Source organism: Arthrobacter sp. T2-23, assembly GCF_055398325.1.
On record NZ_AP027917.1, the window covers coordinates 3148356 to 3206026 of the forward strand.

Below are 57671 nucleotides of genomic sequence, written 5' to 3' on the forward strand. Positions count from 1 at the left end.
TGATCCAGGCCACGCTCCGGACCAACTTCTACCAGAACAAAACGCACGTCAGCTTCAAGCTGGATCCCTCCGGCATCGATGGCCTGCCGTTCCCGCGCCCCATGTTCGAGATCTGGGTCTACTCGCCCCGGGTCGAGGGCGTGCACCTGCGCTTCGGCAAGGTGGCCCGCGGCGGGCTCCGCTGGTCGGACCGCCGGGAGGATTTCCGCACCGAAATCCTGGGCCTGGTCAAGGCCCAGACCGTCAAGAACGCCGTGATCGTGCCCACCGGCGCCAAGGGCGGCTTCTACGCGAAGCAGCTTCCGGATCCCGCGGCGGACCGCGCCGCCTGGATGGCCGAGGGCGTGGAGAGCTACAAGACGTTCATCCGCGGCCTGCTCGACATCACCGACAACCTCGTCACCACGCCGGACGGCGAAACCCTGGTGCCGCCCGCCGACGTCGTCCGGCACGACGACGACGATTCCTACCTCGTCGTCGCGGCGGACAAGGGAACGGCCTCGTTCTCCGACATCGCCAACGGCCTCGCCGCCGAATACGGCTTCTGGCTCGGCGACGCGTTCGCCTCCGGCGGCTCCGTCGGCTACGACCACAAGGCCATGGGCATCACCGCCCGCGGCGCGTGGGAATCCGTCAAACGCCACTTCAGCGAGCTGGACCTGGACACCCAGGCCGAGCCGTTCACCGTCGTCGGCGTCGGCGACATGTCCGGGGACGTCTTCGGCAACGGCATGCTGCTCTCGCGGCACATCCGGCTGCTCGCAGCCTTCGACCACAGGCACATCTTCCTGGATCCGAACCCGGATGAGGCGGCCTCCTTCGCGGAGCGTCAGCGGCTCTTCGAACTGCCCCGCTCCTCGTGGGACGACTACAACAAGTCGCTGATCAGCGAAGGCGGCGGAGTGTTCCCCCGCCAGGCCAAGTCCATTCCGGTATCGACGCAGGTCCAGGCCGCCCTCGGCCTGCCGGAGGGGACCACCCGGCTCAGCCCGCCGGAACTGCTCCGTGCGATCCTGCTGGCCCCCGCCGACCTGCTCTACAACGGCGGCATCGGCACCTACGTCAAGGCTTCCACCGAGACCAACGCCCAGGTCGGGGACAAGGCCAACGACGCCATCCGCGTCGACGGCCGCGAGCTGCGCGTGAAGGTGGTCGGCGAAGGCGGAAACCTCGGCATGACCCAGCGCGGGCGTATCGAGGCCGCGCTGCAGGGCGTCATCCTTAACACGGACGCCATCGACAACTCGGCAGGCGTGGACTGTTCCGACCACGAGGTCAACATCAAGATCTTCGTGGACCGGATGGTGGCCGCCGGCAAACTCGATCCGGCCGAACGCGCCGAGTTCCTCTCCTCGATGACCGAGGAAGTCGGCCGCCTGGTGCTCGAGGACAACATCGACCAGAACATCCTGCTGCTCAACGACCGGATGCGGGTTTCCGAGTGGAGCCCCAGCTACGAGCGGCTGATGGACTGGCTGGAGAAATCCGCCGACCTCAAGCGCGAGCTGGAGGCGCTGCCGACCACCGAGACGCTGCGCGAGCGCCTCGAGCAGGGCCAGGGCCTGACCTCGCCGGAGCTCTCCGTGCTGGCCGCCTACGCCAAGATCGAACTCGCCTCGGCGCTGCGCGACAGCGACCTCGCGGAGGACCCGTGGTTCCGCGAGACCCTGCGCGCCTACTTCCCGAAGCAGCTGCGGGAACGCTTCGACGCCGAACTGGACAGCCACCCGCTGCGCCGGGAAATCATCGCGACCGTGGTCGCGAACGACATGATCAACATGGGCGGCATCACCTTCGCCTTCCGCGCCATGGAGGAGACGTCGGCCACCGAGGCTGCCGTCGCCAAGGCGTTCGTGGCCCTCCGCGAGGTCTACGAATTGGACATCATGGTCGCCGAGCTCAACGAGCTGCCGGCGTCGTTCCCGACCGAACACTGGAGCACGGTCCACCTGGACATCCGCCGGCTGCTGGACCGTGCGGTGCGGTGGGTCCTGAGCCAGGGCAACGCCGCGCGGCCGATCGCCGAGATCGTGGCCGAATTCAAGCCGCTGATGGACCCGATGCGGGCACGGCTGCTGGACTACCTGCGCGGCGATGACCGCGAGCGGGTGGCGCAGTGGCTCGAGAAAGCCCGCAGTTGGGAGCTGCCCGAGGACCTGGCGCACCGCTGGGCGGAGCTGTTTGAGAGCTTCGTGCTGCTGGACATCGCCAAGATCGTGCACGTCAGCCCCGAGCCGGTGGAGAACATCGCGCACGTCTACTACACGGTCTTCAACCGGTTCCACGCCGATTCGCTGCTCGAACGCATCACGAAGCTGCCGAGGAAGGACCGCTGGCAGGCCCTGGCACGCGCGGCCCTGCGCGACGACCTGTACTCGACCGTCTCTGACATGACGACGGCGGTCCTGGAGGCGACCCCGTCGGATATGCCCGCGGAGGAACGGCTGGTGGCCTGGGAAAGCCAGAACGTCGAGCAGTTGGGCCGGGCCAAGAGCATGTTTGACGAGGTGAACGCTCTCGAGGCCGATGACATGGCCTCACTCTCGGTAGCATTGAGGCTCTTGAGGTCAATCGTCCGACGCTAGGGTCTGCCGGCCCCCGCGTCGCAAATGGAGGTGCTGTGGCAATCTTTACGGACCCTATCAGGGAGCATGCTGATTTCGGGCCGGGGGATGCCGAGTGGCTGCACCTGCTCGTGGGGGACTGGCAGATGGTCGCCGATCTGGCGTTTGCCGACCTCGCCCTGTGGTTCCCGCACCCCGAGCTCGGCTATGTGGCGCTGGCGCACGTCCGCCCCTCCACCACGCACACGGTGTTCCACGCCGACTTCGTGGGGGAGGGGATCCGTTCGGACCTGAAACGGCTCGTCGACAAGGCCTGGGAGAGCCGCACGATCGAACGCTCCAACGAGACCAATTGGAGCAGCGACACGGCGATGCGGGTCGAAGCCGTGCCGATGGTGCGCAACGGCCGGACGCTGGCGATCGTGACCTCGCACATGGACCTCTCCAGCTCACGGATGCCCTCCCGGCTGGAACTGACCTACCGGCAATGCGCCTACGACCTGCTACGCATGGGCACCCTTGGCCTCTGGCCGGACTTTGCCTCGCCCACCGGATCGCGCCGCGGCGCGCCGCGCGTCGGGGACGGCCTGATCCGGCTCGACGCCGAGGGAATCGTGCAATACGCGAGCCCGAACGGTGTGTCCGCCTTCCGCCGGCTCGGCGACGGCGAGTCCCTCGAGGGCCGGTCGCTGGCCGAGGTCACCGCGGGCCTGCTGCGGGACCGGCGGATGGTGGACGAGACCCTGCCGCTTGTGGTCACCGGACGCATGCCGTGGCGCAGCGAAATCGAGTCCCGCGGTGTGAGCCTGTCGCTGCGGGCGATCCCGCTGCGCGACGAACAACAGCGTTTCGGGGCGCTCGTGCTGTGCCGCGACGTCTCGGAACTGCGGCGGCGGGAGATGGAGCTCGTCACTAAGGACGCCACCATCCGCGAGATCCACCACCGCGTCAAGAACAACCTGCAGACCGTGGCGGCGCTGTTGCGCATGCAGTCCCGCCGGATGGTCAGCGACGAGGCCAAACAGGGGCTCGAACAGGCCATGCGCCGGGTCGCCACTATCGCCCTGGTCCACGAAACCCTTTCCCAGGGCCTGACCCAGAGCGTCGACTTCGACGAGCTGATCGGACGCCAGTTCCGACTCTCCGCCGAGGTCGCCTCGCCCTCGCAGCAGGTGAAGACCCAGCGGTCCGGGCTGTTCGGGGAGCTGCCCAGCGACTTCGCCACACCGCTGGCCCTGGTGATCAACGAACTCGTGACCAACGCCGTCGAACACGGGCTCGAGGGCCGGGCCGGAACCGTCTGGCTGCTGGCCGACCGCTCCGAAAGCGAGGACGGGGACGAACTGTTGACCGTGACCGTCGCGGACGACGGCGTCGGCCTCCCGGCCGGGTCCTACACGGAAGGCCTGGGGTTGCAGATCGTGCGCACCCTCGTCACGAGCGAACTCGGCGGGAGCATCCAGTGGAAGCCGCGGGAGGGCGGGGGAACCGCGGTGCAGGTAGTCCTGAGCCTCGCGCCGCGCTGAGCCAGCGCGAGCTGCCGCGCAGCTCGCGCTTAACAGGAAATGGCCCCGGACCAATCGGTCCGAGGCCATTTTTGCCTGTCGCCCGGAGGCGGAAAATCAGGAAGCGCGGCGGGCGCGGGCCGCGCGGCGCTTGAGAGCTCGGCGTTCGTCCTCGCTCATGCCGCCCCACACGCCTGCGTCCTGGCCGGACTCGAGGGCCCACTGGAGGCAGGTATCCACGACGGGGCAGCGCCGGCAGACACTCTTGGCTTCCTCGATCTGCAGGAGAGCCGGCCCGGTGTTTCCGACGGGGAAGAACAGCTCCGGGTCCTTGTCAAGGCACGCTGCGCGGTTACGCCAATCCATGCTGATCAGTAACTCCATTCCTGGGAATTCGTTAAATGCCTCTTGTGAAATTATTCACTAGAGGCTTCATAAGAAAAGGGCCCTGTGGGCCCCCTCGGTCATCTGGATTAAGCGTGTCATGTTAACGCTGTGTAAACAAGGGGTATTTGCGTTACAAATGCCGCCAAATCGTGAGCGATGCATCACATTGACTGGCGGAGCCCCCACTTCTGTTCGACTATGTCCGGTAGTGTGCCAGTGTGTCAAGACCCCCTGAGAACCCCGCCGATCCCGCCGAGAACGAGGCCGGTAACAACGCCGGTGAACAGGCCAGTACCCAGGCCGTCGCTCCCGGGCCGGGTCCCCAGGCCAGGCCCGCCGGAATCACCGTGATTGCGATCGTCGCCGCCCTAGAGGCAACAGCGCTGCTGGTGGCAGCTTGCTGGTATGGATTCCAGCTGCTGACCGGGGCGCCCGTGCTGTCGTTCTGGGGCGCGGTCTTTACCCTGGGCCTGCTCCTGGCTTTTTCGGCGGGGCTTTTCGCCGTGGGACACTTCCTGTTCCGCGGGTACCGCTGGCCACGGGCCGGTGCCCTGGTGGCGCAGCTGTTTATGCTGACCATCGGCTTTCCCACCCTGACCGGGGGCTACCCCATCGCCGGGCTGGCGATGCTGCTGCCTGCCGCCGTCGCCATCGTGTTGTTGTTCGACAGGCGCGTCATCGCCTTCGGGTCCCGGGCGGGCGGGGCACCCCCCGCCCTGTAGGGATGCCTGCACGGGACCGCTCACGGCGGCTCCTCCGGAGCCAGTGCCAGTTGCGCCGCCGCGGCCCGTCCGTCCGAGATCACGACGGCGCGTCCGGCCGGAGGAGAGAGCTCCGGTTCGAAGCGCACACCGAAGAGGTCTCCGTCCATGAGGCTGCGGGGGCAGAGCAGGATTCCCCGGCCGTGGCTGCGGGCCTGGAACGCCAGCGGCACGCGCTGCTGCAGCGCCGGGCCGAACCCGGCGGTGAATACCACTGTCCAGCCCAGGCCGTTGAGCTCGAGCAGCACTGCATTCGTGTCCCGGCCATAGAGGTCCGCGTCGTCGGCGAGGATGATCGCGGCGGGATCGAGGTCGCCGGCGACGGCCCGCGCATGGACCCCGGACCAGTAGTCCTCGCGCCTGCTTCCCGGGCCAGGCCGCAGCCACGCCCGTGACTGGTTCAGCCGCGGCAGGGCACGCAGCAGGGTGCTCTTGCCCGAACCGGGGGCGCCGAGGACGGCGGCGACGCTGCTTGGCGGAGCCAGGATTCCGACGGGCTGCAGCTCATCACCTCCCACCCCGATCCAGAGTCGTGGATCCGAGGGCGGAGCCGCGGACGGAATCTCCGGCCCGAGCCGGGACCGGACCTCGTCCGCCGTTACCATCGCCGGAAGTGCCTCGATCCGGAACGGCCGGCTTCGCACGCTCCGGCCCGGGCCGCGTCCGGGCACCGCAGCGCCCCGGTCTTCTGCGGGCCGGTCGTAGAGCTGCGCCGCCCGCGGCACGGTTGAGCCCGGCTTTCCGTCGCCAACGAAGTGCCCCGAGACAATAACGCGTCCCGGGATGGCCGGCAGCTGCGGAAGCAACGGCCACGCGAGCCTGCCCTCATCCGTCGAACCGGCCGGGAAGAAGATCCGGTTGGGGAGCGCCGGGAAGAACCGCGCGGACACCAGCTCGCGGTCGCCGGACAGGACTGCGGTGATCTCCGCCTTGGCACCGTCCCGGATGAGGTCCGTGACGAGATCCTCGGCCCAGGCGAGGGGACCGGAGCGGAACGTGGAAACCCACGACCCCCAGTTGTGCAGCACCAGGACCAGCGGGGCGGGCCCCCCGGAGCGGGGTGCGGCCAGCCGCCGGGTCATTTCTTCGGCGGCGCGGGCAAGCACGCGGGCCGCCCGCGCTGGCTCGTGCGGGCCCACCCGTGCACCCACGCGGGGAGAGCCGGCGGCGCCGGCCAGGGCGCCGTCCCCGTCAAGCAGGTAGAGATGCGATTCGGCTTCGGAGTCCATCAACTGGTCCAGTGCCAGGCGCAGCGCCCGGGTACTCCCGCCGGTTGCGTCCTGCATTCCGCCGATCAGGGCCAGGTGGCCGTGGCGGTCCGGGTTCCAGCTCAGGCGGCGCACCTGCTGCTGGTCCGGCAGGTCCACCAGCCCCAGCAGGACAGTGCGGCCGGCGCGTTGCCCGGCGTCGGATTCTGGACGGGATTCTCGGCCGGGTTCGGGGCAGGGGAAGGCCAGGGTCTGCGGGAGCGGTCCGGCGACGGGACGGCGCGGCGGGGCACCGCCTTGAACGTGCCACAGCCTCGCCAGGAGTGCAGCGAAGGCAGCGGCGGATTCCGACGGCGTGGCCCCCGGCGCAGGGCAGGCCGCCGGCGGGGTGGTGCCCGGCCTTCCGTCGGGCAGCGGCAGGGCGCCCGGCATCCGGTCGAGGAGGGCCTCTGCGGGCAGCACCGTCACCGCGGCATCCGGCGGTACGGGCGGGGCCGGGGCATGGGTGGCTGTCTGGAACTCTTCGGGCGGTCCGCTGCCGCGCACCAGGTAGGCTCGCCCCGGGTTGTCGATTGGGATGGTGGCGGCGAGCCGGGAGTTGATGATGTCGGCGGATTCAAGCTCGGACTGGACCCTCAGCACGACGCAGCTGGTGACATTGGCCCGGATATCCGCGGTGAGCGCCCCCTGCGGCCGCTGGGTCGCCATGACCAGGTGGATGCCGAGGGAACGGCCGATCACCGCAATGCGCATCAGTTCCGTCAGGGCCGCCGGCGCGTCCTCCACCAGCATCCGGAATTCGTCGATGACCAGGACCAGGTGGGGGAGTGCCGGGACCCCCGGGGCCTGCGCCGGGTAGGATGCGAGGTCGGGGGCTCCGGCCGCGGCCAGCAGCTCTTCCCGGCGGCGGACTTCGGCCCGAAGCGAGGCCAGCGTCCGGTCCACTTCGTAGCCGTCCAGGTCCGTGAGGAGCCCCACGCACTGAGGGAGGCCGGTCAGAGGCCCCAGGCCCGAACCGCCCTTGAAGTCCACGAAGAGCAGGCTGATTCGGTCCGGCGGGTAGCTCGCGGCCAGCCCGGTCACGAGGGTGCGCAGGAATTCGGACTTGCCGGCGCCGGTCGTTCCCGCCACCAGCAGATGCGGCCCGTCTGCGTTCAGGTCAATCCGCACGGGCCCCTCCGCCCCGCGGCCGACCGGAACCGGCAGTCCCGGCGATCGCCCGGGCCGGTGGCGGTCCGCTTCCCAGCGGGCCGCCACCTCCGCCTCCGAGAGGGCCAGGAACTCGTCCAGCGAACAAGACGCCGGGATGGAGGAGGCAGCGGCCACGGGGCGGTCCACGTCCCCGAGTTGCCGGCAGAAACGGTCAAAGACCCGCTCCGGCACCAGGTCCGGCACAAAGCAGGTTCCGCTAGACCCGTGCGTGAGCTGGCCGGTGCCTCCGGCCAGGATGACAGCCTGGCCCGTTTCGGGTGCGGGTCCGGGTGCGGAGCATTCGATCACCTGCCAGCCGAGCCGCTGCGCCTCGGCCGCCAGGGCGTCCGGGCCTCCGCTCCGTGGCCCGCTCCATGGACCGGCCCCGGGACCGGTCCCGGGCAGCAGGATCAGCACGCCCCTGTCACAGCCCGGGCCGGGACCGGACGAAAGCCTGGCGGCGGTGACGGCCGCGCTGGAGGACAGGGAAACGCGGGGCAGGAAGCGGGCGGCGAGCGGGAGCGATGGGGCGTGCCCGTGAAGATGAACCCAGGTCCGACCGGCGAGGGGGTAGCCGGCGAGCTGCATGACGAAGTACCGGACCAGCCCGGCGACAGACTGTGCCGGGCCGTCCAGCAGGGTCGCAACCGAGGGGTCCAGGGTCAACGGCAGGTGCCCGGCGGGCGGCGCGCGGAAGCCCGGGTCGGCCGGTTCGCGCCGGATGTTCGCCGCCTGCCGGGCCAGCCCGAGCCGCAGCCACACCGGGGCCTCTGCGGCGGGAGCAGGTCCTGCGGCCGGAGCGTGTCCGTCAGCCGCGCCCGGCCGTGCCGCGCCGAGCACCAGTTCGGCCGCCGACGGCGCGGCCCGCCGCCGTCGTTCGCCGTCCCGCCGGACCGCTGCCGCCACCGCGGCCCGAAGCTCGCGGCGCTGCCGGCGGCCGGAGAACGCGGGCAGCAGGACCGGGACGGCCGAGACGGCGGTGAACGCCAGGAACATCCACATCCCGGTGGCCATGGCAAGGACCACCCCGGCCACGAGGGGCAGGACGGCGGCCAGCACCAGAAGCGTCCGCGGGCCGGCCGAGCCGGGACCGCGGACGCTCAGCGGCTCGGTGGTGTCTTCGCCGGAGCACGACAGTCCCGGACCGCCCAAGCCGGACAGCCCCGGCTGCTCCCCGCGGAAGAGGACGGCAAGCGTGGAGTGGCCGCAGCCGATGACGGTGTCGGTGGACACCGGAGCGGAGTGCACCTGGCGGCCGTCGATCCGGGTCCCGTTGGCGCTGCCAAGGTCGGTCAGCGTGATCCCCGCATCAGAAACGTCCAGCCGTGCGTGTTCCCGGGAAAGATCGGCATCCGGGACAGCCAACTCCGTTCCGCTCCGGCCGATGCGGTAGCGGCCGCGCCGCAGCGGCAGCACTGTCCCGGCGCCGGGCCCGCTGAGGACTGCCAGCAGCAGCGACGCGCCGGACGGCGGCCGCCGGCTTCGCGGCCCCGACAGCTGCGTGCGCGCCGTCGGCCCTGTGGGGGAACCGTCGACGAGTACGACGCCGTTCACCAGCGGGGCGGTGCCCGCCCTGAGGGCGGCAAGCGGGAGGCCTGCAACGCTCAGCCGGGCCGTGCCGAACTTCCGGGACACGGCGTCCTGGAGGACGGCCCCGGGGCAACCGGAGGGCGCCGCGATGGAGAGCTCCACCGGGCCCGCAACGGCTGAACCCGGTTGCCCGACGAGGGTGCAGTGCAGGAGCATCGCCGGATCCTTTCTCCCGGTCCCCGCAATCAAGGCTAGGCGGGGCAACCGGCCAGTGGCCTGCAGGAATCCCGCCATGTGGACAACGTTGGCGTTCCTTGCCAGCGTGCTGCGGCGGCGCCCGATTCGCCGGTTCGCACCCTGCCTCGGGTAGGCTAGAGCAGCAGACAATGCACCACGTTGTGCTGCCCACATTCGAACCAGGAGAGTTTGTGACCGCTGACCTCGTTATCGTAGGGTCGGGCTTTTTCGGCCTGACAATCGCAGAACAGGCCGCCACCGAGCTGGGCTTGAAGGTCGTCGTCATCGACCGCCGCCACCACATCGGCGGCAATGCCTACAGCGAAAAGGAGGAGCAGACCGGGATCGAAGTCCACCGGTACGGAGCGCACCTTTTTCACACCTCGAACGACCGCGTCTGGGAGTACGTCAACCGCTTCACGACGTTCACCAACTACGTGCACAAGGTCTACGGCGTCCACAAGGGGGAGGTTTACTCCCTGCCCATCAACCTGGCCACCATCAACCAGTTTTTCCGCGCGAACCTGACCCCGGGCCAGGCCAAGGACCTGATCAAGGAACAGGCCGGCGAACTGGCGGGAACCGATCCGCAGAACCTCAACGACAAGGGCATCCAGCTCATCGGCCGGCCGCTCTACGAGGCGTTCATCAAGCACTACACCGGCAAGCAGTGGCAGACGGACCCCAAGGACCTGCCCGCCGGCATCATCTCCCGACTCCCGGTGCGCTACAACTACGACAACCGCTACTTCAACGACAAGTACGAGGGCCTGCCGACCAACGGCTACACCGCGTGGATCGAGAAGATGGCGGAGCACCCGAACATCGAGGTCCGGCTCAACACCGACTTCTTCGATGAGTCGCAGGAGTACAGCAAGGGCAAGGTCGTCGGCACCATCCCGGTCGTCTACACCGGACCGGTGGACCGCTACTTCGACTACGCCGAGGGCGACCTCTCCTGGCGCACCATCGACTTCGAAGAGGAAGTGCTTGACGTCGGGGACTTCCAAGGCACCTCCGTGGTGAACTACAACGACGACGACGTCGCCTACACCCGCATCATCGAGCCGCGCCACTTCCACCCCGAGCGCGAGTACCAGACGGAGAAGACCGTCATCATGCGTGAGTTCTCCCGCGCTGCCGAGAAGGGCGACGAGCCCTACTACCCGATCAATACCCCAGCAGACCGCGAACGCCTGCTCAAGTACCGCGATCTCGCGGCCGCCGAGCGGGACGTGCTCTTCGGCGGACGCCTGGGCACCTACAAGTACCTGGACATGCACATGGCCATCGGCTCTGCCCTGACCATGTTCGAGAACAAGATCCGCCCGCACTTCGAAAGCGGCGCCAAAATTGAGAGCGGGGGAGTGGACGCATGAGCGCCGCTGACGTGACTACTGAGTGGGCCCGGATTCAACGGGTCATCCTGCCCTCGGACGACCAGACTGACACTATCCCGCTTTACGTTGACGCGGGGCCGGCCAGCGGCATCCGTCTGCGGGAGAACGACGAGCTTGCCCGTTCGCCCAAGTTGCCCGAGGATAAGCTGCAGATGTTCAGCTCGGGCGGGAGCGAGGCCCACTTCGAGGACATGCTCAGCAGGCACTCCATGCGCGTGCGGTCCGGCGAGCAGCTTTCCTTCGGCACCTACTTCAACGCTTTCCCGGCAAGCTATTGGCGGCGGTGGACTTCCGTTCGCGACATCCGCCTCGTGGTCCGGACCACGGGCACCGGTGCCGTCACCGTTTACAAGTCCAACGCCCGGGGTTCCGTGCAACGGGTTGACGGGCGGCACGTCGACGGCGACACGACGTCGGTGTTTGAGCTGACCCTCAAGCCGTTCGGCGACGGCGGCTGGTACTGGTTCGACCTGTCCGCCAGCTCGACGGACCTGGTGATGGACTCCGCACAGTGGGAAACGCAGAAGCGCGCGGGCGACGGCGGCGAGGTGACGCTGGAAATCACCACGATGAACAAGCCCGATTTCTGCCTGAACAACGCGCGGATTCTTTCCGAGAACCTTGACGTCCTCAGCGACGTCAAGGAGATCCTGATCGTGGACCAGGGGACCCAGAAGGTCCAGGACCAGGACGGCTTCGAGGAGGTCAGGGAGGCGCTCGGCGGAAAACTGCGCATCATCAACCAGGCCAACCTAGGCGGATCCGGCGGATTCGCCCGCGGCATGTACGAAGCAGTTGAAAACGGCAGCGACTATGTGCTCCTGCTCGATGACGACATCGTCGTCGAGCCCGAAAGCATTGTCCGCCTGCTGACCTTCGCCGACTACTGCCGCAAGCCCACCATCATTGGCGGGCACATGTTTGACCTCTACAGCCGGAGTGTCCTGCACACCTTCGGCGAGGTTGTGGACCCGTACCGGTTTGTGCCGGCACAGCCCCATGCCGACATGGAGCTCCGCCACGACTTCAGCGTGGCCAACCTCCGGCAGACCGCGTGGCTTCACCGCCGTGTGGACGTCGACTATAACGGCTGGTGGATGTGCTTGGTCCCCACGAAAGTGATCAAGGAAATCGGGCTGTCCCTCCCCCTGTTCATCAAGTGGGACGACGCCGAATACGGCCTCCGGGCCCGGGAAGCGGGCTTTGCGACAGTGTCACTGCCCGGCGCCGCCGTGTGGCATGTCTCCTGGGCGGACAAGGACGACATGGTCGGCTGGCAGTCCTACTTCCACGAACGGAATAGGCTCATCACGACGCTCATTCACAGCCCGTATCCCAAGGGCGGCCGCGTTCTGCGGGAATCTGTCCAGGCCGACGTCAAGCACCTGGTCTCCATGCAGTACTTCACCGAGCATGGACGCATCGAGGCCATGAAAGACATCCTTAAGGGACCAGGTGACCTGCACGAGGTGCTGGCGACCAGGCTTCCGGAGATCAACGCGCTCAAGTCCCAGTACACGGACGCGCAGCTCAAGGACGACGTCGATGACTTCCCGGCGCCAAAGCTTGGCCGTGGCCCCATGGGTGGCGCCCCGATCGGCATGCCGCGGAAGAAGGACCTCGTTCCCTGGGGCATCAAGACCGTGGCGCGCCAACTGGTTAAGGCGCCGGCACCGGAGAGCGCAGAACGCCCCCAGGGATTCCTCGCCCACCGTGACAACCGCTGGTTCAGGCTTGCCCACTACGACAGTGTTGTTGTGTCCAACGCTGAGGGAACGGGGGCGTCCTGGTACCGGCGGGACCCCCAAAAGCTCAAGTCGATGCTCTCGGAAGCCTCTCGGCTGCACCTTCGGCTCTTCCGTGAGTGGGACAAGCTCGCCGAGCAGTACCGTGCCGCCGTCCCGGAGATCACTTCGATGGCAGCGTGGAAGAAGACGTTCGACGCCGACGCCAGGGACGGCCGCTAGATGGCCGGTCAAAGCGACCAGCTCGTAAAGCCCGGAAGCGGCCGCGGACTGCTTGATGTCTACGGAGACCGCTTCCTGCTGAAATTGCTCGTGCGTAAGGAAATCAAGATCCGCTACCGCGGTTCTGTGCTGGGGCTGCTGTGGTCGTACGTGAAGCCTCTGATGCAGTTCCTGATCTACTTCATCGCCCTGGGCATCTTCCTGAACCTCGAGCACGGCACGCCGAATTACGCGATCTACCTCTTCGCGGGCATCGTACTGGTGAACTTCTTCACGGAGTCGCTGTCCAACTCCACCCGGTCCATCGTCGACAACCGCGATCTGATCAGGAAGATCTATCTGCCCCGGGAGCTTTTTCCGGTGGCAACTGTGTGGGTCTCCGCCGCGCACTTCCTGCCGCAGCTGGTGGTGCTGATCGCGGCCTGCCTGCTCGTCGGATGGACGCCGTCGGTCCTGCAACTGGCCGCGGTGGTTTTGATCTTCCTCATGGTGTCCGTGCTTGCAACGGGCCTGGGGCTCATGTTCGGCGCCGTCAACGTGTACTTCCGCGATTCGGAGAACATCGTTGACATGATCGTCATGGTTGTCACCTGGGCGTCGCCCGTGCTGTACGTCTGGTCGATGGTGGAGCGTGTCATGGGCCCCTGGTACTGGCTGTACCAACTGAACCCGATGACAACGGCGGTAGAGGTCTTCCACTGGGCTTTCTGGGAACCCACCCTGAAATCTGACCAGTTCGTCACTGGAACTCTTCCGCCCGACTTGTTCACCCTCTGGCTGCCGGTCTCCCTGCTCACCACTCTCGCGGTGCTGTTCCTTGGTCAGTTGACCTTCCGCCGGCTTTCCATCCACTTTGCTCAGGAGCTCTGAGATGACTTCGCACGGGCACGTCGCCATCAGTTGCATTGGCGTCCGAAAGCAGTTTGTGCTGCGCCACACCCGCTCCCTGAAAGAAGCCTTGGTCTGGCTGGTGAAGGGACGTAAGGGCGACCTGTCCAAGAAATTTCTTGCCTTGAACGACGTATCCCTCGAGGTCAAGCAAGGTGAAACGGTCGCACTCCTGGGCCTGAACGGTTCCGGTAAATCCACGCTTCTAAAGTTGATCTCCGGAGTGCTGCAGCCCGACGGCGGCACGGTGCGGACCCGGGGCCGGGTTGCCGGCCTCATAGAAGTCGGCGCGGGCTTCCACCACGATCTCAGCGGCCGGGACAACGTCTATCTCAACGGCGCCATTCTTGGTATGTCGGAGAAGCAGATCGATGAGATGTTCGATTCCATCGTGGAATTCTCTGAGATCGGCGAATTCATCGACACCGAGGTGAAGTTCTACTCCTCCGGAATGTACCTGCGCTTGGCCTTTTCGATTGCCGTCCACACCGACCCGGAAGTCTTCCTGATCGATGAGATCCTGGCTGTGGGCGACGAACCTTTCCAGCGCAAGTGCATCGCCAAGATCAAGGAGCTGGCGGACAAGGGCAAGACCCTTTTCGTAGTGAGCCACGACCTCGACCTGGTAGCGACGGTCTGCGAACGGGGAGTGCTGCTCGAACACGGCAAGATCGTGATGGACGCGGAAGTGCACGACGTCGTCGACGAGCTCCGACGCAGATCGGCAGTCGCGTAGCGGCGTGTGAGCTGTCTAGCAGTGGCAAGCGCCCTTAGGGGCAAAGACAAAGCAGCAAAAGTTGATTCCGATCGCCACGCTGTCCTAAGCGCATCCGGCGGCGTTCCGGCGCGAGCACCGACTCTTCCTAGTTGCCGGCGCAGGCGGTCAGTTCGTAGAGGCGGGCTTCGCCTTGCTCGAGCACGAGCTTGACGGCGGTGGAGTGCTCGAGATCTTCCAGTCCGGGGAAGCGGTGGCTCCCGCCGTGGACTTCCTTGGTCCCGAAGTCCAGCACATAGTGCACGTGCGCGGCCCGGGCGGCGTCACAGACGGACGGGACAGTCTCCGCGCTGCGGAGTTGCGCGTTCAGAATTTCCACGGCGGGGGAGTTGGCCGTGAGCACGTGCTTTGCCGTCGTGTCCCGGTCCGCCAGGGCATAGGCCAGGGCCGCCCCGGTCCACGGATTGACGGCGATCGCTGAGCCTTCGGGCACCACCGCGGGGAGGCGTTCGATGACAGCCAGTTCATCCGTGGACACCAGGGGCGAGTCAGGGGATTCTTCGTAGTTGGCGCGGGCAGATCGTACGGCCGCTGCCATCGAGGGCAGCTGGGACGCCACAGATGCGGCGGCCAAGACAACGCATCCGGCCAGCACGAGCACCCTTTTGCCGTTTTGAGCGCTGCCGCGGTCCGACGCAGCGGCGCCTGACCAGAAACTCCGCAGCCAGGCAATCGCCGCGTCAGCGCCCAGCGCCACAAAGGGAACTGCCGTCAACGGCAGGAGCGCTGCCAACCGATAGCTGTCGTTGTACCAAACCCCTGTGACCCGCATTCGGAAGTCGCTGATCGGCGTCGCCGAGACGATCAGGAAGAGTACGGCGGTAATACAAAAGCCGGCCAGAATCCAGAAATTACGCCGGTACCGCACTGAGAGCAGCAGGCCGAGGAGCATCAGGACACTGATGGCCGGAGCGAGGGGCCGGTTCATGGGCGAATTGGCAACAACCTCCATGACCGCCCGCAGGGGTGACTGTATCGGCCCCCAGAACGCGGCATCTTGGGGAGGGCGGATAAATTTCCACAGCACGATGAACAAGGCTGCAAAGCCAGCCAGCCCGACGGTGGCTATTGCCCGGCCCCGGCGCCGGTCCTGCGTCCGGTGCACCCCGAAGTAAGTCTGCCAGTAGGACTGGACGAGGACCGGTACGGAGAGGACCAGCAGGGACATGAAGCCATTGGGATGGGCCAAGGCCACGCCGGGGACCAGCAGCAGGGGCAGTCCAAACCGTGCCCACGGGGAGACGCTGAGCTCTTTACCAAGTCCGAAGAACAGGGCCACGGAGCCGAGGGCGGCGGGCAACATACAGACGGAGAGGAAGTTCGGATAAAGCACCCCGAAATCCAGCAACAGGATCGGGAAAGCCGAAAAGACCCCCGAGAGTACTCCCGCGGATGCGACCGCCACCGGCTTGTTGCCAGCCACGATCCGGGTCAACAGCATGCAGCCCAGCGGCCACATCACCGCGGCGACTGCCATGTTCAGGATGTTGACTCCCACTGGCAGGGGGGCGCCCGTCAGCTGGATCAGCGCGGCGGCGAGGCCGTGCCAGGCCGCCGGATAGAAATAGGGGGCTGCGCCGCCACTGGCCATCGATGACATGGTCAAGGAGGAGGCACTGCCCGTGTCCAGGATGTAGCGCACTCCATTGAGGTGGAATACGTTGTCGAAGGTTTGCGAGAAACTTGCCGGAGTGCCGAATGCAACAGCCAGTTGCACCAGGATGAGGCCGGCCCCGACCACGAATGAGGCCGCCAGACAGCCGGACTGACGGCCGACCCGGGGCACCAAGGCCAACTGCTGGGCCAAGGTGGGGTCGCGGAAGAGCCGGCGCAGGCCGGCAAGGATGGAGCCGAGTACGACGCCGCCCAGCAGGATTGCGACCGACGACCAGGCAATGCCGACAAAGGGCAGAGCTACTGCGAGGACCGCGGAGATTGCGACGGCGAGCGGCGCGGCTGCGGCGATGGCCGGAAGGCCCCGGAGACCAAGTCCCACAGCCGCCAGACCGCCCGGGAGGAGGAGGAAGACGACGCCGACGAGGATGAGCGGTGCTGTCTGGACCCAGCTCACCAGGACAGCCGCCGGTCAAAGTATTCGCTATATAGGACCCCCGGGTTCATCTCAGATGGACTCGTCCAGCAATCCCAGCAGGTAGGTGCCGTACCCACTCTTGATGAGCGGTTCGGCCCGCTCACGCAGTTCGTCGTCAGTCAAGAAGCCGTTGCGCCAGGCGATCTCCTCGGGCGCGCCGATCTTGAGGCCCTGGCGGTTTTCGACCGTCCGGATGAAGTTCGAAGCGTCGCTCAAGTCGTTGAAGGTACCGGTGTCCAGCCAAGCCGTCCCGCGGGGAAGAATTTCCACCTGCAGCTTGCCGCGCTCGAGGTAGGTCCGGTTGACGTCGGTGATTTCAAGCTCGCCCCGGGGGGAAGGGCGAAGGTTCTTCGCAATGTCGATGACTTCATTGTCATAGAAGTAGAGACCGGGCACGGCGTAGTGGCTGCGCGGCTTAGCGGGCTTCTCTTCGAGCGACAGCGCCTTGCCAGCATCGTCGAACTCGACAACGCCGTAGGCCTTGGGGTCCTTGACCCAGTAACCAAAGACGGCGCCGCCGTCGATGTTTGCGTGTCGGCGCAGCTGCGATCCCATGCCCTGGCCGTAGAAGATGTTGTCACCCAGAACAAGCGCAACCGTGTCGTTGCCGATGTGGTCTGCCCCTAGGATGAACGCCTGGGCCAGGCCGTCAGGGGTGGGCTGCTGAACGTACGTCAGGTTCACCCCGAACTGTGAGCCGTCGCCAAGCAGGCGCTGGAACTGCTCCGCGTCGTGGGGGGTGGTGATGATCAGGATGTCCCGGATTCCCGCCAGAATGAGCGTAGACAAGGGGTAGTAGATCATGGGCTTGTCATAGACGGGCACGAGCTGTTTGCTGATGCCGTGGGTGATCGGGTGCAGCCGGGAGCCGGTCCCGCCGGCCAGGATTATTCCACGCATGGTCTCAATCCTCCCGTAATGGCGGCGCCACGGCAAACCAGGGTGCCGCCGGGAGCTGCGGCGCACCCCGGAATTCCTGCGGCAGCGCCGCGGGAAGCCAAGGGATTGGGGGCCACCATGTAGAATTAAGCGCCCGCACATATGACGAAGGAAGCCCGGACTTGAGCATCGTTGCACTGAAACCCCACGCGATTCCGGCTCCAGCCATCGGCCAGCGGCTTGACCCCCGCGGAAACAGCCTCAACCTCATCCGCTTGTTTCTAGCCCTGATGGTGCTGTTCGCTCACAGCTGGCACATCGTTGGCGCCGGCGGCGGCCCGGGGTTCAGGGGAGAGAACCTGGGCGGGTGGGCGGTTGCAGGGTTCTTCGGGATCAGCGGCTACCTCATCACGGCCAGCCGGTTCAGCAATCGCATCGGGACGTACCTGGTCCACCGGGCCGCGCGGATATTCCCCGGCTTCATCGTGTGCCTGGCGGTCATGGCGTTCGTCTTCGCTCCCATCGCCTACTCCTTGCAGCACGGCTCCCTTCATGGGTTTTTTTCGACTCCCACGACGCCGCTTAACTCCATCCTGGGGAATCTGCCGCTGAGAATTGCCAGCTACGACATCGCTGGGACGCCCGCCGGTGTGCCGTACCCGGGTGCGTGGAACGGTTCCTTGTGGACGCTTTACTTTGAGTTCCTGTGCTACCTGCTGATTGCCATGATGGGATTCATCCCGTTCGTGAAGAAGACACCCTGGCCAATCATCGCCGCGTTTCTGTTCACCGTGGCACTCTGGGCTAACGTCGCGGCGATCAGGCCATTCGCGGACATCGAGATGCTGGTGCGACTTTTCTCGTATTTCCTCGGTGGCGCCGTCGTCCAGGTACTGAGCTCGCGGATCGGAATCCACCGCATCGGCGGCCCGGCGGCCCTCGTGGTCGCGGCACTGTTGATCTATTTCGTTCCCGGCTTCGGAGCCCAACTCGCTGCGCCTTTCTTCACCTACGGGCTGTTGTGGATCTCGACCTGGCTCCCTCAGCCGGCCATCATCGCCCGCCATGACATCTCGTATGGTGCCTACATCTATGCGTTTCCGGTGCAGCAATTGCTCGCGGTCTTCGGCGCGTACCACTGGGGCGTGTGGTGGTTCACCCTGGCGGCCACCCTTTGCACGATCCCCTTCGCGGCCGCCAGTTGGCTGTTTGTCGAGCGGCCCGTCATGCGGCGGGCAAGAAAGTCGGGCTAGTTCCTGAGAGGGCGCTTCGCCCCCGCGGCTGTTCCTTCGTCCGCGGGGCTGCAAACTAGCAGCACTGCCCAGGCAGGTTGGTTTAGCGGCTGATGGGCGTTGGCCTGCAGCACTCGGCGGTGGCAGCCGCTTCGCCGACATGGATTTCGGCGTAGGCGACCCGGGGCGGTCGTCAATGACGGCATTCATGTAGGCTGGGCCGATCAGCGGAGCGGCAGCTGCTATGGGGTTTCTCAGGCGTACTTGCCCGATACCTGTGATCGCCTCAGCGGTGTTAAAGTAACCCCACTGTGCAACCGGGGTCCTCCCACAAGTCAACTACCGCAGCGAGTCATCACATTCACCCAACCAACGTCCGCGGGGTTAGGGCTAGCCCAGCCGGATCAGCCGGCCCGCAAGCCCCAGGGTGCTCAGTCGGGCGTGAACCGGGTCGTAGAGCTCCGGGTCGACGATGACTGACATATCCGGATTTTCGGTCAGGATCCGGGCGATGATCTCGGGAGCCCGGGCGTAGTCTTTGGCGATTTCAGCCACAGTAAAACTCAGTGCCGTCGTCGTCGAAGTCGATTGGCCGCGCATACCCCATTGCCATCTTGCGGCGAGAATCGGGTCCATAGTGTTGGAAGCCGGAATATACATCGCCGCAGTTGGCTGCGGCTGGGTGGCACTGACGAGCAGTCGCTGCACGTAGGGCGGGGGTGAGGCTAACAGATTCTGCTGGTGTTTCATCTGACCCAGCGGTCGGGCCGTGGCGGGAAACCCAGCTTTGTCCAGGTCCGGCAGCGAGAAGCCGTAGGCCTGGGTTGCCGCCAGGGCCAGGAGTCCCATGGCGGCAACCATACCAGCCTTGCGCTGCGACACCCCTGTGTTCGCATGGGGGGCTGGGACCAGCGTGGCAGCCCCGGCGACAGCAAGCGGCCATGCCAGAAGCAAGACCGCGATTAAGTATTTGTAGAAATAGTAAGAAATGGACCCATGCTGACTGGTTTGGGACACGGCAAGCCACAGGCCAAAAGCTATTGGGACGAAGAGACCAAGACAAGCGCGGGCGACGTCGAGTCTCTCCGCCCGCAGGTAGCGGGAGTGCGTCTGGCGCGCAATGCGGACATTTGCAAAGCCAAGGACCACTACCAACGTCACGATCAGCAACGCATGGCCCAGATCCGGCATTGCAATGCCGCCCAGGGTTTCCAAGATACCCTGACTGCTTGAAACCAACGGGGAGATCTGCACTATCGGTAGCGCAATGCCGACGGCGGTCAGACCCGCTAACGCGGCCGAGACAATCCACCAGGTGCGGCTGTAACTAGCCCTGAAGCGAACCACACCCCATAGTTTGGTTGTCACTATAAGGGCGACCAACGACATTAGTAAAAGCCAGTTGTTGCTAATGCTGACAAGACCTGCGCCCACGGCCGCCACCCCAATCAGGGGGACGGCGCGCTGGAACGTCAGTAGCGCGAGCACTGTAGAAGTCGCCATGGCGCATGCTAAGTAAAAGTTAGCGAAGCCTTCGTAAACCGGGATGGAGCCCGGTCCGTAGACCCAGGCGGCGGTGGCGACAGCAATCAGCGGCGCCATGATCGCGGGTCTACGTCGGACAGAAGGTAAGGCACAGAGACCTGCTACAACAATCAACACGCCCAGAGCGGATACGGCCGCCTGGAGCGTCATGTATGCCACAAGCTCGTTGCCCACCCCAGACGGACCCGGCCGGAAGACGTTGGACAACGTAGCCAGCAAGGCGTGGAATCCTTGGGGGTACTCGCCGAACCCCCAAGAGGCACCTGACGGATCCATCGGAATAGTTGGAATGACCTCTCCGTGACTGCGGAGCATGTAGTAGATACTGAAATGCGACTGGTAATCCCATCTGGTGGTCATGAGGGTCAGTGCGTCAAGTGGAGATCGCACGGCTATCATGGTTCCCAGAGAAAAAGCCGACAGGGTGCCAGCCAATAGCGGCGCTGAATCAATCGCCTGCACCCGTGGAACTAGCCGTGTTAACCTCCGCGCAGCAGACGGACCTGAGAACACCCACCATGCACTCACGCCTGCCGCGGCTGCAAGAAAGAGCGTTCCGTGGTCTATACCGAGGAGCCGCTGGGGCACCCACCACGAGAGCGGTACGAATCCGACTACGATGAGGGCGTTGTACAGCAGTCGCTGCGAAAGATTCCTTGCCGTCGGGATCAAAACCACAAGCGCCGCAGCGAATGCCATCGCTGGGATACCTTGGAGCAGCCCGGCTGCCCGCAGCGCCAGAATGACCCCAGCCGCCAAGAGAAGCGCCAAGAGTCCTTGTGCTTGTTTCTTGGCTGTCTTACTCGGCCGTCCACCCACCGGGTCAGTCCGGTTGGGTCTCCGGTCTCGTAGGTACCGGACCTCAGTGACCGTGCTACTCAAAGATATTCCCCCTGTTGTTTTGCAAACTAATTGCGCATCATTGCTGGCTTTGACTTCTCGGAGGCCAGCGCTGCAGACTCTCACCCCGCTGTTGGGGAGCGATAAGATTTTGCTAGCTGTGGACCCTTCGTCCCGAGATGGCCCGGAGCCCGTCGGCCACGCCGGCCGCCGCGTTAGCCAGCCGGGCGAGTCTGCCGGGCGCCAGCAAAGACACTATAGCCAGATGCCGGTAGTCGGAGAGAATCCCTTTCACTGTCCACAGCGGGTATTTTCGCCCGTACTGCCTCGCCAGGAGGAGGCGGTTCCGAAAAATATAGTAGTACCGCCAGTCCGCCGCCGTCCGGATCTTCAGCGGTTTGCCGCCAATCGAGACCGTCTTGCCCAGAACGCTGGCTGCTGTCTTGGTTCCGAGAGCGTGGTCAAGGGACGCGCCGGCTGCGAGCACCGAGCTAAGACCGTGGCTGCGGCACCGCAGGAAGTACTCGCTGTCGACCCCGTCGATGAAGAGGCTGTCCTTGAACGGACCAATTCGTTCGATCACGGGAACGGGTAGGAGCAACCCGGACTGGATCGGCTCGCCGCCAAGTTGAACACCGTGCAGCACGGGGCCACGACGGACGGGGATTTCGCGAACCGAGCCGGGAGCGACCATCCCCACCCGGACTCCGGAGACCCGGGCGGCCGCTGCCGCCTTCAGTAGAGCCTGGACGTATCCTTCCTGCAGCCGCGAATCCTGGTCCATGGTGAGGATGAAATCCGGCTTCGGGGTCGCCGCCAGCGCGTCGGCGATGCCGGCGTTGAGCGCGGCCGCGATGCCGGAATTCTCCTTCAGCCGGACTGCGGTGCAGCCCATGGCCTCAAGTTCCGCCAGGATCCGCGTCGGGTCCAGGGTGCTCCCGTCGTCGACGACGACGACCTTGTCCACTTGGGAGAGCAGTGCGGCAGCGTTGTCCAGAACCCCCTCGTTCGGGTTGAACAGGGAGACGACGGCGGTGGTCGCAGGCACAAAAATTCCGTTCAGAGAAGAGGCTGGGCGTCAGGCGGGCTGGACGCCGGGCTGGGCATCGATCCACGTAGCGAGGCGCTCGATGCCCTGCGCAAGGTTGTAGCGCGGTTCCCAACCGAGAACCTCTTTGGCAGCGGAAATGTCGGCCCAGGCGTGACGCACGTCGCCTTGGCGGTACTGGCCGGTGACGTGCGGGTCCGGAGCGCCGTAGTGTTCGGCGATGAGCTCCGCCGCGGTGCCGATGGTCTGGAACTCGCCGGAGCCGATGTCCATGGGTTCGCCCTGGACGGTGTGGGAGAGGGCGCCAGCCACGATAGCCGAGGCAACATCGTCGATGAGGACGAAGTCACGCCGGACCTGGCCGTCCTCATACAGCGGAATCGATTTCCCGCCCATCGCCATCCGGCAGAATAGGCTCATGATCCCGGTATACGGGTTGATCAGGGATTGTCCCGGGCCATACACGTTCTGAAGCCGGAGGATGACGGTCTCGACGCCGTACGACTTGGACCAAGCCTGGAGGATGTGCTCCTGGGCCAGCTTCGTTGCTCCGTAGACGCTGACAGGCGCTGGAAAGGTCTCGGATGCCTTCATGGCGACAGGGGTGGCACCGGGGAAATCCCACTGCGCCTGGTCCAGCGTGGCGCTCGTCCGCTGGCCCGGGTAGAAAGTCTTGCCGGCGGCGTCCTGCCACGCGCCTTCGCCATAAACAGCCCGGCTCGATGAAAGGACGATGCGGCGCGGGAGCTTCTTGTGCCGGTTCAGTCCGTCGAGCATCTGGGAGGTACCCACCACGTTGACGTGGGTGTGCCGGGTGGATTCCTCGAGGGACTGACCGGTACCGGTTTCGGCTGCCAGGTGGATGATGACATCGGGAGTCACGTCCTGGAGTACCAGATCCCAGGTACTTCCTTCGGCAACGTCAGCGACGACGAGTTCCGCCCGCGGGTCGAGCGCTGCCGGCCGCTCCCCGGACTCGTGGATCTGAGGATGGAGATTGTCCACGACGACGACACGGTCGAAGGCCTCAGCCAGCGCGGGAGAGATGGCGCAGCCGATGAACCCGGCTCCGCCGGTCACGAGAACGGTGCCGCCCGGGCGGGCGGACGTTGCGGGAGAAGTCACTGGAGACCTTTCGTTGCGGGCAGGTTATTTGCCGAAGGCATGGCGGGCGAGGGCCCTCATGGCTGCAGAATTTCGAGTGGCGACAGCTTTGGGAAGGAGCCAGACAGCGTGGGCGCGTGAGGTCGTCCGGAGCCGTGCGGAGCGCGCGGCACGGTGCCAGCCGAGCTCTTCGGCCTGGACGGCCGCCACTTCGAAGTACTCACGCTCGCCGGCGAAGCGGGAACCGTCGACCAGTTTCGTGGAAGATGCACTGTTTGAGTGCCTGCGGTAGCGGAAGCACAGCGTCGGTTCTATCAGGAGTTGATCGCCCTGGAAGATCATGTCCATGACAAGTGCGAGGTCCTGAATGATGGGGAATCCCTCGCGGAACTCAACTTCCCGAATCTTTTCAGTTCGGAAGGCCAGCGAGGGCCAGTAGAGCCAGTCCCCGTGCATCAGGTTGCGAGCTATTGCTTCGCCGGAGACAAGTTTGCAGCCCTTAGCCCGGGGTTTGACGAGCTTCTGTTTGACGGTATCCGCCAGGGTGGTGACCACACGGCTGTCCTCATCGATGACTTCAACCCCGGGCTGGATGACGGCGGCGATCGGGAACCGCTTGTGGGCCTTGAGGACTACGTCGACATAGTTGGGGAGGAGGACGTCGTCGCAGCCCAGAATGACCATTACTTCTTCAGTGGCAAGGGCGACGCACGTCCGGTAGTTATCCGTGATTCCCTCGTTCTGTTCCTTGCGGATGTACTTGACCCGGGGATCGTCGATGCCTGACATGTAGTCCCTGATTTCCAGGGTGGGGTAGGCATCATCGATGACGGTCAGCAGCCAGTCGGGGTTCTCCTGGGCCAGGACGCTTTCCACGGTCTCGATCATGTACGCGGGCTCGCCCCAGTAGGGGATGAAGATATCCAGTGGCATTTAGGACTCGGCGCTTTCAGTTGACGGTTCGCCGGTCAGAACCGGAGAAATGCTAGCGTCGCCGCGCATGCCGTTTGCCCGGCCTGGGGCACGAGAGACCTGAGGCGCGGACAGGGCTTCAACCTGGGACCGCAGTATTGCGACCTCTTCCGCCAGGGTGCGGGTTTCATCCTCCACCACGGAGATTTCCCAGGACAAGTGGAGACAGACACCCAGCAGCATCAGGATACTCATGGTGAAGAGGAGGTTGGAAGGAAGCTGTACTCCAACGAATTCCGCGACGATGTTCAGAAGCCTCGGAAATGCGGCCAGCACCAGGGTGGCTACACCGACCACCAGCCACAGGACGGCGTACTTCTCCCTGAGCTTCTTGCGCCGAAGCATCTCGACGACCAGTGCGACGATTGCGAGTGCCAAGAGGAAGGCGGCTACGTTGCCCAAAGCTATTTTCCTTTCACAGCGTGCGTCGGCACGGTTACGTGGGAGCGCTTACGTGTCAACGCAAAGAGCAGGGCAAAGACTGAGCGGCCGAGGTAAACCGCAGCTTTGGTGGGGTTGTGGCTGGGTTTGCCGCCCTGGCGGGCCCGCATTTCGACCGGGACTTGAGTGACGCGGCACCCGGAGCGGACCGCGACGACCAAGGAATCAATGGTGTCGCCCAGATATTCGGCCGGATAGTGATCGAGATATTGACTGATGGCGCGTTCGTTGCCGGCCCGGAACCCGCTGGTGACATCCGTCAGCTTGGTCTGGGCGAGGGCGGAAATGACGCGTGCCAGAAAAACCATCGCCCACTTGCGGGGACCGCTGACAGTGTAGTTTCCCCTGTCAGCGAACCGGGCCCCGATCGAAATGTCTGCATGTTCCAGGCCCGCGAGCACTTCTTCGATGTTCCTGGGGTCATGCTGCCCATCCGAGTCAACCTGGATGACCTGCTGATAACCAAATCGCCGCGCGTACTTGAATCCGGCTCGCATGGCGCCACCCACACCGAGGTTGAACGGGAGGTGAAGAACGGCCGCGCCGGCGGCGGCGGCTACTTCTGCGGTGTTGTCCGTGGAACCGTCGTTGACGACGACGACGTCGTAGCGGTCGCTGGTAGCCAAGACCTCTCGGACGGTTTGGCCGATAGCCTCGGCTTCATTCCAAGCGGGCATGATGACCAGAACGCGTGGGGGGACAGTGGATTGCATGGTCTCCAAACTATATCAATGTCGGGCGAACCCTTTAGTCGGGATGCGCCGGTGGCGGGGCGCACGACGTCGGGCCGGTCAGCGGATCCGACGTTCCAAATCCGCGGGAATGCGGCCGGAAACGCCCCTGGCGCCGTCGAGGAATCCATAGGCTGCGGCACGCAGGAGCGCGATTCGGCCCGGGCTGAAGGCGAACCGGAGCAGGTGTGCCTTGAATTCCTCGATGAGCCTGCGGGCCACCCAGCGGGGGGCTTTCAACGCGTAGCGCCGCGTGAGGATCGTGCCGTTGCGGCAGATGTAGTACACGCGGCTTGGAGAGTGGTAGTTGTAAGAGAGCGCCACGCCCCCGATCCGCACCGGACGTCCCAGCAGGGTTCCCGGACGCCGTTGGCCAAGGTCGTGTTCAATGTCACATCCGGCCCCAACGATCACGGCCAGCTCGGCGGACCTCGCCCGCATGGTGAATTCGGAATCCACGCCGTCGATGAAGAGCCCCTCGTCAAAGGTTCCGATCCGGTCGAGCGTCGAGGCCGGGATCACAAAGCCCGACTGCATGGGGTCAAAGGCGTGCAGGAAGCCATCTTGGCTGGGGATCGTGGGAACTGCGTGGCCGCTATACGAGGCCGCAGAGATGAATGCGACATCCAGTCCGGCCGCCGTGGCGTCGGCCAGCGTTCGCTGGGCCAGTTCCACGTACCGGTCGTTGACGAGGGAGTCCTGGTCGAGCGTCAGGAAGAGATCCGGCGACCGGTTCTCCGACGCCGTCCGGATGCCGGCGTTGAGGGCGGCGGCGATACCCTGGTTGCTGCCCTGGTGGACCACGGTTGCCCCTAGTTCGGCGAGCCGGGCAAACACCGCGGCGGACTCCGCCGGCGAGCCGTCGTCTACGACGACAATATGGTCCAGCTGGTGGCCGAGCTGCCGAACGGCCTCCACCAAGGCATCGGGCGGTGAGTAGGCGGCGATCACGGCGGCTGTGCCGCCGGGACGATTATTCGAAGACATGGTTCGATGCCCTTTCGTCACGTAAGAGTTTGAGGCCCGGGATCAAAAGAGCCACGAACAGTACCGCTTCGCTCAGCGCCATGCCGAGGGCGATACCTGGGGCGTTTCCACTGGCGCCTGCCCAAACCATGGCCGCTACGCCGATAAGGGCTGAAATCAATGTCCAGCGCAGTACTTGTGACTGCCGCCCCGCCGGAATCAGCAGGTTTCGGATGAACGGTGTACTCGCGCTAAGGAAAACGAACGCGAGTCCGTAGTAGGCGCAGAGCTCCGTGCTGGCCTGCATCTTGCCGGCAAACAGCAAGCTGCTGGCAATCGGGCCGGCCACGGTGAGGATGAGCGCGCCCACCACGCCGAGTCCGGCATGGGCCCAAATGGCCGTGAGGTGGCGCCGGACGGGATTAGCGGAGCCTCTTTCGATGGTCCAGCTCTGGAAGGCGTTGCCCAGGGCCACAACGGTAAAGAGCCCAAACCGATAGAGCGTGTCCGCGGTTGCGAGGCTGCCCGAGGCCTGCGGGGCCGTGGTGGCGGTGGCAATCGGCGCCGGGGTAGACGCGTAGGCGTTTCCTGCCAGGCTGATGCCCGCAGTCTTGGCCTGGCCCCTGAGTTCGCGGAGGGATTCGCGGACGTCGATCGGCAGCCATTGGCCGCCGGGGGAGTATCGCCGATGGAAATCGATGAGGGCCAGAACCGTCGCAACCGCGAGAAGCGCGGTGTAGTGCCAGAGCTGGTGGCTCAGCAGGAGCACCGGCGCGGCCGCCGCGGTGGCGAGGAACCGGGGCACGGTGTCGTAAAGGGCCAGCAGTCGGGGCTGCCCGACCCCGATGCAGAACCAGGCCGGCGAGAGGCCGGCCATCCCCACAGCCCAGGACATCGCGACCGCCTCAGCCCTGAAACCTGGCACGGCGACCACGGCAGCGACAAGCCCGGAAAGTGGCAGGACTGCGACCATCAGCAGGAGCCGCGTGCGGACGCTGCGCAGGTAGATGGCGCCGCGCTCGTGGGAATCGGCTGCACGCGCAATGGCGACTGGGCCGTCTACATTCCAGCCCCAGAGCAGGATCGTGGCGGCGAAGGTGCCGATCGCCTGTCCGGAGATGACGCTCGAAATTCCCTCGGCGCCGACGATGCTGGCGATGACCGGGAGAAGGAGTAACGGCGTCACAAGCGACAGGAGGGGGAGGACCGCAAACCCGGTAAGGCGCAGCAGTACGGTCTTCATGCGAGGGCGGGTCCTTGTCGGTCTGGAAGTCAGGGTCAATCCTACGCGACGAGCATCCACCAGCCCGCCGCAGCGCGGCCGGGTCGCTTAGGATGATGTGACGCGGTGGCCGTCGTCGCCCGTTACGGCCATGCCATTCCCAAGCGAAGCGAGTCCATGAGTTCTGAACAGCCAATCGGTCCGGCCACGACCCGCGCCAGCGTCTGCATGGCCAGCTATAACGGCTCCGCTTATATCGGCGAACAGCTGTCTTCCATCCTGGCGCAGCTCGGGCCCGCGGACGAACTGGTCATCGTCGACGACGCATCGACGGACGGGACCGTGGAGGCTGTGCGGGCCTTCGACGACGACCGCATCCGCCTGTACGAGGCTTCGTCCAACCAAGGCTATGTGAAGTCGTTCGAGCAGGCAGTCGTGGCCAGCCGGGGGTCCCGGATTTTCCTGGCGGACCAGGACGATGTGTGGGTCGACGGCCGGCTCGAGCGGATGCTGGCAGCGTTAGAACAGTATGCGGTCGTCGCAAGCAATTTCGACGTGCTCGGCGGAGGTCCGCGGCCCGCGATCCCGCGGCTGCGAAGCACAGACTCAAACAGGCGTGCCTCCAACCTGGCCGGCATTCTTGTCGGCTACCGGGCCTACTACGGCTGCGGAATGGCCTTCCGCAGGGAAGTGCTGGACCTCTTTGTGCCGGTGCCACGGTATCTCCGCGAGTCTCATGACCTGTGGTTGGCCATATGTGGAAACGTCCTCGGTTCGATCGGCCATCTGGACGAATCGACGCTGTTGCGACGGATCCACGGTGAGAATGCGACGCCGACGGGCTGGCGGTCCCTTCCGGTCATCCTGTCCGCGCGGGTCGTTCTCCTGCGGCTGCTGGCGGAAGCCTGGCGGCGCAAGGCGGCGCACCGGCGCGGGCGGACCACCCGCACGCCCTGATCGCCCGAAATTTTCGCTTGCCGGTAAGCTGGCTGAATGCAAAAACTCCTTGTCACCGGCGGCGCCGGCTTCATTGGTTCGAATTTTGTCCACTACGTACTTGAGAACACCGGGGACCACGTCACGGTCTTGGACAAGCTCACCTACGCCGGCAACAGGGAATCCCTGAAGGGCCTCGCGGAGGAACGGTTTGAGTTCGTCCAGGGCGACATTTGCGACGCCGCCCTGGTCGATCGGCTGGTGGCCGACTGCGACGTCGTCGTGCACTACGCCGCTGAGTCGCATAATGACAATTCGCTGCACAATCCGCGCCCGTTCCTGGACACTAACATCATCGGGACGTACACCCTGATTGAGGCCGCACGGAAGCACAACAAGCGCTTCCACCACATCTCCACGGACGAGGTCTACGGCGACCTCGAGCTCGACGATCCGGAGCGGTTCACCGAGAGCACGCCGTACAACCCCTCCAGCCCCTATTCCTCCACCAAGGCGGGCTCCGATCTGCTGGTCCGCGCCTGGGTGCGGTCCTTCGGCCTGCAGGCAACCATCAGCAACTGCTCCAACAATTACGGCCCGTACCAGCACGTGGAGAAGTTCATCCCACGCCAGATCACCAACGTCATCGACGGCATCCGCCCCAAGCTCTATGGCAAGGGCGAGAACGTCCGGGACTGGATCCACGCCAACGACCACTCGTCCGCCGTCCTGGCGATCATCGCCAAGGGACGGGTCGGGGAGACCTACCTGATCGGCGCCGACGGCGAGAAGAACAACAAGGACGTCGTCGAGCTGATCCTCAAGCACATGGGCCAGTCACCGGACGCCTACGACCACGTCGTGGACCGGCCCGGCCACGACCTGCGCTACGCAATCGACTCGTCCAAACTGCGCGACGAACTCGGCTGGGAGCCGAAATTCTCCAACTTCGAGGCCGGCATCGAAGACACCATCGCCTGGTACCGGAACAACGAGGACTGGTGGCGTCCACAGAAAGCCGCGACCGAAGCCAAGTACAAGGAACAGGGCCAGTAGACCATGTCGATCGAGTTCTCGAAGAAGCTCACCGCCCGCGAAACCCCCATTCCCGGCGTCGTCCTCTACGACCTCCCGGTCCACGGCGACAACCGTGGCTGGTTCAAGGAGAACTGGCAGCGGGAAAAGATGGTGGCGCTCGGCCTGCCGGACTTCCGCCCCGTGCAGAACAACATCTCGTTCAACGAGACGGCCGGCACCACCCGCGGCATCCATGCCGAGCCGTGGGACAAATTCATCTCCGTGGCCACCGGCCGGATCTTCGGCGCCTGGGTGGACCTGCGTGAAGGCCCCACCTTCGGCGCGGTATTCACCGCCGAGCTGGACCCCAGCCAGGCCATCTTCATTCCCCGCGGGGTGGGCAACGCCTTCCAGACGCTGGAGGACAACACGGCCTACACCTACCTGGTCAACGACCACTGGTCCGCCGACGCCCAGGGCCAGTACACGTTCCTGAACCTCGCCGACGAGACCGCGGCAATCGCCTGGCCCATCCCGCTGGAGCAGGCTGAGCTCTCCGACAAAGACAAGGCCCACCCGCGCCTGGCGGATGTGGCCCCGATGCCGGCTAAGAAGACGCTCGTCGTCGGCGCCGACGGCCAGCTCGGCAAGGCACTGCGGAAACTCTACGACGGCGACACGTCCGTCGAGTTCGCCGGGCGCGCCGAGTTCGACCTCGGAAGTGCGGACGCGTTCGCGCGCCGGCACTGGAAGAACTACTCGACCATCATCAACGCCGCCGCCTACACGGCCGTCGACGAGGCTGAAACGGCTGAGGGCAGGGCGGCCGCCTGGGCCGTTAATGTGACCGCCGTCGCGCGGTTGGCCCGGACCGCCGTCGAACACCATCTGCTGCTCGTCCACGTCTCCTCTGACTACGTCTTTGACGGCAGCCGGGACGTCCACGTCGAGGATGAGCCGTTGTCCCCGTTGGGCGTCTACGGGCAGTCAAAGGCGGCGGGCGATGCGGTCGTCAGCGTTGTACCGCGTCACTACATCGTGCGCACCAGCTGGGTAATCGGCGAGGGCAACAACTTCGTGCGAACCATGGCTTCGCTCGCCGCTCGGGGAATTGAGCCGTCGGTTGTGAACGACCAAATCGGGCGCCTGAGCTTCACCGAAGACATCGCCGCCGGCATCCGGCACCTGATCGCGACGGACGCGCCGTTCGGAATCTACAACCTCAGCAACGAAGGTGCACCGCAGTCTTGGGCCGACATCGCAGCTGACGTCTACGAATTCACCGGCGTTTCCCGCGAAGCGGTCAGCGGCGTCAGCACGGAAGACTACTTCCGCGGCAAGTCGGTCTCGCCACGGCCCGCGAACAGCGTCCTGGACCTGAACAAAATCGAGGCCACGGGCTTTGTGCCTGCGACCGCCACGGAGCGCTTGCAGGACTACTTGGCGAGGCGATAGCCGTCCGCGCCGGAAGCGGCCGGGACCAGCTCTGTTTCAGCGGGCCGGTCCCGACCGAACAGCCCTGGTTTCCGGGCTGCTCCGGCGGTACTGTCGTGTCAGAATTGGGCGGGATGAAGCTGGCACCGAAAGATTTCTTCCGGTCCGGCGGCCCTGCGTCGTTGGAACCAGCCGCCGGTAGTCCTGACGTGAAGATTCGCTGCTTGAGCACGGATCCAACTTCGCCGCTTCGTATGGCGTCCACATTTTTGGCTGGCCGGAGCAGTAGGTGGTGGCCGTGATTGCCGGGGCCAGCCTCCCGGTTTGGCTGTTTATTGCCGTGAGTGTGGCCGGAACCCTGCCTCTTGCCTACCTGAGCTGCCGCTACGTCGAGCAGCGCGCATTGGCCTTCAAGAATCCCAGGGTCCCGGCCGCCGTTGGGGCGGGCATCCTCTAAACGCTGCCCGCAACTCCTCGGCCAGACTCAAGCACGGTGTCCTGGGCGTCCTGTGACGTGGCTCGGCCTGATACTGGAAGGGCCGGCGCAGGGGGCTGCGGCGCGGTTACCCAGCGATGCAGGAGTACAGCGCCCACTATCAGGACCGCCAGGTAGAAAACGGCCAGGGTAATCCAGCCGAATGGAGGCTGCCACTGCGGTGTTATCAGCATGTCGCGCCAGTTGGAGCTGTCCTGGAGCCCAATGACGTAGCGGCGGAGGCCGTAGATAAAGCTGTAGAAGTGGCCAAACACCGTCAGGGACAACACGATGATGCTGGCGCGCCGGCCGATGTCGGGTCGTCCGATGGAGAACGCCCTCATGGCGACGCCGCACGCGGTGACCAATACGACGACGAGGGCCAGGATGTAACGTCCCTGCCAGATGAGTCCCACGTCCTTTGCCAGCGGGATCTGCAGGAGTGGCGGAAGGAAGATGACTGCGGCCGTAAGGAAGGCCACGGTCAGGCGTCCCGCACGGTCGGCCACGGAGAGGGAGATCGCAATCGAACCGATGATGAGGGTGGCCCAAACCGCCAGGGTCCCCGGCGGACCTGGCGTGTCCAGCCAGCCCAGGAACGACACATAGCCGACTGCGAACTCGAAGGTCCTGTCCAGCATGATGGTCACAATCTGAGTCGGGGTTGCATCGATGCCCTGGCCCATGAGGCTCTGGAGGCTGTTGGCCACCCGGAGCCACAGCAATGACAGTGCGCAGCCGACCGCAACGACTCCTACCAGGATCCAGCCGAATCTCTGCTTTAGGACCGACAGCAGCGGACGGTAGCCGAAGAGGAGCAGAGAGCCGATGACAGCCAACCCCAGCCACAACAGCGAAGCGGCTCGCGTATTGGCCAGGACGACGGCAGACACCGCGGCAGCGGCCAGCGGCGCCTTCCACGCATGCCCGGCGTCGAGCCTGTCCCACGCCAGACACAAGGCGGCGAATACCGACATGGAGGTCGCGATTTCCAGCGAATTGGGATTCACGGCACCGGAGAGGAAGAACACCATGGGCGTCAAGGCGAGTGTTCCGACGAACAGCGGCAGCCGCCATTGGCGCAGTCCGGCAAGGGCAACCAAGGCAAGCGCTACGAAGGCAGCGCTCAGCAGGCCGCTAAGAATCCGCATGGCATAGATGGCCTTGGCTCCGGTCAGAACTAGGCTTGGCAGACCCGTGAATTCGTAGTACATGGGGTTGTAATTGCCGGCGCTGGTGGGTGCCTTGACCATGGTGGTACCTGACGACAGCGGCGGGCTGCAGTTGGCTGGGACCAGGGGCTTCCATGCGAAACACGCGGGAAGGCCATCGGTTGACGCTATGAACGTCGGGACGTCGACCTGTGAGCGCTCCCCTTGGGCGGTGCCCGACTCGCCCTGCAGCTGACCCCTGACGACCGAAGCCGCCTTGATGACGTGGGCTTGTTCGTCGGGAACAGAAATTAGTGGGCTGGCCAGGGACCAGAGGCTCGTCAACAGGCCGACGACAGCAAAGACTGCGAAGAACCGCAGCAGGCCTGTCGGGATTTTTCCGTTTGGCAGGGAAGGCAGTGAAGGCATGGTTCTCTCTGGGAGGGCGTCGGGGGTCCTAGCTCACTCTACAAGCTGCGGGGCCCCCGGGGGATCCTCAACCCGGTCCACGAGCGGCCATGACCGATCCTTGAACCCCACGACGTCGAGATAGACATTGCACGGGACTGGTCTAGACTGTCTTGGTGTCACTGAGCCAGGACGGTGCGGACAAATCAACGAGTACGGGCGGTATTTTCACATCATGAGGGATGGTTCCATGAGTCTGCTCCGCCGTATCCAATATTTCGTTCGCAACGGTCACCTCGTAAAGTTTCTCGCGGTGGGCGCCGCCTCCTTTGCTATCGATCTTGGTCTGCTCGCCTTGCTCCATGAGGGTGCCGGAGTGGACTTATGGATTGCCACGCCGGTGGCGTTCCTGAGCAGCCTGGTGTTCAATTTCCTCGTCCAGCGAAAATTCACTTTCCAGTCCGATGAGCGGGCCCACGTCAGCTTCTTGAAGTACGGTGCGCTGGTGGTGTTCAACGTGGTGGCCACTGACGTCATCGTCAACGTGATCGCAGGCAGTGGACAGTCTTACGCAATCGGCAAGCTCATTGCGACTGTTGCCACGACCGGCTGGAACTTTCTGTTGTATAAGCATTGGATCTTCAAGGCCGCCCCCGTAGCTGATGAGCACGTCGATGTGACCGCCGTAGGGACGCCCAGCGCCGGACACCGCGGTGATGAATAGCCTCGCGGTGCCCTGAGCCGCCCCAGCCCCGCAGTCCCCAGGACTGGGGGAGAAACCCGCCAACTGCGGACATCCTGCAGGGACCTTTGAACGGAAGAGCCCCCCAGCGCTTGGCGCTGGGCTCGTCGCTTCAGACGTGCTGGGTGGGATTCTCGGGAACGTTGCGAGGCGCGTCCGAGGGTGGGTTCCCCGACGACGCCCGGTGTATCCGCCGTGGAAGCTTGGGGATCCGGGCCAAGGAGTAACCCGGGAAGAGATACGTGTAGGTGGCGGAAGCTCCACGGTAGATCAGGATTGCGTACAGAACGGTGAGCAGGATCCAGCCGAGCGGAGGCTGCCAATCAGGATGTGTGAGCATGACCTGCCAGTTCCCGGAGTCCTTAATTCCGACGACGTAGCGGCGCAGGACGTAGACAAAGGTGTAGATGTGCGCAACGGCGGCGGCCGCTACCAGCACACGAGCCACGCCCCTAAAGCTCGGTGCCGTGTCGAAGCGACGCAGTCGGACGGCCATGCCTGCGGAGATCATCGCGATCATGAACAACGGCAGGTTGTAGCGTCCCTGCCAGATATACCCCACGGAGCCGATCAGGGCAGCCTGCACCACGGCCGGGGCAATCGCCAAGGCGCCTGCTGCGATCCAGAACCCCGTCGCGTTCCGCCTGGGTCGCGCGGTGAACGGTACCAGCAGCGCCAGCATCAGGAGCATACTCCAGAACTGGATGACGGCCTGCGGGGCGGGGACCTCGAGCCAGCCCATGATGCCGATGTACTGAGGGACAAAATCAAAGGCGCGATCGATCATGGTGAGGAAGGCTTGGTGCGGCCTCACCCCGGAAACGAGGTTTATGATGCCCTCGGGAGCTGCGGCGGTTGAACCAGGCGCAAAGAGCATCAGCACAATCCAGAGAATCCCCAGGCTCACGCCCAACACCATTAGGCTGGCGGTGATTAGCACAGTGCGGTTGCGGAACAGGCGGCCGAGGCTTCCGAAGCCATAGAATGCCACTGAAACCACAAAGGCAATCAACAGCCAAAGAAGTGAAACGTTCCTCGTGTTCGCCAGCACAGCAATGGAGATGCCGACCGTGGCAATGGCGGGTTTAACTTCCGAGAGGCGTGCTGAGCTCTCCAAACACACCAAGAGGCCGCAAAACGCTGCCATGGTTGCTGCGACTTCCAGCGAATTCGGATTGATGCCCGAGGAGAGGAACAGCACCATCGGGGTCATGGCCACGGCGGCGGCGGCCACCGGCCATTTGGGGTTCCGGAGCCTCCTCAGGGCCGTCATTCCGGCGGCCAGGAAGGCGGTGCACAGGAGTGCGCTGGCGATCCGCATGCCGATGATGGCCGGGGCTCCCGTCAGGAAGAGGCTGGGGAGGCCGACAATCCAGTAGTACATGGGGTTGTACAGACCGGCTGACGTTACGCCGATTGTGAGGTAGTTGTCGTCCATGGGTACGGCCGGGGCGCAGGCAGCGGTGACGTCGCGTTTGAAGGCCGTGCAGGTCTGGGCCGAGAGGTTTGCGATGTAGGAGGGAACTTGGACGTGCACGCCGTGCCCGAAGGACTGCCCTTCCTGCACCGTGAACTGTCCCCGCGCCACGGCGGCCGCCTTGATGGTATGCGAGGGCTCGTCCGGATAAGCCATCAGGGGCGTGGCCAGCGACCACAGGGATGCGAGCAGAGACAACAGGGCAAAGGTGCGGAAGAACGGCCTAAGTGCGTGCCGGCGCCGTCCCCTTGTTGGCGCATTGGGACCGGCGGCGTCGCTCCGTCCGGACAGCGATCGCCCCAATGCCGGAAGCTTGAGCCGACGGCGTGGCGTGGACTCGGTCCTATCGATTGTCATCGTGCTCCGCTTTGATCGTTCCAACTGCTGCCCGGGACCGCTCCAGGGCCATGACGCTCGGCGAGCCGACCTGCGCGAAATAGGTCGAATTGGCCTGACCGCCCTCGCCCGTGACGTATTCGGCCCATGACCGGACCAATCGTGCGAGGGCAGGATTCTTGTAGGAGTGGCAAAAGGCCTGATAGCCGACAAATCCCAGGGAATAGCCGGGGCCTCGGCCCGTTTGCAGGGTCAATTGGACGCCGCCGCCGGGAGCTTCGCCGACCGTACCATGGTCCACCGCGACTGCCAGGGCGTCGTCGGTGACCTTGATGAAGTCTTGCCCGAACTTCAGCGTCGCCGTTGAGAACCGCGTGCCGATCGATGACCGGTCCATGAACGCGATCGCGCCTGCAGTCTCGTCCACTTTGGTGCCCAGGTCGGAGTACCTCTCGACCGACTGTCCTGCAGTGGTGTCGGGCCACCGCCGTGTCACGGGTGGATACGCTGCCGCTTGCGGGTCCGAGTTGAAGTACTCGCCAACGGCCTGTGTGAGCCCGGAGTCGGCCTTGGCCCAGATCGGCACAATGTCCTTGCCTGGCAGCTCCGTGCCCGGATTTAGCTCCGCGATTCGGCGATCGTCCCAGCGGGTGATTTTGCCTTGGAAAATCGCGGCCAACAGTGCCTGATCCAAGCGGACGTTACGCAACCCGGCCACGTTGTAGGCGACACCCACGGCAGTAACCGATGTGGGCACCGCAAACGCACCCTCGGGCCCGCAGCTTGCCTTGGAAAGTTCCCAATCGCTGGCCGTCAGTTGGGAATCGAGGCTGGCAAAGTGAGCCATTCCCCGAAACAAGGCGTCCCGGCCGCTCGCGTCGCCGTCCGGAGAGAAGCGCAGGGAGGTCTGAGGATTTTCTTTGGACCAGCCTTGCTGCCAAGCGGAAATTGGGGACTGCTGACTGACGCTGCCGATCGCGGTGAGGGATCCTGTCACACCGGAGCCGTATTGGGCAGGACTGCATGAAGCCAGGCCCACGGTGCTCAGCAAAGCCAGCAGGGCAAGGGCGTGCCTGCGAGGCTTACAGCGCATGCCGGCGTTCTCCTTCGTCTAAAACCGCGACGCCGACAGTTCGGCCCGTCTCAACCTTAGCCGGAGTCATCGTTGCCGCCACATACCGGTCGTCGCCGCGCATGAGGACAGATGACTCGGAGGCGGGCAATACCGCCGCGCAGGTTGTTCCTCGCAGCGGGTCGTAGTTGCCAGCCGTTGTGGGGGCCGCCGTCAGCTGACGGTTGTTCCCCTTGGAGGCGGGTGCACAATCAGCCGTTACGTTCGACTTGAATGCGGCAAACCTCTGGGCCTGCAGGTGGGCAAAATGTGACGGCACATGCGTGATGACCGGTTCGACCTGTCTACCGCTGCAATGCGCCAGAAACTGTCCTCGGGCCAGAGCCGCGGCCTCTATTGTTTGAGATGGCTTGTCCGGAACCGTCATGAGGGGCGACACCCACGGCATGGTGAGGAGTGCCAAAAATAAGAGAAGTTCGAGACTCCTGGCATCAGCGGTGCCGGGCCGGAATCAGACGGGGCAACCGGCCCGGAATCGTTGAATGCATGATGATCCAAGGTATCAGCTTCGGCGTCCCGGATCGGACAGGCCAGGACGGGGTTTAGCGGGGGGCTTCGGCGTCCTGGCCCGGACAGGCCAGGACGTGGTTTAGCGGGGCTTCGGCGTTACAGGCTGCCGGCAAACGCCCTTCCCAGGTAACCCTGGTTGGGTTTCATGCCGGTTCCGGAGTAGCTCCAGAGCGATCCGTCCGGCCGGCGGGCCACCAGGTCCGGAGCCGGGTCGCCGTCGAGGTTCCAGCCGGCAACGACGCGGTCAAAGATGTTCCAGCCGGTCCCGATCCGGCGGGACGGCAAAAGCTTGCCTGTTCCGTCTCCTGCATAGAACCACAGAGTGCCATCCGGGCGTCGGGCCAGCACGTCGTTATTACCGTCGCTGTTGAAATCGCCGACGCCGAAGATTTGGTCGAAGACTTCCCAGCCGAAGGCGCCGATCTTCACCCCGGGCAGGTATCCGCTGTTGCTGGCATTGACGACGCCGGTGCCGCGGTAGAGCCACAGCGAGCCGTCCTTGCCGCGGGCAAGGAGATCGTTCTTGCCGTCTCGGTCCAGGTCCCCGGTCCCGATAATGTCGCTGAACGCGTCCCAGCCGAATTTGCCGATCTGGACGGCCGGGAGGTAGCCGTTGCTGCCGGCATCCACGCGGCCCGTCCCTGCGTACAGCCACAGGCTGCCGTCAGGCTTACGGGCTACGAGGTCGTTCTTGCCGTCGCCGTTGAAGTCGCCAACGGCGGTGAGGGAGTCGAAGCCGTCCCAGCCGAAGTTACCGATCTTGCGTGCCGCTCCGTAGGCTCCCGTGCCGGTCCCGGGGTAGAACCACAGGCTGCCGTCCCGCATGCGGCCCAGCAGATCAGCCTTGCCGTCGCCGTTGAAATCCTTGGTGCCCACGAGCATGTCGAAGGCGTCCCATCCGAAGTTGCCGATCTTCTGGGGGCTTAGATAGCCCTGGTCCCGCATGGCGGTGCCAGCGAAAAAGTAGATGGACCCGTCGGCCTGGGTTCCGACGAAGTCGGCGAGACCGTCGCCATTGCCGTCGCCGGTGCCTATGATCTGGTCATAGATGCCCCAGCCGGTGCCGATCTGCTGGGGATTGACTAGCGTGACTTTCCCGGAGTTCGCGTAGAACCAGAGGGTGCCGTCCGGCTTGCGGCCCACCAGATCGCTGGTGCCGTTTCCGTCGAAGTCTTGGATGGCTGTCAGTTGGTCGAAGACCTCCCAACCGAAGTCGATTTTCCGGCCGTTTCCAGTCTGGCCGTTGCCGAGGCCGGAGTAGAGGTATAGGCTTCCGTCCGGGGTCCGGGCGAGGAGGTCCGCCTTGCCGTCGCCGTCGAAGTCGCGGACGCCAAGGATGGCATTAAAGGCGTCCCAGCCGAAGTTGCCGATCTTGACGCCGCCCCGGTAGCCTTCGCTCGAAGCGGACACGACCCCGGTGCCGGCATAGAACCACAGGGAGCCGTCCAGCTTTCGTGCCACAATGTCATTCCGGCCGTCCCCGTTGTAATCGCCCACGCCGACCAGGCTGTCGTAGATCTCCCAGCCGGTGCCAATTCTCCGGCTCACCGTGTAGTGCCCGGCGCCGTCACCGGAATGCAGCCAAAGCTCACCATTCGCACGGCGCTCAATGAGGTCGGGAATTCCGTCGCCGTCGAAATCTCCCGGCGAGAAGACCTTCCGGGAGGGGTCGGTCGGTGGCGGTGGCGGCGTTCCATTGGCGAAGCGCTGCAGGCCGGCGTAGTCCCCGGCCCAGACATTTTGATCCCCGGCGAATTGTCCGGAATCGGCGTACTGCCAGATGCTGTAGGCGGACCAGCTGGCCGGGATGGGGCCGGCGTTGTCCGAGGGCGCGCTGGGGTAGGAGGCCAGCCACAGCGGGTTGTCGCCGAAGCCCAGGGGGTTTCCGACGCAGTCCTTCCACCAGTAATTACCGGTGTAGATAACGGGCAGGCGGCCCGTCAGCGACAGCATGGTGTTGCTGAAGTCCCGGGCCCAGGCGGTCAGTGCATCCGGAGACATGTCATAACAGATGTTGCCCTGGTAGTAGCCGTTGATGGTCCGGCCTGCATAGGGATTTCCCTCGAAGTCCAGGACCGGGGGCATGGTGTAGCCGTCGCCGGACCAGCCACCGCCGCTCGCCACGAAAATTCTTGCCTGGTCTGCCCCGGTGGAGGCCGCCGGGTTGGCGTAGTGGTACGCGCCGCGGATGAGTCCTGCGGCCTGCGCCCCGGCGTACTGGGAGCCGAAGATCGGATTTGTGTAGTAGTTTCCCTCGGTCGCTTTGATGTAGGCGAACCGTGCTCCCAGGTTCCACTGCTTCCCCCAGTCGACGGAGGGCTGGTGTTCGCTGACGTCCAAGCCCGAGACGCCGAACGTTGGCTGCCATGTTCCCTGCGTCGTCAGGGCCCTGGCGGCGGTTCCCGTTGCGGCCGCCAGGCCCCGTCCCATTTCCGCCCCGCCGCCAGCGGTTGCCCGAGCCATGGCCGCGCGGTAGTCCGCGGCTGCCGGGGCCGAGGGCAACGGTGCAGTAGGTTGCGCCGGAACGCCCTTCGATGCGGTGGTGGTGGGCGACGGCGTCGGGGTAGGCGGCACACTCGGAGCGGTCGATGCTGCGGGAGCGGCAGGCGGCGTCGCGGTAGCGGCGGCCGGTGTGGTCGGGGAAGGCTCGAGCGCAGCCACCCGGGCAGGCAGGGCTAGGCCGGTCAGAACGGCGGCTGCCAGCAGCACGGCGCCGGCTTGCCGGCCGTAATGGGGCTTGTGGTTAGCTTGGGTCCGCTTCATTTCCGCTCCGGAGCAACGACGCTCTCTGCAGCAGCGTCATAAGGGTCTCGACGCCGGATCCAGCTCCTAAAAGTGGCCCCGGCTGCGAGAATGTCTGACTTGTCGCGCCAACCCTAACACCGCGCCAAGAGTGAAACCAGAGTTTCGGATGTTGCGGATGTGAACGTTGTTATAACGGATTTCCGGGGTTTTCCACCTGCTGCGGGCAAGGCCCTTGTCCGTGACGGCGTACGCCCTTAGCTTTAACCCCAGTTGCACTGCCCCAGGGGGAGGGGTAGCGGTCATGTTGGGGGCACCGTGGAAGCTGTGCGCATCGTCGAGGACGAGGTCCGCGAGCTGATCCGCCGCCGCGGGCTGGACCCACTCCGGCAGGCCGGCGAAGTCCGGCGCCTGGTGGAAGAGGCAATCAGCGACTACGACGAACGAGCCCTACTGGCGCCGCTTCCGCCCATCGGTTCCCTCGAAACGGCCCGACGGTTCGTGTTTGACGCCGTGGCCGGCTTCGGACCGCTGCAGCCGCTGCTGGACGACCCCGCGATCGAGGAGATCTGGCTCAATGCGCCGGACGAAATCTTCGTGGCCCGCAACGGCGAGTCGGAACTGACGTCCATCGCCCTGACCGAGCAACATGTCCGTGACCTCGTGGAGCGCATGCTCAAGAGCTCGGGCCGCCGGCTGGACATGTCCTCCCCGTTCGTCGATGCCGCGCTGCCCGACGGTTCGCGGCTGCACGTCGTTATCCCTGATGTCACCCGGCGCCACTGGGCCATCAACATCCGCAAGTTCGTGGTCAAGGCCAGCCGGCTCGAGCACCTCGTGGAGCTGGGGACGCTCACCCCGCAGTCAGCCCGGTTCCTCGGCGCCGCGGTGGCCAGCGGGCTGAACATCCTGGTTTCCGGCGCGACCCAGGCAGGTAAGACCACCATGCTGAATTGCCTCGCCGCCAGCATCGGCACCCGCGAACGGGTGGTCACGGTGGAGGAGATCTTCGAGCTCCAGTTCCCGCTCCGCGACGTCGTGGGGTTGCAGTGCCGTCAGCCGAACCTCGAGGGGGAGGGCGAAATTCCGCTCCGCCGCCTGGTCAAGGAGGCCCTGCGGATGCGGCCGGACCGCTTGGTGGTCGGCGAAGTCCGGGAAGCCGAAAGCCTGGACATGCTCATAGCTTTGAATTCGGGCCTTCCCGGCATGTGCACCGTCCATGCGAACTCGGCCCACGACGCGGTCACGAAGATCTGCACGCTGCCGCTGCTGGCCGGCGAGAACATCTCCAGTGCCTTCGTCGTCCCAACCGTGGCCTCCTGCATCGACCTGGTGGTCCACTGCAGCCGGCTTCCGAACGGGCGACGCCAGGTCACCGAGATCCTCTCGCTGGGCCGGCGGGTGGAAAACGGCGTCATCGAATCGTCCATGGTCTTCGACCTGGCCGACGGCCGGCTGCGGCCCAGGGCGAACTCTATGCCCGCGGCGGAGAAGTTTGCCCGCTCCGGGTACGACGTCGCGGCGCTGCTGGAGCCGCGCTGATGGCGCCGCTGCTGGGGGTGCTTGGCGGCGCCGGACTGCTGCTGGTCTGGTGGTCTGCCTGGGAACAACCGCGGACACCGGTGCGCCCGCCGCGTGTCAGCCGGCTGGAGGACCTGCTGCGGGCCGCCGGCATTGAAAAAGTCAGCCGGCTTGGCCTGCTGGCGACGTGTTGCGGTATCGGTGCCTTCGTCACCCTCATGTTCTTCGCGGGCACCAGATCCTGGCCGATTTCGGGCTGTTTTGGCCTGTTCGGGGGCTGGCTGCCGCTGGGCCTCGTGAAGTGGCGGGCCCGGAAACGCTCGGCCGTGCTCCGTGAGCTGTGGCCCGACGTCGTCGATCACCTGCGCTCCGCCATCCGGGCTGGCCTGTCGCTGCCGGAGGCGCTGATCCAGCTGGGCGAGAAAGGGCCGTCCGAGCTGCGCCCGCTGTTCCGCGACTTTGGGGCGGACTACCGCTCCGGAGGCCAGTTCGACCCGGCCCTGAGCCGGCTGAAGGAACGGCTTGCCGACCCGGTTGCGGACCGCATCGTCGAGGCGCTCCGGCTGACCCGGGAGGTTGGGGGATCGGACTTGGGCCGGCTGTTGGGCACCCTCGCGGAATTCCTGCGGGAGAACGCCCGGACCCGCAACGAACTGGAGGCCCGGCAGTCGTGGACGGTCAACGCCGCCCGGCTCGCCGTGGCCGCGCCGTGGATTGTCCTGGCGCTCCTCGCCAGCCGGCCCGAGGCTGTAGCCGCCTACAACTCGCCCGTCGGGGCGGCGGTGCTGCTCGGCGGACTGGTGGTCTCCTTGTTTTCCTACGCCGTGATGCTCCGGATCGGCGCCCTCCCGCAGGACGAACGGGTCCTCCGGTGACCGGGATTATGGCCAGCGCCGTGGTCTGCGGCGTCGTGCTGGGCGGCGGTCTCTGGCTGTTCTTGGTGCGGCTGCCATTTCTGCGGCCCATCAGCTTCGCGGAGCGCATCGGACCGCAGCTCAGGTCCCACAACCTGGAATCCCGGCTGCTGCGCGCCACACCCGGCAACGTCACCCCCTTCGGCCCGCTGGAACGGATTTTGCGCCCGGTGGTCCGTGACTGGGTCCGGGCGCTGGGCAGGCTCAACCCGGGCTCGTCGGCGCTCAACCGCAGGCTTGCCCGGGCCGGAAGCAGCAAGTCATCGGTCGATTTCCGTGCGGAGCAGCTGCTCTGGGCGGCCGGCGGATTCGTGGCGGCTGCGGGCACGGTGCTCCTTGGAGGAGCGATCGGCCGGTTCAACCCGCTGTTCGCGGTGCTGATCGTCGCCGGCTCCGGCCTCGCCGGTTTCCTGCTCCGCGACTACGTGCTGGGGGCGCACATCAGGAAGCGCGAAGCCCGCATGATGGCGGAGTTCCCCAGTGTGGCCGAGCTGATGGCCCTGGCCGTGAGCGCAGGGGAGAGCGCCACCGGCGCCCTGGACCGGGTGTGCCGCAGAACGCAGGGGGAGTTGTCGAAGGAGTTTTCCCGGGTGCTTGCCGACACCCGGGCCGGCAAACCGCTGGCCGATGCCCTGCAGGAATTTTCGTCCCGCACCGAGCTGGGACCGCTGGTCCGGTTTGTTGACGGGCTGATCGTGGCGGTGGAACGCGGGACGCCGCTGGCGGACGTTCTGCGTGCGCAGGCGCAGGACGTGCGCGACACCGCCAAGCGCGAACTGATGGAATCCGCCGGCCGGAAGGAAATCGGCATGATGGTCCCGCTCGTCTTCGGCGTGTTGCCGCTGACGGTCGTATTCGCCGTCTTCCCGGGCCTGGCGGCCATCAGCCTGGGACTTTGAGCGGGGCGCAATGACCAACCGAAACAAAGGGGAAGCAGTGAAGACTATGGGTATTCGCGCGATGTTGATGGTCCGCCTGGCGGGCATGCTGGTGTGGCGCTCCGGGGCCGCGGGGGCGGCGGCTACCCGGCCACCGGTACGCCGCGACCCGGGCGAACGCGGGGACGTGCCCGGCTGGGTCATGATCACACTGATGTCGGCCGTGCTCGTGGCCGCACTGCTGGCGCTCGCAGGCCCGGCGCTGGAGGGGCTCTTCAACCAGGCCATGCAAAAAGTCGGGCAGTAGGCGGTGGACCCAGCGCGCGGAACCGGTGGCCGGACCACGGTCGCACCCAGCGCCGCCCGCGCACCCGGCGCCGCCGGCGCCGCCCGTAGTGCCGGCGGCGAACGCGGCTCCGCTGTGGTGGACTTCGTCCTGGTCGGCGCCCTCCTCACCCTGTTCTTCTTGGGGATCGTGCAGCTTGCCCTGGTGCTGCACGTCCGGAACACGCTGATCGATGCCGCCGCCTCAGGCGCCCGGTACGGCACCCTGGCCGACCGCACCACCGCCGACGCCCGGGAACGCACCACGCAGCTGATCGGCGTCGCTCTCACCCCGGAGTTTGCCCGGGATGTCAGCACCACGGAGACCAGCTACGCCGGCATCCGCACCCTCGAGGTGACGGTCCGCGCCCCGCTGCCCGTCATCGGCCTGATCGGCCCGCGCGCACTCCTGGAGGTGAAAGGACATGCCGCCATCCAGCCCTGACGGCGGCGACGGCGAGCGTGGGAGCGCCGTCGTCGAATTCACCTTCCTCTGCCTGCTGCTGATGGTGCCGGTGGTGTACTTCATCATCACGGTGGGCCAGCTCCAGGGCGGCTCCTTTGCAGTGGTGGGCGCCGCGGACCAGGCGGCGAAGGTTTACGTGGCCCAGCCCGATGCGGCGAGCGGCCGGGCCGCCGCCGAGCAGGCCGTGCAGCTGGCGCTCGCCGACTACGGCCACCCGGCTGAGAATGCCAGCCTGGAAACCAGCTGCGAGCCGGCCGACTGCACGGCGCCCGGGTCCGCGGTCACCGTTACCGTCCACCTCACGGTGCCGCTGCCGTTCGTGCCGTTCAGCGACGTGCTGAGGCTCGACGCCGGGCAGCTGAGCGCCTCAGCCACCCAGCTCGTCGGGCGGTTCCGATGACCGCCGGGTCCGCGGCGCGCGTCAGCAGGGGAACCAGCCGCGGCGAGGACGGGCAGCTGATGGTGTTGATCATCGGTTACGTGCTGCTCGCCCTGCTCGTCACCGCCGCCGTCGCGGGTGCCTCCAGCGTGTACATCGAGCACAAAAAACTGTTGTCCCTGGCGGATGGGGCCTCGGTGGCCGCCGCGGACAGCTTCACCTTGGGGCAACTGGAAAACTCCGCGGGCAGGCCCACCGCTGTCCTCAGCGCCGGCCGGGTCCGCAGCACCGCCACCGACTACCTGAACCGCACCGGCGCCTTCGGCCGGTTCAGCGGCCTCGCAGTCGCCCCGGCCACGCGCAGCCCGGACGGATCCACCGCCGTCGGGGTCCTGAGCGCCGCGGTGCACCCGCCGATCGTCAACTTCCTGATCCCGGACGGGGTCCGGATCGAGGCGACTTCGACGGCGCGGTCCCGGCTGACGCGCTGACGCGCAACCGGGGTAGGCTTGAAAAACCATGGCAAACATTGATTTTCCCGCAGAAATCCGCGCGCTGCGCGCCACCTACGCCTCCATCGAGAACGTTTCGAATGTCGAGGCGCTGAAGGAAGACATCGCCGAACTGAGCGAGCGCGCCGGTGAGCCGAACCTCTGGGACGACCCCGCTGCGGCGCAGGTCATCACCTCCAAGCTCTCGCACAAGCAGTCGGAACTGGAGCGGCTGAACAAGCTCGTCGCCCGGATCGACGACCTGGAAGTACTCGTGGAGCTCGGCCAGGACGAGGACGACGCCGACTCGATGGGTGAGGCAGCCGCGGAACTGGAATCCATCCGCAAGTCGCTGAAGGACCTTGAGGTCGTCACCCTGCTCTCCGGCGAGTTCGACGAGCGCGAAGCCGTGGTCACCATCCGCGCCGGCGCCGGCGGCGTGGACGCGGCGGACTTCGCCGAGATGCTGCTGAGGATGTACCTGCGCTGGGCCGAACGCCACAGCTATCCGACCACCATCATGGACACGTCCTACGCCGAAGAGGCCGGGCTGAAGTCCGCCACCTTCGAGGTCAAGGCCCCCTACGCCTTCGGAACCCTGAGCGTCGAGGCGGGCACCCACCGGCTGGTCCGGATCAGCCCCTTCGACAACCAGGGCCGCCGGCAGACCTCTTTCGCCGCCGTCGAGGTCATCCCGCTAATCGAGCAGACCGACTCCATCGAGATCCCGGACAACGAAATCCGCGTCGACGTCTTCCGCTCCTCCGGCCCGGGCGGCCAGTCGGTCAACACCACGGACTCCGCAGTGCGCCTGACCCACCTCCCCACCGGCACCGTCGTCTCCATGCAGAACGAGAAGTCGCAGCTGCAAAACCGTGCGGCCGCCATGCGTGTGCTGCAGTCCCGCCTGCTGCTGCTCAAGAAGGAGCAGGAGGACGCCGACAAGAAGGCGTTTGCCGGCGATGTGAAAGCGTCCTGGGGCGACCAGATGCGCTCCTACGTGCTCAACCCGTACCAGATGGTCAAGGACCTGCGCACCGAACACGAGGTGGGCAACACCTCCGCCGTGTTCGACGGCGAGATCGACGACTTCATCGACGCGGGCATCCGCTGGCGGACCGACAACCGCAACGCCGAGAAGTAGCCCCGGACAAAGCAGCCGAAATCCCGCGACACGCCCCCGCGTTCCCGCCCCGGCGACGTTACCCGTGCGTATAGTCGAGGGGCCGGTGCCCTACTTCCCCCAAAAGAAAGCCCGCGCCCCGGCAGCAGAACTGGTCTGAAAAATGCCCGGCTCCTGCAGGGTATTTAGGGCCATGATCCGTTTCGAAAATGTCACCAAGGTCTACGACCAGAAAGCGCGACCGGCGCTGGATTCGATCAACCTTGAGATTGACCGCGGCGAATTCGCCTTCCTCGTCGGCGCCTCCGGCTCCGGCAAGTCCACCTTCCTTCGGCTCGTGCTGAAGGAGGACCGCGCATCCTCCGGCGCCGTCTACGTCGCCGGCCAGAACGTGGCCAAGATTTCCAGCTGGCGGGTGCCGCGGCTGCGCCGGGGGATCGGCGTCGTCTTCCAGGACTTCCGCCTGCTGCCGCAGAAAACCGTGTTCGCCAACGTCGCCTTCGCCATGCAGGTCATCGGCCGGAGCCGCAGCGTCATCCGCGAAACCGTCCCCGAAGTCCTCAAGACCGTGGGACTCGAAGGCAAAGAGAACCGGTTGCCGCACGAGCTCTCCGGCGGTGAGCAGCAGCGCGTGGCGATCGCCCGCGCCGTCGTCAACCGTCCCGGCATCCTGCTGGCCGACGAACCCACCGGAAACCTGGACCCCACCACCTCGATGGGCATCATGGGCGTCCTCGACAAGATCAATCAGAATGGCACCACCGTGGTGATGGCCACGCACGACGACGACATCGTCAACGAGATGCGCAAACGCGTCGTGGAACTGCGCAACGGCGTCGTCATCCGTGACGAGGCCCGGGCGCTGTACACCTCGATGATGCCGGTGGTCGGGCAGTCCCGCCGGCTGCGGGACGCGAGCGGGGAGGGCCAGCTGTGAGGCTCGCCTTCATCCTGGCCGAGATCGGCAGCGGCCTGCGCCGCAACCTGTCCATGGTGGTCTCCGTCATCCTGGTCACCTTCGTTTCCCTGACCTTTGTGGGCGCGGCGGCCATGCTGCAGCTGCAGATCAACCAGATGAAGGGCTACTGGTACGACAAGGTCCAGGTCGCCGTCTTCCTCTGCAGCGACGGTTCGACGGCGCCAGGCTGCGCCACCGGGCCGGCGACGCCGGAGCAGCAGGACGCCTTGCGCAAGCTGCTGCAGTCCCCGTCCGTGGCCCAGTACGTCAATGATTTCCAGTTTGAATCCAAAGACGACGCCTACCGGCACTTCAAGGAACAGTTCTCCAACTCGCCGATCGTGGACTCGGTCACCCCGGACCAGCTCCCTGCCTCCTTCCGGATCAACCTGAAGGAGCCCGAAAAGTACCAGGTGATCAGCGAAAACTTCTCCTCCCAGCCCGGCGTGGAGTCCGTGATCGACCAGCGCCAGTTGCTGGAACGGCTCTTCTCCGCGATGAACGCCGCCTCCCTCGTGGCGGTCAGCGTGGCCGGGGTCATGATCGTCTGTGCCATCCTGCTGATCGCCACTACCATCCGGCTCTCCGCCTTCAGCCGCCGCCGGGAAACCGGGATCATGCGCCTCGTGGGAGCGTCCAAGACCGTGATCCAGCTGCCCTTCATCCTGGAGGGCGTGATTGCCGCCGTGATCGGCGCGGCCCTCGCTTCCGGCACTCTCTGGGCCGTCGCGCACTTCTTCCTCGGCGAGTTCCTGTCCAAGCAGTATCCGGACACGGCGTTCATTTCCCCGGCCCAGACGCTGATCCTGGCTCCCGCCCTGATCGGCCTGGGCGTCCTGCTCGCCGGGATATCATCACTCCTGACCCTCCGCCGCTACTTGAGGGTTTAGCTTTGCGCAACGAAGAGGAATGCTCATGACACCGATGGCCCGACGCACCGCCCCGGCCGGCCGCGCCGGCCGCCGCAGCCGCCTGATCAGTGCCGCGGTGGTGCTGCTCCTGGCAGCCAACCTGGGCGCCTCGACGCCGGTGGCCTTCGCCGACACGCTCGAAGACCAGCAGGCGGCCCTCGACGCCGAGGCCGCGCGCGTGCAGCAGTCCCTCGAATTCGTGGACGCGAAGATCGCCAAGGCCGCCGGGGACCTGGTGGTCTACCAGGGCCAGCTTCCGGGCGCCCAGCAGGCACTGCTCGATGCGCAGGGCCGGGTGGCCGGCGCCGTCAAGGAAGTCGAGGCCCTCGCCGCGCGGGTGGACCTCGCCCAGCAGAACAAAGCCAAAATCACCCAGCAGCTTGAGAACGACAAGCAGAAGATCACCGAAACCAAGAAACTGATCGGGCAGATCGCCACGCAGGCGTACAAGTCCGGCGGCGTGCCGTCCAACCTCTCGCTCTTCTTCGGCTCGAACCAGGGCGGCAGCCTCACAGACACCATCGATCTTGCGGACCAGGCCCTGCGCAGCCAGAACTCCGCGATGGACAAGCTCACCCAGCAGAACGCCACCAACGTGAACTCGCAGGCGCGGCTGCAGGCCGTCGAAGCCGAGATCAAGGACCTCAAGGCCAAGGCCGACGCCGCGCTGGCCCGCGAGAAAGCTGCCCGCGACGAGGCCGAGGCTCAGAAGGCCCAAGTGGACAAGCTGATCGCCGATACTACGCGCCTCAATGGCGAACTGCAGGCGGCGAAGCCGGGCATCCAGAACCAGCTCGCCCAGGTCAAGGCCCAGCAGGACGCCGTCGCCGCGGAAATCGTCGAGCGCGACCGGAAACTGCGCGAGGCCTGGGAAGCCGAGCAGCGGCGGATCGCCGAGGCCGCTGCTGCGGCGGCGCGTGCCCAGGGACAGGCTGTCCAGCCCTACGTTCCCGCGGCCCCGGGTCCGGTGTCCGCATTCGGCCTGCGCAGCCCGTTCAACGGCATTCCGATCACCTCGGGCTTCGGCTGGCGCGCGACCCCGCCGGGCACCATCGACTTCTACGGCCAAGGCGGCTATATGCACACCGGCATCGACTTCGGCGCCCCCTGCGGGACACCGGTCTTTGCACCTGCGGCCGGCACCGTGTACTCGGCGGGCTGGGGGAACGACGGCGGCGGCAACCACGTGAAGATCTCCCACGGCGTGGTGCAGGGCAACTCGCTGACCACGATTTTCTACCACAACACCTCGGTGGTGGTCTCCGCGGGCCAGCAGGTCAGCCAGGGCCAGCTGATCGCGTACTCCGGGACTACCGGCAACTCGACCGGCTGCCATTCGCACTTCGAGACCTGGGTCAACGGCCGGGCTGTCGACCCGATGGGCCTGCTCTAAACTGGAAGTGACCCGTTCCATCGACTGAGGAGTTTGACCGTGCCCAAAGAAAGTGGCCGGAAGGTAGTGGCCACCAACCGCAAGGCCCGGCACGACTACCACATCATGGATACCTATGAGGCTGGCATCGCGCTCATGGGTACCGAAGTGAAGTCCTTGCGCGAGGGCCACGCGTCCATGGTCGACGGCTTCTGCACCTTCTACAACGACGAGTTGTGGATGGAGGGCATCCACATCCCCGAGTACCACCAGGGGAGCTGGACCAACCACGCCGCCCGCCGGCGTCGGAAGCTGCTCCTGCACCGCGATGAGCTGACCAAGATCTCTCACAAGATCCGCGAATCGGGCTTCACGATTGTGCCGCTGCAGCTGTATTTTGTGGACGGCCGCGCCAAGGTGGAGATCGGCGTCGCCCGCGGTAAGAAGGAATACGACAAGCGCCAGACGCTGCGCGAGCAGCAGGACAAGCGCGAGGCCCTCCGCGTGATGCGGGAGCGGAACCGGGCCTGATGCCCGGGCCTCGCCTGCGGTGCGGCCGGGAATGAATCCGGCGAACGTTGCGTTATGATTGGTAGTCCGGGAAGGATCCGCAGGGATCGCAACCTGGGTTTGAAGAAAACAGTTGATAAAAAAATACGGGGATGATCGGTTTCGACGATGTTAGTCGCGACAGGTGAAGCGGGCCGAGGATGCAGAATTATCTCGTAAACGCTGTCTGCAAACCAATAAGTGCCGAATCAAAACGCACTGACTTCGCTCTCGCTGCCTAAGCAGTAAGACAGTCCGTCAGCCCGAGGTTGCTATTGCCCCGGATCCTGGCGTCATTTAGATAGCCACTGCTGTTTACCTCCGTCATCGGGGTGAACGGGACTCTTAGATGACTGGGCCCGGATCAGCCAGCTGTTTGCAGCATGGCTGGGGCCGAGAAAATCCGACGCAAACTGCGCCCGGAGAAGCCCTGACAACACGACATCGGACGGGGGTTCAATTCCCCCCATCTCCACAGACGGAGCACCGGCAACGGAGCTCCACCCCGTAGCAAAAGGCCGGAAGCATCAGCTTCCGGCCTTTTTGCTGTGCTGGACGTCGTCGTCCGTAGCCGCGGGACGGCCGCGGTCAGCGCTTCTTGATGTGCGCCACCGGATCGGTGTGCTCGTCCACGATGTGCTTGGCCTTTTTCTCGGCCCGTTTTTCCTTGATGGTTTTGACCGGCTTCTTGGTGAGGTGCCGGTGCGGCGACTTGTCAGGCATTTTGCGCGCTCCCTAAAAGGTGGGGGCCCGGGATGAGCCCGTGCTTTTAAGGCTACGCCTCGGGTACCGCGACGTCCACGATGCCGATGAAGCGGCTCCCGACGCCTTCGTACTCGCTGCGGACCAGCCCGGCGTCGGGTGAGGGAAGTTCGTAGGGCGCGTGATGGGCGCAGCAGACGTAGCTGAACTCCGGCCACCACTTCTTTGGCCTGGCCGTTTCGGCGAAGCCGCAGACGGCGCAGCTCAGCTGGACCCAGACCGGTCGCTTGCCGGTCCGGTTGGCCCGGGACTGGACCAGCCAGGCTGGCGGGCTGTCCAGCAGTTCGCCGAGTTCGGCCTCGGACAGGCGGGAGGGAATACCGTGACGGTTGGCCATTTCCAGCGGAATATCAAGGACTTGGGCAGCTTCACGTCTCGTAACCATCCTGCAATTTTACCGGATCCGGGGACACCGGTAGTCTCCGGTGCTCCGGTGCTAGGCTCAGTCCAAAGCCGGTGCCCCCTCCCAGGCGGGCAGTGAGGAAGGCAGCAGCCATGTCCGGTACCCCCGCCGCAGCCATGTCCAGCGTCGAGAAGCGCGTGCTGTACGCGGCGATTGTCGCGTCCTTCATCGCCTTTCTGGACGGCTCGGTGGTCAACCTTGCCCTCCCGGCCATCGGACGGGAGCTCGGCGGCGGACTGGTGGTCCAGCAGTGGGTGGTGGACGCCTACCTGCTGACCCTGGGCGCGCTGATCCTGGTTGCCGGCTCCCTGTCGGACCAGTTCGGCCGGGTGCGGGTCCTGCAATGGGGCCTCGCCGGTTTCACCGCCACCTCGGTGCTGTGCGGCCTCGCCTGGAGCGGTGAGTCGCTGATAGTGGCCCGCGGCCTTCAAGGCGTCGCCGGGGCCCTGCTGGTCCCCAGTTCGCTGGCACTGATCGTCACCGTTTTCAGCGGCCCGGCGCAGTCCGCGGCGATCGGCAAATGGTCCGCCTGGACGTCAGGGGCCATCGTCGCCGCCCCGCTGCTCGGGGGCGTCTCCGTGGACGTGTTCACGTGGCGGCTCATCTTCTTCCTCAACGTCGTCCCGGCGGTCGCGGTCTGGCCCGCACTGCGCCGGCTGCGCGAGCTCGACCTGGACCGCGCGCCCGGCAGCACCATCGACCTCAAGGGAACGGTGCTCGCGGTCATCGGCCTCGGCGGCATCGTCTACGCCTTCATCGAACGCGGGGCCCTCGGCTGGGGCCACCCGCAGGTCTGGCTGCCGCTGGTCGTCGGCCTCGCCGGGCTCGTCGCGTTCCTGGTCCATGAGCGGAGCACCCGGGGGCCGATGATGCCGCTGCGGTTGTTCGCCATCCGCAACTTCGGCTGGGGGAACATCGCCACCACGGTGATCTACGGCGCGCTGAACCTGGGTTTCTTCGTCCTGGGGCTCTTTCTGCAGCAGGTCGCCGGGCTCGGTGCCACGGCCGCCGGATTCGCCCTGCTGCCCTCCACCCTGATCCTGCTCCTGCTCTCCGCCCGGATCGGTGCACTCTCCGGCCGCTTCGGTCCGCGCTGGTTTATGACCGCGGGGCCGCTGCTGTGCGCGACCGGCTTCGTGATGTTGCTGGGCGTCGGGTTGCCGCTGGACTATTTTGGCCAGGTCTTCCCGGGGATGGTGGTCTTTGGGATCGGACTGGCCGTGACTGTGGCGCCGCTGACCTCGGCGATTCTTGGCGCCGTCGATCCGGAGGAAGCCGGGATCGGTTCGGCTGTAAACAACGCCGTCGCCCGCATCGCTGGCCTGGTGACCATCGCGTTCGCCGGGCTCATCACCGGGCCGGTGATTACGACGGCGGGGCTGCACGGCACGGCGATGGTCACCGCCGGGCTCTTCATCGCCGGCGCCGCGGCCTCCGCCGTCGGGATCCGGAACCCGCCGCGGGAGGTCGCGGACAGTGCGGGTACTGACGGCGCCTAGGCGGCGAGGGCGATGCCGAGGGCGGCCGCGGCGAGGCCTGCGGCCAGGTTGGCGGCCACGTTGAGCGCGGCGGCCCGGTAGCGCCCCTCGCTGACCAGCCGGATAGTGGCGGTGGTCCAGGAGCTGAACGTGGTCAAGCCGCCGGCCAGGCCGCTGGCGAGGGCGGCCTGCCACTCGGGGCCGAGGCCCAGCCGCGGGGTGGCACCGAGGGAGAGCCCGATGATAAGGGATCCGACGACGTTGACCGTCAGGGTTGCCCATGGCCAGTGCGGATGCGGGCCCGGCCGGTGGGCAAACCAGGAGTCGACGGCGAACCTGAGCAGGGCGCCGGCCACACCGAAGACCCCTATCAGCAGCGCGGCGGTCACTGTGCCCTGCCGCTCAGGTCGGCCAGCGCCTTGCCCGACTTCCAGCCGGCCGCGGCCGCGCCGAGTCCTAAGATCAGCGACAGCGCGAGGTAGGCCAGCCACACGGCGTGGAAGCCGCCCCGGACGAGCTGGTCAATAGCGAGGGCCAGCGCCGAGAACGTGGTGAAGGAACCCAGCAGCCCCGGGCCAAGCCCGGCCCTGAGCCAGAAGGCGGTGCGGGGCCGAGCGATCCAAAGGGTGGTCAGGGCGGCCAGGACGAAGCTGCCCAGGACGTTGATCGCCAGGGTGGTCCACGGCACGGCGCCGGCGGTTTCGGGGAAGGCCAGCCCAGCGCCGTAGCGCAGCTCGGTTCCGATCAGGCCGCCGACGGCGACTGCCGCCCACGCCCGCCACCCGGGCATCCCGGAGGCAGCGGCCGGGCGGTCCGCGTGCAGCGACTTCATTCAGCACCCATTGCGGGCCCGGCCATGCTGCAGCCCGCGTGCGATGTGTTGCTGTGCACCCAGAGCGCGGCGGCCACTGCGTCGGCGAGGTCGACCTCGCGGGTCTCGCCGGGGGGACCGATCCTGACCACGAGGGGGCCGCCGAAGGGTTTCCGGCCCAGGACCTCGACGTCGGCGTCCAGGTCGATTTGTTCGGCCGCGAGGTAGCGCAGCAGTTCGGGGTTCTCGTCGCTGATCCGGGTGATCCGGCCGGTGTGGCCGTCGTCGAGTTCGCTCATCCGGTGGGCCGGGGGCATCAGGACCGAGCCGTCCGCGGCGGGAATCGGGTCGCCGTGCGGATCCCGGACCGGGTTCCCCAGCTTTGCCGCCATCCGCTCGATGAAGGTGTCGGAAACGGCATGTTCGAGCAGCTCGGCCTCGTCGTGCACCTCGTCCCAGCGGTAGCCGAGCTCCTGGACCAGGAAGGTCTCGATCAGCCGGTGCCTGCGGACCATCGAGAGGGCAAGCCGGACGCCGTCATCGGTCAAGGTGACCGCACCGTAGGGCTTGTGGTCCACCAGGCCCTGGTCCTTAAGCTTGCGGACCATCTCGGAGACCGAGGAATTCGCGACGCCGAGGCGCTGGGCAAGCTGCGTGGAGGTGATGGGCTTGTCCTGCCACTCCGTGAAGGAGTAGATGACCTTGACGTAGTCCTCGATCGAGGAGGAGGGCGGACTGGTCTTCACAGCCCCCAGCCTACCGTCCGGCGGCGCCGGAAAAGGTGAGCCACAGCAGGACCAGGTTCAGCGCCACCACCAGGACCACACTGACGATCGCGGCAACGCGCAGGACGATCCCGTCCGCAAACTCTCCCATCAGGGGCCTGCTGCTGGTCAGCACCACGAGCGGGACCAGGACGAACGGGATTCCGAAGCTGAGCACCACCTGGCTGAGCACCAGGCCCCAGGTGGGGTCGAAACCGACGCTCAGCAGCACCACGGCCGGGATCAGGGTGAGCACCCGGCGCGTCATCAGCGGGATCCGGATCTTGAGCAGGCCCTGCATGATGGAGCCGCCGGCGTAGCAGCCCACCGAGGTGGAGGCCAGTCCGGAGGCGAGCAGTCCGACGGCGAAGACCACGCCGACCACCGGGCCGAGGTTGGCGGTGATCGCGGCGTGCGCGCCCTCGATGGTGTCCGTTCCCTCCTCGCCGCCCAGGGTGGAGGCGGCCAGCAGCAGCATGCCGACGTTGACAATCCCGGCGACGGCCAGCGCCGCGGCCACGTCCCAGCGGGTGGCCCTGACCAGCCGCGCGACGGCGTGCGCCGGGACATGGAGGTGCGGGTTGGGGCGGTGCCGGTCCCTGGACAGCGCAGAGTGCACATAGATGGCGTGCGGCATCACGGTGGCGCCGAGCATGCTCGCGGCCAGCAGCACGGTGTCAGGGCCCTGGAAGCCGGGCACCAGCCCGGCCAGGACACCGCCGGCGTCGGGCGGGCTGATGAAGAGGCCGGCCAGGAACCCCACGGTGATGATGCCCAGCAGGAAGATGATGATGAACTCAAAGGGCCGCTGCCGGTTGCGGCTCTGCACGGCGAGCAGGGCCATCGAAATGCCGCCCACAATCACCGCTCCCAAAGGGAGCGGGAAGCCGAAGAGCAAATACAGGGCGATCGCACCGCCCACCACTTCGGCCAGGTCGGTGGCAGCGGCCACGATTTCGGCCTGCACCCAGAAGGCGCGGCGCCAGGCCGGCCGGAGCCGTTCGCCGAGGATTTCCGGCAGGCTCTTGCCCGTGACGATGCCGAGTTTGGCGGACTGGTACTGGACCAGCACGGCCATGACATTGGCGACGACGAGGACCCAGACCAGCAGGTAGCCGTACTGCGCGCCGGCCGTGAGGTTGGCGGCCACGTTGCCGGGATCCACGTAGGCGATCGCTGCCACGAACGCCGGGCCCAGCAGTCCGAGCAGGGCGCGGCGGCCGCCACGGCCCTTGCGCGCGGGCGGCGGACCCCCGGGGCGGGGTTTGGGTCCGGTGACGTCCAGCACTGCGCGCTCCCTCGAAGTTCCATCTGCCTGAACTTAAAAATTAGGCATACCGAAATCATAGGCGGGGCCGGTCGGCGGGGCAATGCGGCGTCAGGCCTTGGTGGCGCGCCAGCTTTGCGTCAGGTACGGAAGCGGCAGGACCTCATTGCCGGTGTGACCGAGGTGTTCGTGCAGGTACCAGTCGAGGTTGCCGAGCACCTTGGCGCGGGTGGCTTCGCCGGCCCGCAAGTAGTAGCTGCGGGACTTGGCCAGTTCCATGAGGTCCTGCGTGGTCACGGGATCCTCCCATCGGGTGAGGTGGCTCTGCAGCCCGGTGAACTCGGGACCCAGCGGCGGTGTGAAGTGGGGCTTGTGGACGTCCCCGGCGTGCATGATCCGTGACAGCCGGTGCACCCAGGGCACGGAGGTGTCCAGCTGGTTCCAGATCAGCCCCAGCACGCCGTGCGGACGCAGGATCCGTGCCACCTCGGTGCTGGCCAGCAGGGGATCGCACCAGTGCCAGGCCTGCGCCACCGTGACCAGGTCAAAGGCCTCCGGCGCCAGGGACGTGTGTTCTGCGGTCCCCTCGACGGCGGTCACACCCGGCAGGGCCCGGCGCAACTGCTCGAGCATGTCCGGGGAGGGGTCCACGGCCATGGTCCGGAGCCCCCTTTCGACCAGCAGTGCGGTGAACTTGCCGGTGCCGGCGCCCAGGTCTGCGGCGTCGCGGGCCCCGGCGGGGATCAGCCAGTCGGCGGAGTCGGCGGGGTAGCCGGGCCGGACCCGGTCGTAGTGCTCGCCGCCGTCCTGGAAGCTCTGGCCGAGCTCCTGCCGGCGTTCGTGCTGGAGTTTGGGTCCCCCGTGCAGTTTGGGGCCGCCGCGTGCCACGTGCGATCTCCTTCGGGCTCTGGTGGGTACCTACCGAATTTACCGCACGCAGCCGGCGGGGGCGTCCCTGCCGGCCCTCGATGCCGACCCGGTCGCTAGTCCGGGGTGCAGGGGGCGGCCCCCGCGGTGCCCGGCGTGTTCGGCGCCCAGTGCGGGTAGCTGCGGGTGTCGTTGGCCGGGACCCAGCGGCCGGCGTCCACGACGTAGTCCCAGCCCAGGCCGTTGCGCCGCAGTTCCTGGAGGCCGGCGAGCAGCCGCTGCGCGTCTTCAATCCGGGACCCGAGGCCGAAGCTTGCGCGGAGCGAGCCGGCGGGCAGGCCGAGCCGCTTCAGCAACGGGTGCGCGCAGAACCGGCCGTCGCGCAGGCCAATGCCGTGTTCCGCGGACAGGTATGCGGCGACCAGGCCTGCGTCGTAGCCGGCGACAGAGAAGTTCACGACGCCGATCGTGCCGGGGCCCTCCCCCTGGTCGGTGTCCTCGAAGATGTGGTGGACACTCACGCCGTCGATCCGCCGGAGCCCCTCGACCAGGAAGGAACGGATGGCGTCCTCGTGGGCATGCCACTGCCGCTCGTCGAGGGCCTCGATGACCTGGGTGGCGCGGGCCAGCGCGGCGGCGCCCAGGACGTTGGGGGAGCCGCCCTCGTGCCGTGCCGGGCCGGTAGTCCAGCTGACAGTGTCGAGCCGGGCGTCCCGCACGGCGCCGCCGCCGGCGAGGTGGGGTGTGCCGGCGTCGAGCCAGTCCGGGCGGCCGACCAGGACCCCGGCGCCGAACGGGGCGTAAAGCTTATGCCCCGAGAAGGCGAGGTAGTCGACGTCGTCCGCGGCGATGTCGATGCGGCGGTGCGGGGCGAGCTGGGCGGCGTCGACGGCGATCCGGGCGCCGAATTCGTGCGCGAGGGAGGCGAGTTCGCGGATCGGCAGGATTTCGCCGGTGACATTGGACGCGCCGGTGACGGCGAGCAGGCTCACGCCGCCGTGGGCGAGTTCCGTCCGGAGCTGCGCCAGGGTCCCGGCCAGGGTGCGGGCGGCGACGACGCTCCGGTGCGGGACGTTCTGCCAGGGCAACAGGTTCGCGTGATGTTCGATGTCGAGGTAGAGCACTTCGCCGGTGTGCCGGCCGTCGGCGACGGGCAGGCAGCCGGCCAGCAGGTTCAGCGAGTCGGTGGTGTTCCGGGTGAAGATCACGGAGTCATCCGGGCGCCCGCCGACGAAGCCGCGGACGATGTTCCGGGCGTTTTCGTACACCGAAGTGCTGAGCTGGGAGGCGTAGCCTGCGCCGCGGTGGACGCTGGCGTAGTACGGCAGGATCTCGTTCAGGTAGGCGGAGACCACGGACAGGGCCGGGGCGGAGGCACCGTAGTCCAGGTTGGCGTAGCGGACGTGGCCGCCCTGGATCAGTGGGGCTTGGATTTCGGCGCCGGAGACCGCGGACAGTGGCCGGCGGGCAGCAACGGCGGGACGGGCAGGAATAGTGGCAGTCGTCATGGGACCTCACTCGAAAAGGACCCCACGTACCGGGGATCCGCGCTTGCCGGGTCCGTTCCGGACCGGCCAGGTCGTCACCC

50 protein-coding genes, 1 other RNA gene and 1 riboswitch (2 of these 52 cut by a window edge) are annotated in these 57671 nt (G+C 66.0%); of the genes, 27 read left to right on the forward strand and 24 right to left on the reverse strand.

Annotated elements, in window-relative coordinates:
• On the forward strand, nucleotides 1–2585 hold the 3' portion of the coding sequence (locus ACZ5Z0_RS14710) for an NAD-glutamate dehydrogenase (RefSeq protein ID WP_464109058.1). Its footprint begins 2281 nt before the window's first position; 2585 of the gene's 4866 nt are visible here — the last part of the coding sequence; the start codon falls outside the window, past its left edge; the stop codon is at nucleotides 2583–2585.
• A gap of 35 nt (nucleotides 2586–2620) precedes the next feature.
• On the forward strand, nucleotides 2621–4090 hold the full coding sequence (locus tag ACZ5Z0_RS14715) for a sensor histidine kinase (protein ID WP_464109059.1): 1470 nt from the start codon (nucleotides 2621–2623) through the stop codon (nucleotides 4088–4090).
• A gap of 96 nt (nucleotides 4091–4186) precedes the next feature.
• Here ACZ5Z0_RS14715 and ACZ5Z0_RS14720 read toward each other — a convergent pair whose 3' ends face one another.
• A complete protein-coding gene (locus ACZ5Z0_RS14720) occupies nucleotides 4187–4435 on the reverse strand; it encodes a WhiB family transcriptional regulator (protein WP_003804966.1) in 249 nt (82 codons plus the stop codon).
• A gap of 239 nt (nucleotides 4436–4674) precedes the next feature.
• Between ACZ5Z0_RS14720 and ACZ5Z0_RS14725 the strand changes: the two genes are divergently transcribed.
• Nucleotides 4675–5178 (forward strand): hypothetical protein, encoded by a 504-nt coding sequence (locus ACZ5Z0_RS14725; protein WP_464109060.1) that lies wholly within the window; start codon nucleotides 4675–4677, stop codon nucleotides 5176–5178.
• A 20-nt stretch (nucleotides 5179–5198) separates the two neighbouring features.
• Here the strand turns inward: ACZ5Z0_RS14725 and ACZ5Z0_RS14730 are convergent, their stop codons facing one another.
• Nucleotides 5199–9362 carry an FtsK/SpoIIIE domain-containing protein gene (locus ACZ5Z0_RS14730; RefSeq protein ID WP_464109061.1) on the reverse strand — a complete coding sequence of 1388 codons (4164 nt, stop codon included), beginning with the start codon at nucleotides 9360–9362 and terminating at the stop codon, nucleotides 5199–5201.
• Between the two features lie 212 nt (nucleotides 9363–9574).
• Here ACZ5Z0_RS14730 and glf point away from each other — a divergent pair, with 212 nt between their 5' ends.
• From glf to ACZ5Z0_RS14750, 4 genes are read left to right on the forward strand one after another with little or no spacing between them, the layout of a single operon-like run.
• Nucleotides 9575–10762, forward strand: a complete 1188-nt coding sequence (gene glf / locus ACZ5Z0_RS14735) for a UDP-galactopyranose mutase (RefSeq protein WP_464109062.1) — start codon at nucleotides 9575–9577, stop codon at nucleotides 10760–10762.
• Nucleotides 10759–12750, forward strand: a complete 1992-nt coding sequence (locus ACZ5Z0_RS14740; RefSeq protein WP_464109063.1) for a glycosyltransferase — start codon at nucleotides 10759–10761, stop codon at nucleotides 12748–12750. Before glf ends, ACZ5Z0_RS14740 begins: the two co-directional genes overlap by 4 nt.
• Entirely contained in the window at nucleotides 12751–13620 is an 870-nt protein-coding gene (locus ACZ5Z0_RS14745) for an ABC transporter permease (RefSeq protein ID WP_464109064.1), read from the forward strand.
• Between the two features lies 1 nt (nucleotide 13621).
• Nucleotides 13622–14374, forward strand: coding sequence for an ABC transporter ATP-binding protein (locus ACZ5Z0_RS14750; RefSeq protein ID WP_464109065.1), 753 nt, complete (start codon nucleotides 13622–13624; stop codon nucleotides 14372–14374).
• Nucleotides 14375–14501: 127 nt separating this feature from the next.
• Here the strand turns inward: ACZ5Z0_RS14750 and ACZ5Z0_RS14755 are convergent, their stop codons facing one another.
• Nucleotides 14502–16484 carry a DUF6541 family protein gene (locus tag ACZ5Z0_RS14755; RefSeq protein ID WP_464109066.1) on the reverse strand — a complete coding sequence of 661 codons (1983 nt, stop codon included), beginning with the start codon at nucleotides 16482–16484 and terminating at the stop codon, nucleotides 14502–14504.
• A gap of 51 nt (nucleotides 16485–16535) precedes the next feature.
• Entirely contained in the window at nucleotides 16536–17405 is an 870-nt protein-coding gene (gene rfbA, locus ACZ5Z0_RS14760) for a glucose-1-phosphate thymidylyltransferase RfbA (protein WP_464109067.1), read from the reverse strand.
• 161 nt (nucleotides 17406–17566) lie between these two features.
• Between rfbA and ACZ5Z0_RS14765 the strand changes: the two genes are divergently transcribed.
• On the forward strand, nucleotides 17567–18637 hold the full coding sequence (locus tag ACZ5Z0_RS14765) for an acyltransferase family protein (protein WP_464109068.1): 1071 nt from the start codon (nucleotides 17567–17569) through the stop codon (nucleotides 18635–18637).
• 369 nt (nucleotides 18638–19006) lie between these two features.
• Here the strand turns inward: ACZ5Z0_RS14765 and ACZ5Z0_RS14770 are convergent, their stop codons facing one another.
• The 8 genes from ACZ5Z0_RS14770 to ACZ5Z0_RS14805 form a co-directional block, all read right to left on the reverse strand.
• Nucleotides 19007–20932 (reverse strand): hypothetical protein, encoded by a 1926-nt coding sequence (locus ACZ5Z0_RS14770; RefSeq protein ID WP_464109069.1) that lies wholly within the window; start codon nucleotides 20930–20932, stop codon nucleotides 19007–19009.
• A 223-nt stretch (nucleotides 20933–21155) separates the two neighbouring features.
• A complete protein-coding gene (locus tag ACZ5Z0_RS14775) occupies nucleotides 21156–22049 on the reverse strand; it encodes a glycosyltransferase (RefSeq protein WP_464109070.1) in 894 nt (297 codons plus the stop codon).
• A 30-nt stretch (nucleotides 22050–22079) separates the two neighbouring features.
• Nucleotides 22080–23174 (reverse strand): NAD-dependent epimerase/dehydratase family protein, encoded by a 1095-nt coding sequence (locus tag ACZ5Z0_RS14780; protein WP_464109071.1) that lies wholly within the window; start codon nucleotides 23172–23174, stop codon nucleotides 22080–22082.
• Between the two features lie 24 nt (nucleotides 23175–23198).
• Nucleotides 23199–24086, reverse strand: coding sequence for a glycosyltransferase family 2 protein (locus ACZ5Z0_RS14785; RefSeq protein WP_464109072.1), 888 nt, complete (start codon nucleotides 24084–24086; stop codon nucleotides 23199–23201).
• Nucleotides 24087–24527 (reverse strand): DUF2304 domain-containing protein, encoded by a 441-nt coding sequence (locus tag ACZ5Z0_RS14790; RefSeq protein WP_464109073.1) that lies wholly within the window; start codon nucleotides 24525–24527, stop codon nucleotides 24087–24089.
• 2 nt (nucleotides 24528–24529) lie between these two features.
• On the reverse strand, nucleotides 24530–25279 hold the full coding sequence (locus ACZ5Z0_RS14795) for a glycosyltransferase family 2 protein (RefSeq protein ID WP_464109074.1): 750 nt from the start codon (nucleotides 25277–25279) through the stop codon (nucleotides 24530–24532).
• 78 nt (nucleotides 25280–25357) lie between these two features.
• The gene (locus tag ACZ5Z0_RS14800) at nucleotides 25358–26284 is read right to left on the reverse strand and encodes a glycosyltransferase (RefSeq protein ID WP_464109075.1); all 927 of its coding nucleotides are present in this window, start codon (nucleotides 26282–26284) and stop codon (nucleotides 25358–25360) included.
• Nucleotides 26271–27506 carry a polysaccharide biosynthesis protein gene (locus ACZ5Z0_RS14805; RefSeq protein ID WP_464109076.1) on the reverse strand — a complete coding sequence of 412 codons (1236 nt, stop codon included), beginning with the start codon at nucleotides 27504–27506 and terminating at the stop codon, nucleotides 26271–26273. The genes ACZ5Z0_RS14800 and ACZ5Z0_RS14805 overlap by 14 nt, the downstream gene beginning before the upstream one ends.
• A 105-nt stretch (nucleotides 27507–27611) precedes the next feature.
• Between ACZ5Z0_RS14805 and ACZ5Z0_RS14810 the strand changes: the two genes are divergently transcribed.
• The 4 genes from ACZ5Z0_RS14810 (at nucleotide 27612) to ACZ5Z0_RS14825 (ending at nucleotide 31329) form a co-directional block, all read left to right on the forward strand.
• Nucleotides 27612–28442: a glycosyltransferase family 2 protein gene (locus ACZ5Z0_RS14810; RefSeq protein ID WP_464109077.1), complete on the forward strand. Its 831-nt coding sequence runs from the start codon at nucleotides 27612–27614 to the stop codon at nucleotides 28440–28442.
• Between the two features lie 36 nt (nucleotides 28443–28478).
• A complete protein-coding gene (gene rfbB, locus ACZ5Z0_RS14815; RefSeq protein WP_464109078.1) occupies nucleotides 28479–29477 on the forward strand; it encodes a dTDP-glucose 4,6-dehydratase in 999 nt (332 codons plus the stop codon).
• 3 nt (nucleotides 29478–29480) lie between these two features.
• Nucleotides 29481–30893 (forward strand): sugar nucleotide-binding protein, encoded by a 1413-nt coding sequence (locus ACZ5Z0_RS14820; protein ID WP_464109079.1) that lies wholly within the window; start codon nucleotides 29481–29483, stop codon nucleotides 30891–30893.
• A 268-nt stretch (nucleotides 30894–31161) separates the two neighbouring features.
• Nucleotides 31162–31329, forward strand: a complete 168-nt coding sequence (locus ACZ5Z0_RS14825; protein ID WP_464109080.1) for a hypothetical protein — start codon at nucleotides 31162–31164, stop codon at nucleotides 31327–31329.
• On the opposite strand, the gene ACZ5Z0_RS14830 is transcribed toward ACZ5Z0_RS14825, so the two are convergent.
• Nucleotides 31326–32927, reverse strand: a complete 1602-nt coding sequence (locus ACZ5Z0_RS14830; RefSeq protein ID WP_464109081.1) for a DUF2142 domain-containing protein — start codon at nucleotides 32925–32927, stop codon at nucleotides 31326–31328. The genes ACZ5Z0_RS14825 and ACZ5Z0_RS14830 overlap by 4 nt on opposite strands.
• 229 nt (nucleotides 32928–33156) lie before the next feature.
• Between ACZ5Z0_RS14830 and ACZ5Z0_RS14835 the strand changes: the two genes are divergently transcribed.
• Nucleotides 33157–33630 (forward strand): GtrA family protein, encoded by a 474-nt coding sequence (locus ACZ5Z0_RS14835; RefSeq protein ID WP_464109082.1) that lies wholly within the window; start codon nucleotides 33157–33159, stop codon nucleotides 33628–33630.
• A gap of 130 nt (nucleotides 33631–33760) precedes the next feature.
• On the opposite strand, the gene ACZ5Z0_RS14840 is transcribed toward ACZ5Z0_RS14835, so the two are convergent.
• The 3 genes from ACZ5Z0_RS14840 to ACZ5Z0_RS14850 all read right to left on the reverse strand — a co-directional run bounded on the left by ACZ5Z0_RS14840 (nucleotide 33761) and on the right by ACZ5Z0_RS14850 (nucleotide 39866).
• On the reverse strand, nucleotides 33761–35323 hold the full coding sequence (locus ACZ5Z0_RS14840) for a DUF2142 domain-containing protein (RefSeq protein WP_464109083.1): 1563 nt from the start codon (nucleotides 35321–35323) through the stop codon (nucleotides 33761–33763).
• 145 nt (nucleotides 35324–35468) lie between these two features.
• Nucleotides 35469–36458 carry a substrate-binding domain-containing protein gene (locus ACZ5Z0_RS14845; protein ID WP_464109084.1) on the reverse strand — a complete coding sequence of 330 codons (990 nt, stop codon included), beginning with the start codon at nucleotides 36456–36458 and terminating at the stop codon, nucleotides 35469–35471.
• A gap of 741 nt (nucleotides 36459–37199) precedes the next feature.
• Nucleotides 37200–39866, reverse strand: coding sequence for a GH25 family lysozyme (locus ACZ5Z0_RS14850; RefSeq protein ID WP_464109085.1), 2667 nt, complete (start codon nucleotides 39864–39866; stop codon nucleotides 37200–37202).
• A 297-nt stretch (nucleotides 39867–40163) separates the two neighbouring features.
• Here ACZ5Z0_RS14850 and ACZ5Z0_RS14855 point away from each other — a divergent pair, with 297 nt between their 5' ends.
• The 13 genes from ACZ5Z0_RS14855 (at nucleotide 40164) to ssrA (ending at nucleotide 50209) form a co-directional block, all read left to right on the forward strand.
• Nucleotides 40164–41387, forward strand: coding sequence for a CpaF family protein (locus tag ACZ5Z0_RS14855; protein ID WP_464109086.1), 1224 nt, complete (start codon nucleotides 40164–40166; stop codon nucleotides 41385–41387).
• Complete coding sequence (locus ACZ5Z0_RS14860; protein WP_464109087.1) at nucleotides 41387–42241, forward strand: type II secretion system F family protein; 855 nt, start codon at nucleotides 41387–41389, stop codon at nucleotides 42239–42241. The genes ACZ5Z0_RS14855 and ACZ5Z0_RS14860 overlap by 1 nt, the downstream gene beginning before the upstream one ends.
• Nucleotides 42238–43179: a type II secretion system F family protein gene (locus ACZ5Z0_RS14865; RefSeq protein ID WP_464109088.1), complete on the forward strand. Its 942-nt coding sequence runs from the start codon at nucleotides 42238–42240 to the stop codon at nucleotides 43177–43179. Before ACZ5Z0_RS14860 ends, ACZ5Z0_RS14865 begins: the two co-directional genes overlap by 4 nt.
• Nucleotides 43180–43216: 37 nt before the next feature.
• Entirely contained in the window at nucleotides 43217–43465 is a 249-nt protein-coding gene (locus ACZ5Z0_RS14870; RefSeq protein ID WP_464109089.1) for a hypothetical protein, read from the forward strand.
• 114 nt (nucleotides 43466–43579) lie between these two features.
• Nucleotides 43580–43927, forward strand: a complete 348-nt coding sequence (locus tag ACZ5Z0_RS14875; RefSeq protein ID WP_464110799.1) for a TadE family protein — start codon at nucleotides 43580–43582, stop codon at nucleotides 43925–43927.
• Nucleotides 43908–44348, forward strand: a complete 441-nt coding sequence (locus ACZ5Z0_RS14880; protein WP_464109090.1) for a hypothetical protein — start codon at nucleotides 43908–43910, stop codon at nucleotides 44346–44348. The genes ACZ5Z0_RS14875 and ACZ5Z0_RS14880 overlap by 20 nt, the downstream gene beginning before the upstream one ends.
• The gene (locus tag ACZ5Z0_RS14885; RefSeq protein WP_464109091.1) at nucleotides 44345–44818 is read left to right on the forward strand and encodes a pilus assembly protein TadG-related protein; all 474 of its coding nucleotides are present in this window, start codon (nucleotides 44345–44347) and stop codon (nucleotides 44816–44818) included. The genes ACZ5Z0_RS14880 and ACZ5Z0_RS14885 overlap by 4 nt, the downstream gene beginning before the upstream one ends.
• Nucleotides 44819–44846: 28 nt before the next feature.
• Complete coding sequence (gene prfB / locus ACZ5Z0_RS14890) at nucleotides 44847–45962, forward strand: peptide chain release factor 2 (RefSeq protein WP_464109092.1); 1116 nt, start codon at nucleotides 44847–44849, stop codon at nucleotides 45960–45962.
• A gap of 172 nt (nucleotides 45963–46134) precedes the next feature.
• Nucleotides 46135–46878: a cell division ATP-binding protein FtsE gene (ftsE, locus tag ACZ5Z0_RS14895; RefSeq protein ID WP_138768845.1), complete on the forward strand. Its 744-nt coding sequence runs from the start codon at nucleotides 46135–46137 to the stop codon at nucleotides 46876–46878.
• On the forward strand, nucleotides 46875–47789 hold the full coding sequence (gene ftsX, locus ACZ5Z0_RS14900) for a permease-like cell division protein FtsX (RefSeq protein WP_464109093.1): 915 nt from the start codon (nucleotides 46875–46877) through the stop codon (nucleotides 47787–47789). Before ftsE ends, ftsX begins: the two co-directional genes overlap by 4 nt.
• A 25-nt stretch (nucleotides 47790–47814) precedes the next feature.
• The gene (locus tag ACZ5Z0_RS14905) at nucleotides 47815–49203 is read left to right on the forward strand and encodes a peptidoglycan DD-metalloendopeptidase family protein (RefSeq protein ID WP_464109094.1); all 1389 of its coding nucleotides are present in this window, start codon (nucleotides 47815–47817) and stop codon (nucleotides 49201–49203) included.
• Between the two features lie 39 nt (nucleotides 49204–49242).
• Nucleotides 49243–49713, forward strand: coding sequence for an SsrA-binding protein SmpB (gene smpB, locus ACZ5Z0_RS14910; protein ID WP_138768848.1), 471 nt, complete (start codon nucleotides 49243–49245; stop codon nucleotides 49711–49713).
• Between the two features lie 127 nt (nucleotides 49714–49840).
• Nucleotides 49841–50209, forward strand: a transfer-messenger RNA (tmRNA) gene (gene ssrA / locus ACZ5Z0_RS14915).
• A 110-nt stretch (nucleotides 50210–50319) separates the two neighbouring features.
• Here the strand turns inward: ssrA and ACZ5Z0_RS14920 are convergent.
• Both ACZ5Z0_RS14920 and ACZ5Z0_RS14925 read right to left on the reverse strand, forming a co-directional pair.
• Nucleotides 50320–50454 (reverse strand): hypothetical protein, encoded by a 135-nt coding sequence (locus ACZ5Z0_RS14920; protein ID WP_261375082.1) that lies wholly within the window; start codon nucleotides 50452–50454, stop codon nucleotides 50320–50322.
• Nucleotides 50455–50506: 52 nt separating this feature from the next.
• A complete protein-coding gene (locus tag ACZ5Z0_RS14925; protein ID WP_464109095.1) occupies nucleotides 50507–50878 on the reverse strand; it encodes a hypothetical protein in 372 nt (123 codons plus the stop codon).
• 110 nt (nucleotides 50879–50988) lie between these two features.
• Here ACZ5Z0_RS14925 and ACZ5Z0_RS14930 point away from each other — a divergent pair, with 110 nt between their 5' ends.
• Nucleotides 50989–52395 (forward strand): MFS transporter, encoded by a 1407-nt coding sequence (locus ACZ5Z0_RS14930; RefSeq protein WP_464109096.1) that lies wholly within the window; start codon nucleotides 50989–50991, stop codon nucleotides 52393–52395.
• Here ACZ5Z0_RS14930 and ACZ5Z0_RS14935 read toward each other — a convergent pair.
• The 6 genes from ACZ5Z0_RS14935 to ACZ5Z0_RS14960 form a co-directional block, all read right to left on the reverse strand.
• Nucleotides 52392–52763 carry a fluoride efflux transporter FluC gene (locus ACZ5Z0_RS14935; RefSeq protein WP_464109097.1) on the reverse strand — a complete coding sequence of 124 codons (372 nt, stop codon included), beginning with the start codon at nucleotides 52761–52763 and terminating at the stop codon, nucleotides 52392–52394. The two genes, ACZ5Z0_RS14930 and ACZ5Z0_RS14935, sit on opposite strands and share 4 nt — an antisense overlap.
• Nucleotides 52760–53206, reverse strand: a complete 447-nt coding sequence (locus tag ACZ5Z0_RS14940; protein ID WP_464109098.1) for a fluoride efflux transporter FluC — start codon at nucleotides 53204–53206, stop codon at nucleotides 52760–52762. The genes ACZ5Z0_RS14935 and ACZ5Z0_RS14940 overlap by 4 nt, the downstream gene beginning before the upstream one ends.
• Complete coding sequence (locus ACZ5Z0_RS14945) at nucleotides 53203–53931, reverse strand: metal-dependent transcriptional regulator (protein WP_464109099.1); 729 nt, start codon at nucleotides 53929–53931, stop codon at nucleotides 53203–53205. Before ACZ5Z0_RS14945 ends, ACZ5Z0_RS14940 begins: the two co-directional genes overlap by 4 nt.
• Nucleotides 53932–53941: 10 nt before the next feature.
• A complete protein-coding gene (locus ACZ5Z0_RS14950) occupies nucleotides 53942–55237 on the reverse strand; it encodes an Nramp family divalent metal transporter (RefSeq protein WP_464109100.1) in 1296 nt (431 codons plus the stop codon).
• A gap of 90 nt (nucleotides 55238–55327) precedes the next feature.
• The gene (locus ACZ5Z0_RS14955) at nucleotides 55328–56104 is read right to left on the reverse strand and encodes a class I SAM-dependent methyltransferase (protein ID WP_464109101.1); all 777 of its coding nucleotides are present in this window, start codon (nucleotides 56102–56104) and stop codon (nucleotides 55328–55330) included.
• Between the two features lie 95 nt (nucleotides 56105–56199).
• On the reverse strand, nucleotides 56200–57591 hold the full coding sequence (locus ACZ5Z0_RS14960) for an aminotransferase class V-fold PLP-dependent enzyme (protein ID WP_464109102.1): 1392 nt from the start codon (nucleotides 57589–57591) through the stop codon (nucleotides 56200–56202).
• Between the two features lie 34 nt (nucleotides 57592–57625).
• A riboswitch (SAM riboswitch) is annotated at nucleotides 57626–57671 on the reverse strand (it continues 68 nt past the right edge of the window).

Coding starts and splice junctions, on each gene's coding strand:
- ACZ5Z0_RS14720 (WP_003804966.1), bottom strand. CDS start 4,435: ATGGATTGGCGTAACCGCGCAGCGTGCCTTGACAAGGACCCGGAGCTG.
- ACZ5Z0_RS14730 (WP_464109061.1), bottom strand. CDS start 9,362: ATGCTCCTGCACTGCACCCTCGTCGGGCAACCGGGTTCAGCCGTTGCG.
- ACZ5Z0_RS14740 (WP_464109063.1), top strand. CDS start 10,759: ATGAGCGCCGCTGACGTGACTACTGAGTGGGCCCGGATTCAACGGGTC.
- ACZ5Z0_RS14745 (WP_464109064.1), top strand. CDS start 12,751: ATGGCCGGTCAAAGCGACCAGCTCGTAAAGCCCGGAAGCGGCCGCGGA.
- ACZ5Z0_RS14750 (WP_464109065.1), top strand. CDS start 13,622: ATGACTTCGCACGGGCACGTCGCCATCAGTTGCATTGGCGTCCGAAAG.
- rfbA (WP_464109067.1), bottom strand. CDS start 17,405: ATGCGTGGAATAATCCTGGCCGGCGGGACCGGCTCCCGGCTGCACCCG.
- ACZ5Z0_RS14785 (WP_464109072.1), bottom strand. CDS start 24,086: ATGCCACTGGATATCTTCATCCCCTACTGGGGCGAGCCCGCGTACATG.
- ACZ5Z0_RS14795 (WP_464109074.1), bottom strand. CDS start 25,279: ATGCAATCCACTGTCCCCCCACGCGTTCTGGTCATCATGCCCGCTTGG.
- ACZ5Z0_RS14800 (WP_464109075.1), bottom strand. CDS start 26,284: ATGTCTTCGAATAATCGTCCCGGCGGCACAGCCGCCGTGATCGCCGCC.
- ACZ5Z0_RS14805 (WP_464109076.1), bottom strand. CDS start 27,506: ATGAAGACCGTACTGCTGCGCCTTACCGGGTTTGCGGTCCTCCCCCTC.
- rfbB (WP_464109078.1), top strand. CDS start 28,479: ATGCAAAAACTCCTTGTCACCGGCGGCGCCGGCTTCATTGGTTCGAAT.
- ACZ5Z0_RS14820 (WP_464109079.1), top strand. CDS start 29,481: ATGTCGATCGAGTTCTCGAAGAAGCTCACCGCCCGCGAAACCCCCATT.
- ACZ5Z0_RS14830 (WP_464109081.1), bottom strand. CDS start 32,927: ATGCCTTCACTGCCTTCCCTGCCAAACGGAAAAATCCCGACAGGCCTG.
- ACZ5Z0_RS14835 (WP_464109082.1), top strand. CDS start 33,157: ATGAGTCTGCTCCGCCGTATCCAATATTTCGTTCGCAACGGTCACCTC.
- ACZ5Z0_RS14850 (WP_464109085.1), bottom strand. CDS start 39,866: ATGAAGCGGACCCAAGCTAACCACAAGCCCCATTACGGCCGGCAAGCC.
- ACZ5Z0_RS14860 (WP_464109087.1), top strand. CDS start 41,387: ATGGCGCCGCTGCTGGGGGTGCTTGGCGGCGCCGGACTGCTGCTGGTC.
- ACZ5Z0_RS14880 (WP_464109090.1), top strand. CDS start 43,908: ATGCCGCCATCCAGCCCTGACGGCGGCGACGGCGAGCGTGGGAGCGCC.
- ACZ5Z0_RS14885 (WP_464109091.1), top strand. CDS start 44,345: ATGACCGCCGGGTCCGCGGCGCGCGTCAGCAGGGGAACCAGCCGCGGC.
- prfB (WP_464109092.1), top strand. CDS start 44,847: ATGGCAAACATTGATTTTCCCGCAGAAATCCGCGCGCTGCGCGCCACC.
- ftsE (WP_138768845.1), top strand. CDS start 46,135: ATGATCCGTTTCGAAAATGTCACCAAGGTCTACGACCAGAAAGCGCGA.
- ACZ5Z0_RS14905 (WP_464109094.1), top strand. CDS start 47,815: ATGACACCGATGGCCCGACGCACCGCCCCGGCCGGCCGCGCCGGCCGC.
- ACZ5Z0_RS14920 (WP_261375082.1), bottom strand. CDS start 50,454: ATGCCTGACAAGTCGCCGCACCGGCACCTCACCAAGAAGCCGGTCAAA.
- ACZ5Z0_RS14925 (WP_464109095.1), bottom strand. CDS start 50,878: ATGGTTACGAGACGTGAAGCTGCCCAAGTCCTTGATATTCCGCTGGAA.
- ACZ5Z0_RS14930 (WP_464109096.1), top strand. CDS start 50,989: ATGTCCGGTACCCCCGCCGCAGCCATGTCCAGCGTCGAGAAGCGCGTG.
- ACZ5Z0_RS14940 (WP_464109098.1), bottom strand. CDS start 53,206: ATGAAGTCGCTGCACGCGGACCGCCCGGCCGCTGCCTCCGGGATGCCC.
- ACZ5Z0_RS14960 (WP_464109102.1), bottom strand. CDS start 57,591: ATGACGACTGCCACTATTCCTGCCCGTCCCGCCGTTGCTGCCCGCCGG.